The sequence below is a fragment of the Enterococcus sp. AZ191 genome (assembly GCF_051713845.1).
Taxonomy (GTDB): domain Bacteria; phylum Bacillota; class Bacilli; order Lactobacillales; family Enterococcaceae; genus Enterococcus_B; species Enterococcus_B durans.
Genome location: NZ_JBIOQS010000001.1, coordinates 2,285,587 through 2,343,257 on the forward strand (window position 1 = coordinate 2,285,587; position 57,671 = coordinate 2,343,257).

At 38.0% G+C, this 57,671-nt stretch carries 59 protein-coding genes, 1 tRNA gene, 3 pseudogenes and 1 other annotated feature (2 of these 64 only partly in view); of the genes and pseudogenes, 16 read left to right on the forward strand and 47 right to left on the reverse strand.

What is annotated here, in order from left to right; translation table 11 throughout:
* The 4 genes and pseudogenes from IGI47_RS11055 to IGI47_RS11070 form a co-directional block, all read right to left on the reverse strand.
* Nucleotides 1-432 (reverse strand): annotated as a pseudogene (locus IGI47_RS11055) (RsiV family protein) (it extends 458 nt beyond the left edge of the window).
* Nucleotides 433-445: 13 nt separating this feature from the next.
* Nucleotides 446-880, reverse strand: a complete 435-nt coding sequence (locus IGI47_RS11060) for an RNA polymerase sigma factor (RefSeq protein ID WP_438784226.1) — start codon at nt 878-880, stop codon at nt 446-448.
* 556 nt (nt 881-1,436) lie between these two features.
* A complete protein-coding gene (rpoE, locus tag IGI47_RS11065; RefSeq protein ID WP_016177384.1) occupies nt 1,437-2,042 on the reverse strand; it encodes a DNA-directed RNA polymerase subunit delta in 606 nt (201 codons plus the stop codon).
* A gap of 75 nt (nt 2,043-2,117) precedes the next feature.
* Nucleotides 2,118-2,555 carry a DUF1934 domain-containing protein gene (locus IGI47_RS11070; RefSeq protein ID WP_005878400.1) on the reverse strand — a complete coding sequence of 146 codons (438 nt, stop codon included), beginning with the start codon at nt 2,553-2,555 and terminating at the stop codon, nt 2,118-2,120.
* Nucleotides 2,556-2,743: 188 nt separating this feature from the next.
* On the opposite strand from IGI47_RS11070, the gene IGI47_RS11075 reads away from it, so the two are divergent.
* The 3 genes from IGI47_RS11075 to yidA are packed head-to-tail and all read left to right on the forward strand — an operon-like array spanning nt 2,744 to nt 5,753.
* Nucleotides 2,744-3,574, forward strand: a complete 831-nt coding sequence (locus tag IGI47_RS11075) for a lipoate--protein ligase family protein (protein ID WP_311929502.1) — start codon at nt 2,744-2,746, stop codon at nt 3,572-3,574.
* The gene (locus IGI47_RS11080) at nt 3,558-4,928 is read left to right on the forward strand and encodes an HD domain-containing protein (RefSeq protein ID WP_005878396.1); all 1,371 of its coding nucleotides are present in this window, start codon (nt 3,558-3,560) and stop codon (nt 4,926-4,928) included. The genes IGI47_RS11075 and IGI47_RS11080 overlap by 17 nt, the downstream gene beginning before the upstream one ends.
* A 15-nt stretch (nt 4,929-4,943) precedes the next feature.
* Nucleotides 4,944-5,753 carry a sugar-phosphatase gene (yidA, locus tag IGI47_RS11085; RefSeq protein WP_115252034.1) on the forward strand — a complete coding sequence of 270 codons (810 nt, stop codon included), beginning with the start codon at nt 4,944-4,946 and terminating at the stop codon, nt 5,751-5,753.
* A gap of 127 nt (nt 5,754-5,880) precedes the next feature.
* Here yidA and IGI47_RS11090 read toward each other — a convergent pair whose 3' ends face one another.
* Nucleotides 5,881-6,321: an NUDIX hydrolase gene (locus IGI47_RS11090; RefSeq protein ID WP_311929505.1), complete on the reverse strand. Its 441-nt coding sequence runs from the start codon at nt 6,319-6,321 to the stop codon at nt 5,881-5,883.
* Between the two features lie 131 nt (nt 6,322-6,452).
* On the opposite strand from IGI47_RS11090, the gene gloA reads away from it, so the two are divergent.
* Complete coding sequence (gloA, locus tag IGI47_RS11095; protein WP_005878391.1) at nt 6,453-6,824, forward strand: lactoylglutathione lyase; 372 nt, start codon at nt 6,453-6,455, stop codon at nt 6,822-6,824.
* Between the two features lie 331 nt (nt 6,825-7,155).
* Here gloA and IGI47_RS11100 read toward each other — a convergent pair whose 3' ends face one another.
* The 10 genes from IGI47_RS11100 to IGI47_RS11145 all read right to left on the reverse strand — a co-directional run bounded on the left by IGI47_RS11100 (nt 7,156) and on the right by IGI47_RS11145 (nt 17,309).
* Entirely contained in the window at nt 7,156-8,502 is a 1,347-nt protein-coding gene (locus IGI47_RS11100; protein ID WP_311929506.1) for a TrkH family potassium uptake protein, read from the reverse strand.
* Between the two features lie 288 nt (nt 8,503-8,790).
* Nucleotides 8,791-9,423: a V-type ATP synthase subunit D gene (locus IGI47_RS11105; protein ID WP_311929507.1), complete on the reverse strand. Its 633-nt coding sequence runs from the start codon at nt 9,421-9,423 to the stop codon at nt 8,791-8,793.
* 8 nt (nt 9,424-9,431) lie between these two features.
* Nucleotides 9,432-10,808, reverse strand: coding sequence for a V-type ATP synthase subunit B (locus tag IGI47_RS11110; RefSeq protein WP_438784229.1), 1,377 nt, complete (start codon nt 10,806-10,808; stop codon nt 9,432-9,434).
* Entirely contained in the window at nt 10,801-12,582 is a 1,782-nt protein-coding gene (locus IGI47_RS11115; RefSeq protein WP_311929508.1) for a V-type ATP synthase subunit A, read from the reverse strand. Before IGI47_RS11115 ends, IGI47_RS11110 begins: the two co-directional genes overlap by 8 nt.
* Nucleotides 12,583-12,602: 20 nt before the next feature.
* Entirely contained in the window at nt 12,603-12,914 is a 312-nt protein-coding gene (locus IGI47_RS11120) for a V-type ATP synthase subunit F (protein ID WP_311929509.1), read from the reverse strand.
* Nucleotides 12,904-13,890, reverse strand: coding sequence for a V-type ATPase subunit (locus IGI47_RS11125; protein ID WP_311929510.1), 987 nt, complete (start codon nt 13,888-13,890; stop codon nt 12,904-12,906). The genes IGI47_RS11120 and IGI47_RS11125 overlap by 11 nt, the downstream gene beginning before the upstream one ends.
* Before the next feature lie 13 nt (nt 13,891-13,903).
* The gene (locus tag IGI47_RS11130) at nt 13,904-14,488 is read right to left on the reverse strand and encodes an ATPase V (RefSeq protein WP_438784231.1); all 585 of its coding nucleotides are present in this window, start codon (nt 14,486-14,488) and stop codon (nt 13,904-13,906) included.
* A gap of 21 nt (nt 14,489-14,509) precedes the next feature.
* The gene (locus IGI47_RS11135) at nt 14,510-14,980 is read right to left on the reverse strand and encodes a V-type ATP synthase subunit K (protein ID WP_005878375.1); all 471 of its coding nucleotides are present in this window, start codon (nt 14,978-14,980) and stop codon (nt 14,510-14,512) included.
* A gap of 24 nt (nt 14,981-15,004) precedes the next feature.
* On the reverse strand, nt 15,005-16,999 hold the full coding sequence (locus tag IGI47_RS11140; RefSeq protein WP_438784232.1) for a V-type ATP synthase subunit I: 1,995 nt from the start codon (nt 16,997-16,999) through the stop codon (nt 15,005-15,007).
* Nucleotides 16,986-17,309 carry a hypothetical protein gene (locus IGI47_RS11145; protein WP_311929516.1) on the reverse strand — a complete coding sequence of 108 codons (324 nt, stop codon included), beginning with the start codon at nt 17,307-17,309 and terminating at the stop codon, nt 16,986-16,988. Before IGI47_RS11145 ends, IGI47_RS11140 begins: the two co-directional genes overlap by 14 nt.
* Before the next feature lie 106 nt (nt 17,310-17,415).
* Nucleotides 17,416-17,463, reverse strand: a sequence feature (sodium ion sensor (DUF1646 type); this cis-regulatory element may regulate processes involved in with the transportation of sodium ions).
* Nucleotides 17,464-17,660: 197 nt separating this feature from the next.
* On the opposite strand from IGI47_RS11145, the gene IGI47_RS11150 reads away from it, so the two are divergent.
* A complete protein-coding gene (locus tag IGI47_RS11150; RefSeq protein ID WP_311929517.1) occupies nt 17,661-18,374 on the forward strand; it encodes a gamma-glutamyl-gamma-aminobutyrate hydrolase family protein in 714 nt (237 codons plus the stop codon).
* 51 nt (nt 18,375-18,425) lie between these two features.
* Here IGI47_RS11150 and IGI47_RS11155 read toward each other — a convergent pair whose 3' ends face one another.
* From IGI47_RS11155 to zapA, 8 genes are all read right to left on the reverse strand, one after another.
* A complete protein-coding gene (locus IGI47_RS11155; RefSeq protein WP_438784234.1) occupies nt 18,426-20,327 on the reverse strand; it encodes a fructose-1,6-bisphosphatase in 1,902 nt (633 codons plus the stop codon).
* Nucleotides 20,328-20,646: 319 nt separating this feature from the next.
* Nucleotides 20,647-21,909: an ABC transporter permease gene (locus IGI47_RS11160; RefSeq protein WP_438784236.1), complete on the reverse strand. Its 1,263-nt coding sequence runs from the start codon at nt 21,907-21,909 to the stop codon at nt 20,647-20,649.
* Nucleotides 21,902-22,801, reverse strand: a complete 900-nt coding sequence (locus IGI47_RS11165) for an ABC transporter ATP-binding protein (protein ID WP_053109213.1) — start codon at nt 22,799-22,801, stop codon at nt 21,902-21,904. The genes IGI47_RS11160 and IGI47_RS11165 overlap by 8 nt, the downstream gene beginning before the upstream one ends.
* A 187-nt stretch (nt 22,802-22,988) precedes the next feature.
* Nucleotides 22,989-24,767, reverse strand: a complete 1,779-nt coding sequence (gene uvrC / locus IGI47_RS11170; protein ID WP_311929521.1) for an excinuclease ABC subunit UvrC — start codon at nt 24,765-24,767, stop codon at nt 22,989-22,991.
* A gap of 247 nt (nt 24,768-25,014) precedes the next feature.
* Nucleotides 25,015-25,329: a thioredoxin gene (trxA, locus tag IGI47_RS11175; RefSeq protein WP_053109215.1), complete on the reverse strand. Its 315-nt coding sequence runs from the start codon at nt 25,327-25,329 to the stop codon at nt 25,015-25,017.
* Nucleotides 25,330-25,414: 85 nt separating this feature from the next.
* On the reverse strand, nt 25,415-27,775 hold the full coding sequence (locus IGI47_RS11180; RefSeq protein WP_438784239.1) for an endonuclease MutS2: 2,361 nt from the start codon (nt 27,773-27,775) through the stop codon (nt 25,415-25,417).
* 106 nt (nt 27,776-27,881) lie between these two features.
* Nucleotides 27,882-28,433: a CvpA family protein gene (locus IGI47_RS11185; RefSeq protein WP_311929524.1), complete on the reverse strand. Its 552-nt coding sequence runs from the start codon at nt 28,431-28,433 to the stop codon at nt 27,882-27,884.
* 20 nt (nt 28,434-28,453) lie between these two features.
* The gene (zapA, locus tag IGI47_RS11190; protein WP_311929526.1) at nt 28,454-28,891 is read right to left on the reverse strand and encodes a cell division protein ZapA; all 438 of its coding nucleotides are present in this window, start codon (nt 28,889-28,891) and stop codon (nt 28,454-28,456) included.
* 200 nt (nt 28,892-29,091) lie between these two features.
* Here zapA and rnhC point away from each other — a divergent pair, with 200 nt between their 5' ends.
* Nucleotides 29,092-30,003, forward strand: coding sequence for a ribonuclease HIII (gene rnhC, locus IGI47_RS11195; RefSeq protein ID WP_438784241.1), 912 nt, complete (start codon nt 29,092-29,094; stop codon nt 30,001-30,003).
* Between the two features lie 261 nt (nt 30,004-30,264).
* Here the strand turns inward: rnhC and IGI47_RS11200 are convergent, their stop codons facing one another.
* The 11 genes from IGI47_RS11200 to ulaG form a co-directional block, all read right to left on the reverse strand.
* A complete protein-coding gene (locus IGI47_RS11200) occupies nt 30,265-31,179 on the reverse strand; it encodes an N-acetylmuramoyl-L-alanine amidase family protein (protein ID WP_311929529.1) in 915 nt (304 codons plus the stop codon).
* Between the two features lie 163 nt (nt 31,180-31,342).
* Nucleotides 31,343-31,918 (reverse strand): TetR/AcrR family transcriptional regulator, encoded by a 576-nt coding sequence (locus IGI47_RS11205; RefSeq protein WP_311929531.1) that lies wholly within the window; start codon nt 31,916-31,918, stop codon nt 31,343-31,345.
* Nucleotides 31,919-31,939: 21 nt separating this feature from the next.
* A complete protein-coding gene (locus tag IGI47_RS11210; RefSeq protein ID WP_311929532.1) occupies nt 31,940-32,611 on the reverse strand; it encodes an ABC transporter ATP-binding protein in 672 nt (223 codons plus the stop codon).
* Nucleotides 32,612-32,624: 13 nt separating this feature from the next.
* Nucleotides 32,625-33,695 carry an ABC transporter permease gene (locus tag IGI47_RS11215; RefSeq protein WP_005878344.1) on the reverse strand — a complete coding sequence of 357 codons (1,071 nt, stop codon included), beginning with the start codon at nt 33,693-33,695 and terminating at the stop codon, nt 32,625-32,627.
* A gap of 192 nt (nt 33,696-33,887) precedes the next feature.
* On the reverse strand, nt 33,888-34,598 hold the full coding sequence (araD, locus tag IGI47_RS11220) for an L-ribulose-5-phosphate 4-epimerase AraD (protein WP_311929534.1): 711 nt from the start codon (nt 34,596-34,598) through the stop codon (nt 33,888-33,890).
* Entirely contained in the window at nt 34,588-35,448 is an 861-nt protein-coding gene (locus tag IGI47_RS11225) for an L-ribulose-5-phosphate 3-epimerase (RefSeq protein ID WP_438784243.1), read from the reverse strand. The genes araD and IGI47_RS11225 overlap by 11 nt, the downstream gene beginning before the upstream one ends.
* 4 nt (nt 35,449-35,452) lie before the next feature.
* Complete coding sequence (locus IGI47_RS11230) at nt 35,453-36,091, reverse strand: 3-keto-L-gulonate-6-phosphate decarboxylase UlaD (protein ID WP_311929537.1); 639 nt, start codon at nt 36,089-36,091, stop codon at nt 35,453-35,455.
* On the reverse strand, nt 36,088-36,402 hold the full coding sequence (locus IGI47_RS11235) for a PTS sugar transporter subunit IIB (RefSeq protein WP_438784245.1): 315 nt from the start codon (nt 36,400-36,402) through the stop codon (nt 36,088-36,090). Before IGI47_RS11235 ends, IGI47_RS11230 begins: the two co-directional genes overlap by 4 nt.
* A 17-nt stretch (nt 36,403-36,419) precedes the next feature.
* Entirely contained in the window at nt 36,420-37,907 is a 1,488-nt protein-coding gene (locus tag IGI47_RS11240) for a PTS ascorbate transporter subunit IIC (protein ID WP_438784247.1), read from the reverse strand.
* Nucleotides 37,908-37,917: 10 nt separating this feature from the next.
* Nucleotides 37,918-38,343, reverse strand: a complete 426-nt coding sequence (locus IGI47_RS11245; protein ID WP_438784248.1) for a PTS sugar transporter subunit IIA — start codon at nt 38,341-38,343, stop codon at nt 37,918-37,920.
* A gap of 44 nt (nt 38,344-38,387) precedes the next feature.
* The gene (ulaG, locus tag IGI47_RS11250; protein ID WP_311929542.1) at nt 38,388-39,449 is read right to left on the reverse strand and encodes an L-ascorbate 6-phosphate lactonase; all 1,062 of its coding nucleotides are present in this window, start codon (nt 39,447-39,449) and stop codon (nt 38,388-38,390) included.
* 182 nt (nt 39,450-39,631) lie between these two features.
* Between ulaG and IGI47_RS11255 the strand changes: the two genes are divergently transcribed.
* Nucleotides 39,632-40,420, forward strand: coding sequence for a DeoR/GlpR family DNA-binding transcription regulator (locus IGI47_RS11255; RefSeq protein ID WP_311929544.1), 789 nt, complete (start codon nt 39,632-39,634; stop codon nt 40,418-40,420).
* 130 nt (nt 40,421-40,550) lie between these two features.
* Here the strand turns inward: IGI47_RS11255 and IGI47_RS11260 are convergent, their stop codons facing one another.
* Complete coding sequence (locus tag IGI47_RS11260) at nt 40,551-41,654, reverse strand: alpha-hydroxy-acid oxidizing protein (RefSeq protein WP_311929546.1); 1,104 nt, start codon at nt 41,652-41,654, stop codon at nt 40,551-40,553.
* 292 nt (nt 41,655-41,946) lie between these two features.
* Between IGI47_RS11260 and IGI47_RS11265 the strand changes: the two genes are divergently transcribed.
* The 3 genes and pseudogenes from IGI47_RS11265 to IGI47_RS11275 form a co-directional block, all read left to right on the forward strand.
* Entirely contained in the window at nt 41,947-43,587 is a 1,641-nt protein-coding gene (locus IGI47_RS11265) for a malolactic enzyme (RefSeq protein WP_438784250.1), read from the forward strand.
* Nucleotides 43,588-43,803: 216 nt separating this feature from the next.
* Nucleotides 43,804-45,126, forward strand: coding sequence for a 2-hydroxycarboxylate transporter family protein (locus IGI47_RS11270; protein WP_438784252.1), 1,323 nt, complete (start codon nt 43,804-43,806; stop codon nt 45,124-45,126).
* Nucleotides 45,127-45,274: 148 nt separating this feature from the next.
* Nucleotides 45,275-45,394, forward strand: a pseudogene (locus IGI47_RS11275) (DUF3788 family protein); the annotation flags it as partial.
* 71 nt (nt 45,395-45,465) lie between these two features.
* On the opposite strand, the gene IGI47_RS11280 reads toward IGI47_RS11275, so the two are convergent.
* Nucleotides 45,466-46,107, reverse strand: a complete 642-nt coding sequence (locus IGI47_RS11280) for a CPBP family intramembrane glutamic endopeptidase (RefSeq protein WP_311929552.1) — start codon at nt 46,105-46,107, stop codon at nt 45,466-45,468.
* A 188-nt stretch (nt 46,108-46,295) separates the two neighbouring features.
* Between IGI47_RS11280 and IGI47_RS11285 the strand changes: the two genes are divergently transcribed.
* Both IGI47_RS11285 and IGI47_RS11290 read left to right on the forward strand, forming a co-directional pair.
* On the forward strand, nt 46,296-46,556 hold the full coding sequence (locus IGI47_RS11285; RefSeq protein ID WP_311929553.1) for a hypothetical protein: 261 nt from the start codon (nt 46,296-46,298) through the stop codon (nt 46,554-46,556).
* 41 nt (nt 46,557-46,597) lie between these two features.
* The gene (locus IGI47_RS11290; RefSeq protein WP_438784254.1) at nt 46,598-47,062 is read left to right on the forward strand and encodes a GNAT family N-acetyltransferase; all 465 of its coding nucleotides are present in this window, start codon (nt 46,598-46,600) and stop codon (nt 47,060-47,062) included.
* A 379-nt stretch (nt 47,063-47,441) separates the two neighbouring features.
* On the opposite strand, the pseudogene IGI47_RS11295 reads toward IGI47_RS11290, so the two are convergent.
* Nucleotides 47,442-47,576: pseudogene (locus IGI47_RS11295) on the reverse strand (TetR-like C-terminal domain-containing protein); the annotation flags it as partial.
* 123 nt (nt 47,577-47,699) lie between these two features.
* Nucleotides 47,700-47,972 (reverse strand): TetR/AcrR family transcriptional regulator, encoded by a 273-nt coding sequence (locus IGI47_RS11300; protein WP_311929556.1) that lies wholly within the window; start codon nt 47,970-47,972, stop codon nt 47,700-47,702.
* A gap of 85 nt (nt 47,973-48,057) precedes the next feature.
* On the opposite strand from IGI47_RS11300, the gene IGI47_RS11305 reads away from it, so the two are divergent.
* Complete coding sequence (locus IGI47_RS11305) at nt 48,058-48,447, forward strand: MFS transporter (protein WP_438784256.1); 390 nt, start codon at nt 48,058-48,060, stop codon at nt 48,445-48,447.
* 119 nt (nt 48,448-48,566) lie between these two features.
* Entirely contained in the window at nt 48,567-48,809 is a 243-nt protein-coding gene (locus tag IGI47_RS11310; RefSeq protein WP_311929674.1) for a hypothetical protein, read from the forward strand.
* Nucleotides 48,810-49,118: 309 nt separating this feature from the next.
* On the opposite strand, the gene IGI47_RS11315 is transcribed toward IGI47_RS11310, so the two are convergent.
* From IGI47_RS11315 to IGI47_RS11335, 5 genes are all read right to left on the reverse strand, one after another.
* Complete coding sequence (locus tag IGI47_RS11315) at nt 49,119-49,430, reverse strand: DUF1292 domain-containing protein (RefSeq protein WP_005878307.1); 312 nt, start codon at nt 49,428-49,430, stop codon at nt 49,119-49,121.
* Between the two features lie 24 nt (nt 49,431-49,454).
* Nucleotides 49,455-49,886 (reverse strand): Holliday junction resolvase RuvX, encoded by a 432-nt coding sequence (gene ruvX / locus IGI47_RS11320; RefSeq protein WP_081134823.1) that lies wholly within the window; start codon nt 49,884-49,886, stop codon nt 49,455-49,457.
* The gene (locus tag IGI47_RS11325) at nt 49,883-50,149 is read right to left on the reverse strand and encodes an IreB family regulatory phosphoprotein (RefSeq protein ID WP_005878304.1); all 267 of its coding nucleotides are present in this window, start codon (nt 50,147-50,149) and stop codon (nt 49,883-49,885) included. The genes ruvX and IGI47_RS11325 overlap by 4 nt, the downstream gene beginning before the upstream one ends.
* A 267-nt stretch (nt 50,150-50,416) precedes the next feature.
* The gene (locus tag IGI47_RS11330; protein ID WP_438784258.1) at nt 50,417-51,133 is read right to left on the reverse strand and encodes a DNA/RNA non-specific endonuclease; all 717 of its coding nucleotides are present in this window, start codon (nt 51,131-51,133) and stop codon (nt 50,417-50,419) included.
* 393 nt (nt 51,134-51,526) lie between these two features.
* Nucleotides 51,527-51,597, reverse strand: a tRNA-Gly gene (locus tag IGI47_RS11335).
* A 120-nt stretch (nt 51,598-51,717) separates the two neighbouring features.
* Between IGI47_RS11335 and IGI47_RS11340 the strand changes: the two genes are divergently transcribed.
* Both IGI47_RS11340 and IGI47_RS11345 read left to right on the forward strand, forming a co-directional pair.
* Nucleotides 51,718-52,470 carry a threonine/serine exporter family protein gene (locus IGI47_RS11340; RefSeq protein WP_438784260.1) on the forward strand — a complete coding sequence of 251 codons (753 nt, stop codon included), beginning with the start codon at nt 51,718-51,720 and terminating at the stop codon, nt 52,468-52,470.
* A gap of 15 nt (nt 52,471-52,485) precedes the next feature.
* Complete coding sequence (locus IGI47_RS11345; protein ID WP_081134867.1) at nt 52,486-52,962, forward strand: threonine/serine exporter family protein; 477 nt, start codon at nt 52,486-52,488, stop codon at nt 52,960-52,962.
* Nucleotides 52,963-53,096: 134 nt separating this feature from the next.
* Here IGI47_RS11345 and IGI47_RS11350 read toward each other — a convergent pair whose 3' ends face one another.
* The 4 genes from IGI47_RS11350 to IGI47_RS11365 form a co-directional block, all read right to left on the reverse strand.
* Nucleotides 53,097-54,674, reverse strand: a complete 1,578-nt coding sequence (locus IGI47_RS11350) for an ABC transporter (protein WP_438784261.1) — start codon at nt 54,672-54,674, stop codon at nt 53,097-53,099.
* Entirely contained in the window at nt 54,667-55,407 is a 741-nt protein-coding gene (locus IGI47_RS11355) for an ABC transporter ATP-binding protein (protein WP_005878294.1), read from the reverse strand. The genes IGI47_RS11350 and IGI47_RS11355 overlap by 8 nt, the downstream gene beginning before the upstream one ends.
* A gap of 1,109 nt (nt 55,408-56,516) precedes the next feature.
* Complete coding sequence (locus tag IGI47_RS11360) at nt 56,517-57,362, reverse strand: TIGR03943 family putative permease subunit (RefSeq protein ID WP_438784262.1); 846 nt, start codon at nt 57,360-57,362, stop codon at nt 56,517-56,519.
* Between the two features lie 10 nt (nt 57,363-57,372).
* Nucleotides 57,373-57,671 carry the 3' portion of a permease gene (locus IGI47_RS11365; RefSeq protein ID WP_081134830.1) on the reverse strand. It continues 625 nt past the right edge of the window, so the window shows 299 of its 924 coding nt (coding positions 626-924); the start codon falls outside the window, past its right edge; the stop codon is at nt 57,373-57,375.

Consider the following 57,671-nt stretch of genomic DNA (forward strand, 5'->3'; position numbering starts at 1 on the left):
CCTTTTCAATATACTGATACTCCATTTTTGCTTTTTCAAATTCGACTTTTCCTTCGCGAAAGTATTTTTTGTTCAATCCGCTGATGGTTTCATTTTCTTCACTTTCACTTGTCGTTACTTGCGGAACATCGATAGTGATACCCTTATCAGACAGCTGCTCCCTAAGAGCAATCTGACAGCTGGACTAATGATCGGGAGGTCTTCAGCAAAACTACGTGCCTGATCGCTAAAAAGCAGACTGCTAGTTGTTACTGCCAATAATGCAATAGTGACTAAAAATCCTTTTATTTGTTTTTTTCTTCTTAACTTCCTAACGAGCAAATGCTCTTCCGAGGAATAACGAGTGAATATCTCATTCTTTATGTTCTCAGGTATTTCTTGTTCTCCATATACTTTCTTTAGTACATCCAGTTCTTTTTGGGCAGAATACATTCTTAACTCTCCTTTACTGTAAAATTTTTCTTAGCAGATTCAATGACCGATACATCTTGGTTTTGACTGTATTTTCGTTCAGCTCTAATATCTCAGCGATTTCTTTCAAGCGAAACCCTTCAAAAAAGTGAAGAATCAAAATTTCTTTTTCCGGACTGTCAATACCTTCTAATACTTCGTAGAACTCTTTTGTAGAAATTTCAGAAGGATCTACCCCGATTGAGCGTGCTTCTTCAAAAGGTTCAAAGCGGTAGCGTTTTTGTTTTCGCCAAGCATCGATAGCTGTTCGGATAAGTATTCGATAGAACCATGCGGCAAAATGTTCGATGTCTTCTCCTTTCTCAAAATAAGTTAATGCTTTGTGAAAGCTATCTTGCATGACATCTAATGCTTCTTCTTTATCATGAACATAAGTCATTGTGATCCGATACATCTTTTCATATTCCATTTGGATCAATTCATTTAATAAACGTTTAGATTTTTCAATCTGTTTCTTTTTCCTATAAACTAGTAAAAATCGAACTCAGCCCCTTTCCGTCTCACCTACTATGATGACGTTTTGAATCACCAAAAAGTTTCAAAATGATTTATTTTTTATGTACATACTAATTTAAAGATAGAAAAAAGGAGGTGAGACAAATCTAAAAATCAGTTTTGCTACAGACTCTCGAATAAACGGCGTCCAAAAGTCAGGTCTTTCGGAAATTTTCGAAAAAAAAAAAGAACGTGGTACAAAAGTAAGAAACACTTTTGTCTCATTCTTTAAAAACGGATAAACGATGGGCGCAGAAGCAACTCCTTCTTAAATAAGCCGAAATTCACAAAAATTTGAAAAGCAAATTTCGTTAATTTCTTCTTATTTCTCGGAGTTAAACACTTCTGTCCCAGCCTCTTTTTTCTCCAATTTCTCAAACCTAAACGACTTTTGTCTCGACCTCTTCTAAATACGAACAAAAGGCGGGAGCAGAAGTAATTTCTGCTGTCCCGCCCTCTTTGAAAGACATTTACTCTTCAGTAAATTCTTCGTCTTCGTAGTCTTCATCGTCATCTTCTATAATGCTTAGATCCTCTTCGATGTTTCCTGGCAATTCTTCTTCATCATCACTTGTATCGTCTGCACCTATTTCTTGTAGGTCAGAGTTATAAGCAGCGATTTCTTCATCATCGTCATCATCATCTTCAAAAAGATCATCATCGTCTTCGTCAGACAAATCAGTATCTTCTGGATCGTCATCATTATAATCGATTGCATCTTCATCGTCATTGATAAAGGCATTTACTTTTTTACGTTTGCGTCGACGAGGTGTATCTTCATCTTCTTCGTCGATTCCATGGTTGACTTCTTCATCGATTGAATCGATTGCATACCATGAACGCAAGCCCCAGCGATTGTCGCCTAATGAAATAAAGCTACCATCAATATTTAAGTCAGTATAAAATTGTGCGAGTGAATCACGAATTTCACTATCTGATTTTCCAAGATAGTTTTGGATTTGGTTTGCTAAATCAGAAAAATCCATCACATCGCCACGTTGTTCTAAGATCGCGTGTGCTACTTCGATCATCGATAATTCGTTTTTGTTTGCACCTTCAAATACACTAATTTCCAATCAGGACACGTCCTTTCACAGTCTACTCCTTATCATACAAAATCAAACGCAAAAAATCAAACGTTTCTTTACGATTTAAGCAGTAAAGTCTAAAGTTAAATAATATTCGCCTAATTTTTCAGGCCCCATAAATAAATCATAATCAATGAGGACTTTTCCCGCTGTTGGTCGATCCTTCAAACTTACATGTAATTCTTTTGTAAATGTTTCAACTTGGATCATTCCGTAAGGTGTTTTATAATTCGTTTCTAGGCGCTCACGGTAGCCGAATTTCAAGCGCATCCGCATCTCGCCTGCGCGAATCAATTGGACATGACCATCTGGCATCAACTTGATCGTCACTGGCACTTCCTTATCTGTTCCCTCTTGGACTTCTTGATAACGTATGTATAGAGTGTCACCGATTTTGACCATTTGTCCTTTTAAATCAAAGAAAAAATCTTGTTGTTCACCGTGTTGTTGAACTTTCGTGCGTAATTTAATTGAAATAGGTGTACCATTTGATCGTTCCATTTTTTCATTCTCCTTTGCTTCTCATAGCTACATTGTTCCCAGTTTCCCCATATTTGTCAACCAACTTGTATGAAAATCTAAGAAGATTTTTTTCACAACATCTTTTATCATTTAGAGTATAATAATGAAGAAACAGGCTTTCAACACTCTGTTTTTTCAATCAACCAATTACAAAAGGAGTGAATGGCATGTATCCAACAACCATTTTGGATCAAAAAACTTATCATACAAATGATTTTACCCCTTTTGCCCTGACGGATATATTAACCGAGTATTCCCAAAAAAACAATACGGTCTTTTTACATTTTTGGCAATACGATCACACGGTGATTCTAGGAATGAAAGACACACGGACACCTTATTTGAAAGACGGAATAAAGGAATTAAGAGACTTAGGATTCGTCCCAGTGGTAAGAAATTCTGGTGGATTGGGGATTATTTCAGATAGTGGGATCTTGAATATCTCATTGATCTTCCCTCAAAACGAAGACGCCAAGATCTCGATTGATGATGCGTACAAAAAAATGCTGACACTGACTAAAGTAGCGTTTCCTGAGGCTGACATCCAGGCCTTTGAAGTCACCCATTCCTATTGTCCTGGTACTTATGATCTAAGTATCCGTGGCAAAAAATTTGCTGGGATCGCTCAACGGAGAATAAAAAATGGCATCTCTGTTATGATGTATTTAAGTGTCAATGGCGATCAGCAAGCAAGAGGATCAGCCATGAAAAAATTCTATCAAGCATCTTTACAAGATGCCTTTGGAACCAATGGCTATCCTGCAGTCATTCCTGAAAGCATGGAGACTTTAGAAACACTGCTTGCTGCTTCCTTTACTGTTGAGGAAGTCAAACAACGCTTCATTCATGCTTTCGATCATTCATACTTATCTGGTCAGCAACTTGACTCCAATCAATGGAAAAAGGACCATGTCCTTACAGATGAATGGACAGCACAGATCGATCGTATGCAGGAACGAAATAAGATAAAGGAGCTTGCCCATGACTATACCCTATAAATATCAGATGCTACCGATGGAAAAAGTTTTTCGTGATCCTGTTCATAACTACATCCATGTACAGCATCAAGTGATTTTAGATTTGATAAATTCCAAAGAAGTCCAGCGCCTTCGTCGGATCAAGCAGCTAGGAACAGCTTCCTTTACCTTTCACGGGGCTGAACATAGTCGCTTTACACATTCTTTAGGCGTATACGAAATATCGCGACGGATCTGCGATATTTTTTCCCGTAACTTTCCTCAAGAAAAAATGGGTCGTGATGGCTGGGATGATCAAGAACGTTTAGTCACGTTATGCGCAGCGCTACTTCACGATATCGGCCATGGACCTTATTCACATACATTCGAACATATCTTTCATACGGATCACGAAGCAATCACTGTCGAAATCATTACTTCACCTGAAACAGAAGTTTACCAAATTCTTAACCGAGTAGAGGCTGGTTTCCCAGAAAAAGTCGCGAGCGTAATCCAAAAAACGTATCCTAATCCTCAAGTCGTCCAAATGATTTCTAGCCAAATCGATGCAGATCGCATGGACTACTTGTTAAGGGATGCTTACTTCACTGGTACAGAATATGGAACATTCGATCTCACTCGAATTTTGCGCGTGATCCGTCCGTATGAGGGTGGTATCGCCTTTTCAATGAGTGGGATGCATGCAGTGGAAGATTATATCGTTAGTCGTTACCAGATGTATGTCCAAGTTTACTTCCATCCAGTTTCCCGTGGAATGGAAGTCATTTTGGAACATCTCTTGCACCGTGCCCATGAACTTTATCGTGAAGATCCTAGCAGTTTTGAGTTGCACTCACAGCTTTTATTGCCTTTTCTTGATGAAAAATTTACATTGAATGACTATTTAAAATTAGATGACGGTGTCTTAGGAACTTACTTCACTCAATGGACAGAATCAGATGATCCCATTTTAAATGATCTAGCCAAGCGCTTTTTAAATCGAAAACCATTGAAATCAGCTGCCTTTTCTGGTGATCGCTCGTCACACTTGATCAAAGAATTGACTACACTTGTTGAAAGAGTCGGTTATAACCCTATTTACTATACTGCAGTAAATTCAAGTTATGATCTGCCTTACGACTTTTATCGTCCTGAGGAAAATCGCCACCGCACGCAAATCGAGATTTTGAGAAATGACAGAACTTTGGTAGAATTATCAGAGGTGAGCCAGCTGGTTGCTGCTCTTGCTGGACAAGAGCAAGGAGATGAGCGTTTCTTTTTCCCTAAAGAAATGGTCGATCCATCTTTACGAAACCACTACGATCTATTTGATGAAACATATCAAGAATTCGCCCGTCATATACGTAATGGTTCATTGATCGAGGAAATAAATTAAATACTGGAGGAAATTATGTCTATCAAGTTAGTCGCCATCGACATCGATGGTACCCTATTAAATGAAAAAAGAGAAATCACGTCAGAAGTCAAAGAAGCAATTGCAAAAGCTGTAGCCCAAGGAGTGGCCATCGTATTATGTACAGGTCGTCCATTACCTGGTGTCAAAGAGCAATTGGATGAATTGGATTTATTCCAAGAAAATGATTATGTCATCACTTATAATGGTGCATTAGTTCAACAAACAAAATCTGGTAAGATCATTGCCCGTCATGGATTGACCCATGAAGATTTCCTAGAGATCGAAGTAATGGCACGTCGCGTCGGCAGCCATCTACACTCGATCGATGACAAAGCAATCTACACACCCAACCGTGACATCAGTGCATACACGATCCATGAAGCAAGCTTAGTCAAGATGCCATTGAAATACCGTACACCCGAAGAAATGACACCGGATATGAATCTAGTGAAGATGATGATGATCGATGAACCAGAAGTCTTAGATGCTGCTATCGCTCGTTTGCCGCAAGCTTTCCGTGAAAAATATACGACAGTGAAAAGTGCTCCTTATTACTTTGAAGTGTTGAATAAAGAAGCAAGCAAAGGAGCAGCTGTAGCAAATCTTGCCCAACATTTGGGTATCGCACAAGACGAGATCATGGCAATCGGTGATAACGAAAACGACCTCTCAATGATCGAATATGCTGGATTAGGTGTCGCTATGGGAAATGCTATCCCACTAGTGAAAGAAGCAGCAAATGTCATCACGACCACAAACGATGAGCATGGTGTAGCAGAAGCAATCAAAAAATATGTATTATAGTTTTAACTAAAAACTATCCTTGCTATTGCACGTAAAAAGAAACACAGACCTGAGTAAAGAAGAGGCTGGGACAGAAGTGTTTCTTACTTTTGTCCCAGCCTCACTTAAAAAGGTTTGTGTTTTTTGTTTATTTCTTTTTTGTTAGCCATTGCTCAACAGCCCATTTATGACTCCCACGTTTCAATTTTTGGATAGCATCAACGGGACTTACCCACCAGATCTGATTCGTTTTTTCAGTTGGTTCCGCCACTTGTTGCCACTTGCTTGCAACATAAAAATAACCGGGATTATAGTAGTGTGTTTTACGATAATTGGAATAAAAATATTCATCTGCTTCACCTAGATAGATTTCGATCTCCGCCGCGATCCCCATCTCTTCGATCAACTCACGACGAAGTGCTTCTTTCTTTGTTTCATGCCCTTCAATCTCTCCACCAGGTAAAAAAAAGGCTCCATTTGGTGCTTCAATCAGTGCAATTTCGTTATTTTTTTCGACAATTATATAGGCAGCATATCGATTCAAATACTCTGCTGATTGTTCTTTCTCACCAAATACTGGTTTATCCATGTTTGTTTGTCCACCTTAAACTTATTTTCTTTTATTCTACATGAGAGTTTTCTCATAAACAAGCGCAAATCTATTATTTTTTATTCTTTTTTTTGATATGATTGAAAAAAAAGAAAGGATGGATTTTACTTATGAAAATGGCTCATACTTGTGTACGAGTAAAAGATCTTGACGCTTCCCTAGAATTTTATCAAAAGGCATTTGGTTTTGAAGAAAGCCGTCGTCGCGACTTTCCAGAAAGTAAATTTACACTTGTTTATTTAACTTTACCTGGAGACGACTACGAATTGGAGCTTACTTATAATTATGACCATGAAGCATACGATTTAGGAAATGGCTATGGACACATTGCGATTGCCTCAGATGACTTAGAAGCACTTCATGAAAAACATCAAGCAGAAGGATTCAATGTGACTGACTTAAAAGGTCTTCCTGGAACAGCCCCTTCTTATTACTTCATCGTAGATCCAGACGGCTACAAAATCGAAATCATCCGTGGCTAGATCACTACCTAGATACTAAAAAAAGGTCGAGACAAATCTAAAAATCAGGTTTGTTACAGACTCTCGAATAAATGGCGTCCAAAAGTCAGTTTTTTCGGAAATTTCAAAAAAAAAAAAAAAAAAAAAAAAAAAACGAGCAATACAAAAAATGTATTGTTCGTTTTTTATCCAATTTCTCAAACCTAAACGGCTTTTGTCTCAACCTCTTTAAATATGAAACGATGAAAAAGAAGCAGCCTCTTCGGTAATCAATCCTATATTCACAAAAAGTTGAAACGCAATTTCTGTGATCCTTTTATTTTTTTGAAGTGAAACCCTTCTTTTCCAACCTCTAGCCAATCATGACACTTTCTTCAGGGAGCTTGTAGTTTGGTTCTGCTTTGTTTGCTTTGACTAATAAAGAAAAAATGACAGTCATGACCCCAACACGTCCGATATACATCAATGAAATGATGACCAGTTTGCCAACAACTGATAAGTCTGGTGTCAGACCCATTGTCAGCCCTACCGTACCGAAAGCTGAAAATACTTCAAAAGAAATGTACTCGATTCCCGAAGTACTTGGAATGGTTTCTGTGACAGACAAGATCATGATAGCCACTACACATAACGTCAGAGTAACAAAGAAGAGTGTCAAAGCTCGTAGAACAGCCGCTTGGCGAATTGTTCGACCAAATGCTTCCGCACGAGTTTTCCCTTTGAACATCGCCCGCATCTGAATGAACAATATCCCTAACGTCGTTGTTTTCAAGCCGCCAGCTGTTGACCCAGAAGTTCCTCCGATATACATCAAAAACATTGTTACGATCAATCCTGCATGGCTCATCCTCAAGTAATCAATGGAATAATACCCTGCAGTTCTTGGTGTCACACTCATGAAAAAGGTGTTCGCTAACTTTTCCCAAAATGTTCCATCTACTAGTTTCAGTCCATTTCTTTCCGTAAAGAATAACAGAATAAATCCACCGATCAATAGGCTGGCTGTCACTGTCAACGCAATTTTGGAATGTAGCGTGATTCTTTTTACTTTGTGATAGCTTAACAAATCTCGCCAAACAATGAACCCTAACCCACCTGCAATGATTAATACGGAGATCACCATGATCAAATAAGCATTTGTCTGATAGTCATGCAAACTATCTCCCAGTAAATCAAACCCTGCATTACAAAAACTGGATACTGCATGAAAAATACTAAACCAGATACCTTTGCCCCAGCCAAATTTAGGCACAAATGCGAAACTCAATGCTAAGGCACCCAATAACTGGATAACTACTGCAAATTTCAGGATATAAAGCATAAGACTCATGACACCAGAAATCTCTTCAAGGTTCAATGCTTCCTTTAAAAGGATCCGCATACTGAAGCTGATTTTTTTCTTCGCTAATGCGAAAAAGAGAATAGGGATCATCATGAAACCCAATCCACCTATTTCAATCAGCATCATGATCAAAAACTGGCCAGCACTGTTCCAATGCTCTGCTGTATTTAGTGTAGTCAATCCTGTGACGCAGATTGCCGAAGTAGCCGTAAACAACGCATCCAAAAAATTGGTTTGTTGCCCGTTTTGACTAAACATTGGCAAGGAGAGCAAGCCTCCTCCAATGAGTATCAAGACAAAAAATCCTGCCGCAATCAATTGTACGGGCGATATTTTTTTGTTCCTTTTCTTTTTCATGACAGACATTCCTTTTTTGTTTTCATTTACAAAAGTGAGCGCGTGAGACAAAAGTAAGAAACACTTTTGTCTCATTCCTTAAAAACGAATAAACGGTGGGAGCAGAAGTAACTCATTCTTAAATAAGCCCGAAATTCACAAAAATTTGAACAGCAATTTTCGTTAATTTCTTCTTATTTCTCGGAGTTAAACACTTCTGTCCCAGCCTCTTTCTCGATTCTCTCAAGTTTTTGCAGCAACTTTTTCGTTTCGTCTAAAGAATCATTCACTCGGACGGTCACTTTTTGGCTACTGCTTGTTGCCCATATTTTTGACTTTGATCAAACGAGTCACTTCCGCACGTTCATTTTCTTCCAGTTTCATTTTAATATAATAAATCGTTTCTTCCAACTGTGGGATCGTCATATACTCTAAAGCATTGACCCGTCTTCTTGTCTTCTCGATTTCTTCTGCCATCAGCTGACACGATTTTTCGATTTCTGACAACTCTAGAAGTTTCGGCAACAAATGAGTGAAACGGTCGATCGAACGATCCAATTCAGCATTGGAATTCAGAAAACCATATTCTAATGGCGCATCACTTAGTTGCTCATCATACTGAAAATTCATGATCGGTACTTTGACACTCATGATATTTTTCTCTACGACAGAAAGTTCCACGTTTTCAGTAGGCAAAGCGAGCAACTCCTCAATGAACGAGTCATTGATCGTTGATTTCGCCAAAACGAAGTCACTCATCGCCTGTCCCATTGTTTTTTCCACTGTCTGTCGCAAGTCATTATTTTTACGAATCAATAGAATGAATTGTCGCATCAATTCATCCTGTTTGTCTTTTAAAAGTTTATGCCCTCTGGTTGCGGTCGTCAATTGTTTTTTTAATCGAGTTAATTCCATTCTAGTTGGATTGACGTTTAATCGCATCGAAAAACTCACTTCCCTTCCGACAGATACTTGTCCAGTAGATCGTCTTTGATCCGTTTTAATTCAGTTCGTGGAAGCATCGCTAAAAGTTCCCAACCTAAATCAAGTGTTTCTGTAATTGTTCGGTTTGTATAGAATCCTTGATTCACATATTCATTCTCGAATCGCTCCGCAAATTTCGCATAGATTTTATCGACATCTGATAATGCAGATTCACCCAAAACGACAGCTAATTCTTTTGCCTGTTTTCCCTGTGCATAAGCTGCAAATAGTTGATTCATCGTTGCTGCATGATCCTCTCGCGTTTTCCCAGCGCCTGTTCCTTTGTCTTTCAAACGAGAAAGAGACGGCAATACATCGATTGGTGGCTGGATGCCACTCTTATACAGCTCTCTAGTCAAAATGATCTGTCCTTCAGTGATATAGCCGGTCAAATCGGGTATTGGGTGGGTCTTATCATCTTCTGGCATCGTCAAGATCGGTATCTGTGTCACTGATCCTTTCAATCCTCGAATACGCCCTGCACGTTCAAACAATGTCGCCAAATTCGTGTAGAGATAGCCCGGATAGCCACGGCGTCCTGGTACTTCTCGACGAGCAGCGGAGATTTCGCGCAACGCTTCGGCATAGTTGGTCATGTCTGTCATGATGACCAACACATGCATGCCTTTTTCATAAGCCAGATATTCTGCAGCTGTCAGCGCCATTCTTGGTGTCGCGATCCTTTCGATTGCTGGATCATTGGCCAAATTCATGAACATCACCGACCGATCGATTGCGCCCGTTTGACGGAAATCTTCCATGAAAAACTCTGCTTCTTCAAAAGTGATCCCTATTGCGGCAAAGACGACAGCAAAATCATCTGAAGAATCCAGTACAGTTGCTTGTCTCGCAATTTGTGCAGCTAATTCTTTATGGGGTAACCCTGAACCAGAAAAGACTGGTAGTTTTTGTCCGCGAACTAACGTGTTCAAATGATCGATTGCCGAAATACCTGTTTGGATGAACTCATCGGGATAGTCTCTCGCAACAGGATTGATTACTTCACCGTTGATATCCAAATATTTCTCTGGCAAGATTTCTGGTCCATTGTCTTTTGGTCTACCTAGTCCGTCAAAGACGCGACCGATCATATCTTCTGATACACCCAATTGCAGTGGGTGACCTAAGAAACGAACAGAAGAATCCCTTAGATTGATTCCACTAGTCCCTTCAAAAATCTGGACCATCGCTTTATCTTCTTGCACTTCAAGTACTTGTCCCCGACGGATCTCACCATTTTGCATGCGGACTTCGATCAGTTCTTCATACTTTACTCCAGAAACTTTTTCTACCGCCATCAAAGGTCCGACCACTTCTTCGATCGTTCGATATTCTTTAATCATTGGCCATTCCTCCTTCAGAGATGATTGCTTTCATCGTTTCTTTGATTTCCTGATTGATCGCATCTAATTTTGATAGATCGTCTTCTGGAATGTATTTGCTTCGACCGATACGTTCTCTGATAGAAACAGTGCCATCCATGATCTCATTAAGATATGCACCTAAACTCAAAGCCTTGCGTGCTTCTTCGCCAAACATCAAAATCATTTTTAGCATTTTGAATTGTTTTTCCCTAGAAGTAAATGTATCGACATCATCAAATGCATTTTGTTGTAAGTAGTCTTCACGGATCGATTTTGCGACTTCCAATGTCAAACGATCATTGTCGGATAAGGAGTCGATCCCTACTAAGCGTACGATTTCATTCAATTGTTCTTCTTCCTGTAAAATACGCATGCCAGTGGCAACCATCTCTGACCAGTTTTCTTGTAACACTTGATCCATATATTTTCCTACTTCAGTTGAATACAAGGAATAACTTTGAATCCAGTTGATTGATGGGAAATGTCGTTTTTGGGCTAACGTTGAATCCAATCCCCAGAAAACTTTCACGACCCGTAACGTATTTTGTGTGACTGGTTCTGAAACATCCCCGCCAGATGGTGAAACTGCGCTGATTGCTGTAATACTTCCTTCACGATTATCTGAACCTAACGCAATCACTCTACCAGAACGTTCATAATATTCTGCTAAACGAGAACCTAGGTACGCAGGATAACCTTCATCCCCAGGCATCTCTTCCAAACGTCCGCTCATTTCACGGAGTGCTTCTGCCCAGCGAGAAGTTGAATCTGCCATGATTGCCACATCATACCCCATATCACGGAAGTATTCCGCGATGGTGATACCTGTATAGATAGAAGCTTCTCGGGCCGCTACCGGCATATTGGAGGTGTTAGCGATCAATACTGTACGTTCCATCAATGACTCCCCAGTATTTGGATCGATCAATTCTGGAAACTCGTTCAGTACATCCGTCATTTCATTGCCACGTTCACCACAGCCCACATAGACCACTAAATCAACATTTGCCCATTTGGCGATCTGATGCTGTACAACTGTCTTTCCCGCACCGAATGGACCTGGAACAGCCGCTGCTCCACCCTTTGTGACAGGGAAAAATGTATCGATGACCCGTTGTCCTGTGATCATTGGTGCATCAGGATTCAATTTTTCTTTGATAGGACGGCTTCTTCGTACGGGCCACTTCTGTAACATCGTTAATTCTTTCTTGCCATCTTCTGTACTAATGACACAGACTGGTTCGTCGATCGTAAATGAGCCTCTTTCGATCTTCTCGATTTTCCCTTTGATACCGTGAGGAACCATGATTTTATGCTTGATGATCTTAGTTTCGTCGACATAGCCGATTACATCACCAGCACTGACCTCATCCCCGATTTCACTTATAGGTTCGAACCACCATTTTTTCTCATGATCCAATGCGGGCAATTGGATACCCCGGCCTAGGAAATTACTTTGAGTTACCTCCATAAATGTATCTAAAGGCCGTTGGATACCATCAAACATTTGAGCGATGATCCCTGGTCCTAGTTCGACTGACAATGCTTCACCAGTCGATCGAACGGGTTCTCCAGGACCGATCCCTGAAGTTTCTTCGTAAACCTGAATCGATGCGACATCGCCACGCATCTCGATAATTTCACCGATGACTCCTAAATCTCCCACTAAACACATGTCTTGGATACTTGCATCCGACATATTTTCTGCCATAACGAGAGGACCGGAGACTTTTATGATTTTTCCAATTTGCAAATGATTATCTCCTTTTTCTATTATAAGATATTTTGTCCAACTGCTTTTTCTACACTTTTTTGTATCTCAGCAATCCCGATCCCCAAAGATCCTTGATGATTTGGGATCAAGATGATTGCTGGTGTCAACTGTCCTTTATAGCGCTCGATTGTTTCAGGGATTTCCTTTGCGCACTGCTCCGTTAAATAAATGACCCCGTATCCTTGTTTAGCCATCTCATCAACAGTGTGTCTGATCTCCTGCTTCGTAGCACTATTTCGAACATCGAATCCAAATAATTTGAATGGCAAGACAGAATCTTTATCGCCCACTACACCTATTTTATGCGTCATAGACTTGTCTCATCCTTTCTTTTAACTGTTCGATCGAAAAATGATTTCTTTTACCAATGATCAACAGTCGAAGATTCTTGCATTCTACTTCTTTCGCGTTCATAAAGGCCAATAGAAGTAAAGGTCCAAAAGCTTGGGTCTGAGCAATTTGATAATAAGAACTTAAATAGTCATCTTTCAATTGCTCTAACCTCACCAAATCGATCGTTCCATCCTGTATTACCGGTTTTAATAACTCACTATAATTTGTAGATTGTAAAAATTGAATATACGATTCGAGATCACTATGCACAAAGGACAAGAAACTTTCCTTCGCAATCTCTCCTGAGCTGGAAATGACTGTGGTCATGAATCCAAGAGATTGTTGCTGTAGGATTCCTCTTGCCATAGTTGTAATATTCGTTAAATCAATGAAAGCGATGATTTCTTCTAGTAACTCCTGATAGCCAAGTTTTTCCCCTAACCTACGCTGTTCTGTCAGAAAACATCGATCATAAATGACATCAATTCCCTGCAAAACAGAAGAGGCATCAAAATATTCTCGAACTTCTTTGATACAAGTCATCAGGTTACTTGGTAAGACAGACGATGCTTGTGTATGAATCGCATCTTTTACTTCCTCAAGTGTATAGAACCCATCATCAATGAACAGATGGTCTAAATCTTTTCCAGTCATCTCTGACTTCGTCAACACCTTCAAATTATGAAATGTATAACGCATCGTGTAGATCCAAACGATTTCTGGTTCTGGGGAAGACTCTTTCAACCATTTGAATAACTCGCTTCGTTCTTTTGCCAGATTGTCTTCAAAATCATACTCAAATCCTTCGTGGATATAGGGACTGTAGATCGTGGTCTTTAAAATCTCTCCAAGGTCTTCGATTGAATCAACTTGAAGCATTCGGTCAAAGGTTTCTTTAGAGATCAATTCCAGTTCTCTGCCGCGTATCAAGGGATTCAATTCATGGTACTCCATTCGTCATCCCTCCTTAATCAAATAATTGTTGAGCAATTTCAAAGCGCATCGTTTCTTCCACTTCTCTTATTAAATTACGGTACAAAAAGTTATACTGTACGCCTTGATCATCAATCAAAAAACCAGCTTGCTTTTCAATCACTTCTTCATCCAATACCAATTCAAAGGGAAGTTCATTATTCCACTTATCGATCAATTCTAAAGAAACATGATCCACTGTTTTTTCGCCTAAAATCAAACGAACATGTCCCGTCAAAGTCAATGTATGAAGCATTTCTGTCATCAAATCGATTTGCGCTTCGTTAGGTTGGCTTTCCAGTTGAGTAGTAGCTTCTGAAAATAACCGTTGTAAAAAATTTTGCTTCTCATTCAATGTCTGTTGTCGACTTTCTACTTGCTGTCTATTTCTCAATTGGCGGTAATTTCGCTCAATGCCTTCTAATTGCCTTGCTTTTTGTTTTTGAAAGTCATTTTCTAATTTTAACCGCTTCGTTTCAAATTCTTGCTCGATTTCGTTTCGTTTCGTCGCTTCGAGAAGTGTTCGTTCTTCTTGCGCTGTTTTATTCATCTGCGTGATGATTTTATCAATAGCATCCACTGGGCTTCCTCCTTATAAATCTTAAGCATTTAGAACAAGTAAGAAAGAAATAACGAATCCTAGGATAGCATATGTCTCTACCATCGCCGCATAAATGATCCCTTTCGTTGCGTGTTCTGGTTTTTTCGCTAAAATTTGAATACCAGCAGCGGCAACTTTCCCTTGAGCGATACCAGAAAATAGACCCGTAAATGCGATTGGTAAAGAGGCACCTAAAAAATTAAGTCCTTGAACAACTGTCATATCGCTTCCCAAATTGATGAAGATCAAAAAGGCAATAACAAATCCGTAAAGTCCCTGTGTCCCTGGAAGCAACTGTAAAATCAGTGCTTGACCAAATTTTTCCGGTTGGCTTGTCGTCAAAGCTGCTGCAGCTTCCCCTGTCATACCAACTCCTTTAGCAGATCCAATCCCTGAAAAAATCGTTGCTGTTGCCATCGCTAATACCGCAAATACCATTCCACCGTTTTGACTAATCAAATAATCCATCATTGTTTCAAATTCCTCCAATTATATCTATTTTTTCTTATGATTGATGTTGACGTATTTCTCCGCTGTTTTGAACGGTTTAAAGGCACGTCCGCCTCCACTATAAAATTTCCCAAAAAATTCAACGTATTGTAATCTTGCACCATGAACATATGCACTTAAAAGTGTCAAAAACATATTAAGAGCATGAAGCGCAATGATCAGGATGATCCCCACACTAAAACGTGCAGCGGGCGGCATGAATGCCACTAACATATTGAACGCAGCACCTATGCTTCCTCCAGATATTCCTAAAGCCATCAAACGAGTGTAACTGACCAAATCTCCAATATATCCGGTCAAGCCATATAAGTTATAGGCACCCTTCGCCATCCCTTTGACTTTGGATGAAGATTGAAAAATAGGAATGATCAGAATGCACAATGCGGAAAGAACTGCTAATCCGATTCCTAGGTAAACAAATGCTTGATTCTTTAAGACCATCATGCCTAGCAAAACAAAGATGATCCCCATCAAAATCCCTTGCCAAGCGAAACCTTCATTGATCGCATCGATATACGCTTTACGTTTCATGTTTTCCTTTGCTGCAATAAATAATCCAACTAGTATTTGGATCAAGCCAAAGATGACAGACAAGATCAAGATCGTATTGACATCGTTGGTCGTTGATAATATCGGAAACGGTAAATGGATACCACCTATCTCTTTTGGTAGCTCGTTTCCAAAGAAGGAACTATAGATGAATCCCCAAATAATTGAAGGGACCGCTAAAATCTCAAAAAATTTAGCAAATCGCTGCATACTACGAGGCAGTACAATGAATCTTTGGACAAGAAAAGCGCCTAGAAACATCAGCAATCCATACCCGATATCAGCCACCATCATCCCGAAAAAGACAAGATAAAATGGGGTCATCCATGGTGTAGGATCTACCTCTTCATACTTTGGCAAACTGTACATCTCCGTCAACATTTCAAATGGTGCTACGATTGGATGATTTTTCAGTTTAGTTGGTACTTCTTCTGCTATTTCGTTCACCGTTGGTTCTTCAAAACTGACATATACTTCTTCTGCCAAATGTTCTTGTTGCAACAAATGGATAAAATCTTCTTTTTCTTCATTATCTATCCAACCTTGCACAATGATCAAGTATGGTGAGCGGACCAGTCGATTCGTGATTGCTACTCGCTCCGCTCTAGCCAAAAGTATTTCTTCTGTCCATTCAAATTCAACAATATAGCCGCTGCAACTAGCAATTTCAGAAGCAAGCTTCTTTTGTTGCTTACTGATTTCGGTTAGTTGTTTCTTTACAACATTTAGCTGTTGGCGCGGACTATTTTCGTATTTATACTCTTCTTTGACGAACCCATAACGACTAGTGATATCATCTACAACTTGTATCTTGTTTTGCAACACGATATAAGCAAAATAGACCGTTGTTTGTGTCGCGTTGACTTCCTCAAGATAGATATCTTGTATCTTTGCCAGTTCTTCTTTGAAGGCTTCGGCATTGGCTGCACTGACTGTTCCGATGACGAATGACGTAACCTGACTAAGAAAAGCAGAAGGTGCCGCATCAAGATTTTGCCAGTTATTCAACCATTCTTCTTCGCTTTCTAACTGATCACGTTCATCTATCAATTGTTCCCATCGTTCTTTCAGTGAGAGTACTTCATTTAATTTCCTTTGAAACGCCTCTTCAGAGTAATCTCTTTCCAATTCTTGTAAAGAGAGTTCCCGTCTTTTTAGATGTCTTTTTTTCTGTCCTTTTTCCCCGTGATGTTCAATAAATTGAATCGCTGTTCTTATTTCTGATAGTTCACTTATCAAAACGGCTGCCTTAGATTCTTTGTCGATCGTAGCAGTTTCAGGGAAATATTCTTCTACCCATTCATTATTCTCAGATTCTTGAAAAAGGTCACGAATTTCAACAGCATGCATTCCTTGGACAGCTTGCAGGATCTGCTCTTGATTTTTCTTATCTGAAATGAGAGTCACTTTTTCCATCTTAGTGACGGCCATATGTCTGTATCACCCTTTCGATAATCGCCGCGATTGCTTGTTCTTGATGTGTCTGATATTGCTCAAGCAAGCGTTCCTGAAGTTCTTTTTCAGTTGCCTTCAACTGCTCTTTTTGTTCTGCAGTTTGTTTTTCTTCCAAACTGATTTTCTCCTCGATCAACTGCGCTAACTGTTGCCGATGTTTTTCTTCTATTGCTGCTAATTCTTTTTCTTTTGACTCAGAATAATTATTTAATTCTTCGTTTAATTTGACCAACGATTGTTGATTTTTTTGTTCCGCTTCTTGTATCTTCTCTAGAGCCTCTAGCAAAATTCACACATCCTTTCTGTTAAAAAAAGGGTACATGCTTTCTTTTTCATTGAAAGTATGTACCCTTTTAAGATAACTGTTTAAAATCAGGCACTTTCAAAAAACGTTCTTCTCACCCCTTGAAGAACTAGATCCTTGAAGCTTGCGCCCAACCTTTTTTATTCGTACTTTAATTAAAGTATAACAAAATATGAATAGAATTCAACAGCGTTCTCTCATTCTCTTTGTAAAAAATTATTTTTCCAAAGGGACGAACGACAAAATAAGTTTTTTCTTCATATATACAAAGTGTTTTAAAAATTTTTAAATTACTGATAGAATATGTCTAATTTATTATTGGGAGGAATTTTTATGTCACCTATCATTGGAATTGCCGGTAATCAGTTGATCAGAGCAACTGATACCTTTCAGGGAAACCAAGTAACCTATACCCCTCAAGGATTTGTCAACGCAGTCCAGCAGGCTGGCGGACTGCCCATGATCTTGCCGATCTCTGAACCTAGCAGTGCGTCTTCTTACATCCAGCAGATCGACAAGCTGATCCTTACAGGCGGTCAAGATGTTTCACCTCAACTTTATCATGAAGCTCCGCATCCAAAACTGATGGAAACGAATCTACAAAGAGATCATTTTGAAAAATCATTGATCAAAGAAGCACTAAAACAAAAGAAACCGATCCTGGCTGTTTGTCGTGGCATGCAACTTTTGAATGTCGCCCTTGGAGGAAGCTTATACCAAGACCTATCTCTATATTCCGATTGGTCTGTCAAACACGATCAATTTCCGACTGAGCCACAATTTTCCACTCATGAAGTCACTATTCTTACGGATACGGCATTAAATAAATTTCTTCCCACATCGTATTTTGTAAATTCGTACCATCATCAAGCAGTAAAAGAATTAGCCCCTGCTTTAAAAGCTACTGCTCTTTCACCAGATGGTCTGATTGAAGGCGTGGAAAGTACGGAACTAAAACTATTAGGTGTCCAATGGCATCCAGAGCTTACTCACCGCACAAATCCACTTGATCAGCAACTATTCACCTATTTTGTGCAAGAATATTAATGCAATATGATACGCAGATCACTTGAATCTATCAGTCTTTTGCGTATTTTTTTATTGTTTGCGTTGATAGGCCAATAAACGTTTCAATTGGTTGACTTGTTGTTGTAACTCTATTCCTTTGGATGTGTCTCGGTTAAATTTTCTAGGCAGTTGTTGATCGATCACTTTCTTGACATCTGCTTGATTACTCGTCTTTTTTAATTGTTGTTCAATACCAAGGAAGGGGTAATGGGTAACGATTTGAAAGCCATAAGAGTTATACAATAGCGAATAACCAGCGATCCCAGTCGTTTTTTGATACGCCTTCGACAATCCACCATCAATCACAAAGACAGTACCATTGGCTCTGATCGGTGATTCTCCTTTTTTGACTTTGACCGGAGTATGACCGTTGATGATGACTGATCCATTTTCTTCTACACCAAATTCTTTAAGAACTTTCTTGCTGAACCATTCCTCGTTTCTTAAAGTATAATAAGGATTTCTTTTCTCTATATGAGTTTCCTTTTCAGTTAGGAAATAACGTTCAAATGTTGCCATCTTACTTTTCCCAAAGAGCGGCGAAAATGGACCTATCCAAGCATACCAAATCAAATCTGTTGCCAGATCATCTTTCACAGTAATCTTTTTCGCACTATTTCGGATTTGCTTTTCAAAGAAATCCAATAATCCTTTACCAGAATAACTTTTATTTTCTAAAGAAAATGACAGGAAGCCACCTTCTGGATCGATCGGTATACATCCATGGAACAAAAGATGCTGATTATATGTCAGATACATTGCTCCTTTGGTCAATAAAAATTCCATATGCTTCTTCATTCTCAAAGAATGTTGAAATGAGTACATCAAGCTATCGATCACTTGCCTTTCTTCTGGCAACAATTGATTCGGATTCTTTGGATCAATCGTTTGAAAACAAGCGCCATTGATCGTATGAACCGTTCCGTCTAACTTGATCGTGTTGTGAGAATAGTCGATTTGAGTCAGTAAATCTCGTTGGGCCATCTCAAACTCTGGTCGTCGTTCCAATATTTGTGACTCCACTTTAAATTGCATGATTGCAAGTGCCTGATGGATCTTCTCCATTTCTTTTCGTTCTCTTGTTGTTAACTCCTCATGATTTTTTGGTGTAAACAGAGGGTTTTCATCATAATTATCATTTGAAAAAGAAGCTAAAATACGGAAGTTCAAGCCATATTCTTTCTCCAAATCAAATAAATAGTTGTACCGAGCGGCAATCCTTAACAGTGTCAACAAGCAGGCTTCCGAACCACAATAAGCGCCAAGCCATAAAAGATCGTGGTTTCCCCATTGGATATCGACAGATGAGAATTTCATCAGTCGATCCATCACTTTTGCAGCTTGAGTACCTCGATCAAAGATATCCCCAACAATATGGACATGATCAATGACCATTGTTTGGATCGTCTGCGCCAATTTTTTCAAAAAACGCTGTTCTTCATCCATCAACGTCAATTGATCAATGATTTTTTTGACATACTCTTTTTTGCCGGCAACTCGGTCATCGATATACAATAGTTCCTCAATGATGTAACTATACTCTTTAGGCAGTCCTTTTCGAACTTTTGAACGTGTATACTTTACAGAAGTGAAACGTAACAATTCGATCAATTGATGGATCAACTGTGATTTATCTTGCTTTTCGTACCATTCAGTTGTGACAGCATATTCTGGATATGCAACAAAGAGCGTCAGTTGTTTGATGTCTTCTTCATCCAAAGAATCATGAAACAACTCTTTGATTTTTTCTTTTAAATTTCCTGAACCAATACGCAAAATATGATCGAACGCTGGAAATTCTCCATGGATATCACTTAAAAACAGCTCTGTCCCTTTTGGAAGCTGCAAGATTGCCTCCAGATTAATGATCTCTGTGATCACATCTTCCGTTGTAGGGAATTTTTCTGACAATAACTCTAAATATTGATCCATTCTAAGACCTCCAGATTGGTATACTTAAAATTATAGTGAATATAAGCGCTTTTTTCAAGATTAAACTCTTAATTCATCTCGGATCAAAAAAATATTGGTCTATCTATAAAAAGAAATGAATGTGGGATAAATCTAAAAATCAGGTTTGCTATAGACCATAATTCCGAATAAAAGGCGTCCAACAGTCAGTTTTTTCGGAATTTTCAAAAAAAAAAAAAAAGAACGAGCAATACAAAAAACGTATTGTTCGTTCTTTTCTCCAATTTCTCAAATCTAAACGACTTTTGTCTCGACCTCGTTTCGTCATCTTCGTTTTGTGTTACGCTTTTTTGCGTTCATTTCTCATGATCGATATCGATTGTTTCAATGAACTCCACAGTCCACCCTCGCTATAAACAAGCACATTAGATTTGTACATATTTGCAGAAAGAAACATTAAAACAAAAGTGACTACGATCAATATGACAAGTGAGACCATCGCTCCACTCACATCGACCGTTTCATTCGCTAAACGAACAGGCATGATGTAAGAAGAAAGGAATGGAATATAAGAGGTGATACGAATGACGATATTATTAGGATCAGACGCACCTAAGATCAGACCTAACATATATCCACCTAGCGATAAATAGGTGACAGGTAAAATCGCCTTTGCTGTATCTTCTGCTTTATTCACTAATGATCCGCATAGTGCTGCTAGAACAGCGAATATCAAGATACCAAAAAACATGAATAGCAATGAATACCATAGGAATGGTCCAAAAATGCTATCTAAAGAAATCCCATCTAAAGCACTTTTCACGATATCCATATTTTTAAATTGATTAAATCCGACGCCAAAAATCACGCCATATAATGCCATTTGTGTCACAGCAACAAGCAAAACGCCTGTCAATTTGCCATAGAAGTGTTTTTGAGCCGTTGTACTAGATAAGATCACTTCCATGATACGCGTACCCTTTTCAGAAGCAATCTCCTGTGCAATGATTTGTGCATACGTTAAGATAATGATGAACAAGATGATCGTTGCGACATAGCTAACTACATATTGTACATCAGAATTGTCTTCTCCCACAGTCATCTTTCCTTGATCGTTGAAACTGACTTTTTGTCGGGAAAAACTTGCTGGCTGACTAAGACTTGCTACTTCTTCTGGCGAAACGCCCAGCATACTTGCTCTAAGCATCGATTGCGCACCTGTCAGTTGTTGTTGGATAAGTAACTGCGTACTTTGACCTAATGAATTTTCGCTATAGAGCTCCCCTTTGACCTCGTCGTTAGCTACCGAAATGGTCATATAGGCATCGATTTTTTCATCTGCCAATTCTTTTTGTGCCTTTTTTGTTGAATCGATTGCTTTAAACTCAAAATCATCTGTTTTCACTTGACCTAGTTGTTGTGTCAACTGCGGATCATCTGATAGGACCCCAATTTTATTGACCTCACTATTTTGTTGCGCAAAATTCCCTGCAACGTAAATGACCCCCATCATAATAAATGGCACTAAGATCATGATCAAAAAAGAAATAGATTTGATATTTTTTAAATAAACATCTTTTGTAATGATCCAAAATTTACGCATCCATCTCACCTGCTTTCATTTTGAAGATCTCTTCCAAAGTAGGCGGTTGCTGATTGAACATCGGAATGTAGCCAAACTGAGTTGCTCGCGTGAAAATCTCTTTTCCTGCATCTGGATCTTCTAATGTGACTTCCAATGTTTGGTCTTCATGAAGGATCACATGTTTAACTCCTTCGATTTCAGCTACGTCTTGTTGTGTCAGATCAGATTCTAAAAATACTTTTGTTCGGCCAAAAGATTCTCTGATTTCATGTACTTTTCCATCTAAAACCATTTTCCCATTTCGCAACATGATCAAATGATCACAGATTTTTTCAACATTATCCATATTATGACTTGAGAAGATCACACAAGAACCCTTCTCTTTTAATTCAATGATCCCATCTTTCAATAGTTCTGCGTTTACTGGATCCAACCCGCTAAATGGTTCATCTAGGATGATCAGCTTGGGTTCATGGATCAACGTGGCAATCAACTGTACCTTTTGCTGATTTCCTTTCGATAGCGATTTGACTTTATCTGTTTTCTTGCCTTTTACTTGGAATTTTTCCATCCAAAAATCGATTTTCGGTTCAATTTCTTTTTTTGATTTTCCGCGTAATTCCGCAAAATACACCAGTTGATCTTGGATCGTCACTTTTGGATATAATCCTCGTTCTTCAGGCAGATACCCAATGATATCGTAATCTTTTTCTCCTAAATGATGACCATTCCATAATACTTCCCCTTGATCTTGTGTCAAAAAATCTAAAATCAGTCGAAACGTCGTGGTTTTTCCCGCCCCGTTTTGTCCGATCAATCCCATGATCTTTCCATCTGGAATCTGAAATGATACATGGTCAACAGCTGTGTAGTTCCCAAAAGTCTTTACCAGGTCTTTAACTTCTAACATCGTTTCACTCCTTCGCCACTAGTATATTTCTTCAAAAAATAAATCGCATACATTCGTAAGAATAGAACAAGAGGGGAACCTGACGTTTAAGAAGAAACACCCCCTATTGTACCGAAACGATTGTTGGCTATCATTTTCTCATAAAAAAATCATAGGACACTTTACATTGTTTGTAAAGCGTCCTCTGTTAGTTTTCATGTAATTTGTCAAAAACATTTTGTGCGACATTTTTAGGTAAGCCGATTTGTTGAAGTTCTTCGACTGTTGCTGCTGTAATATTTTTAAGAGATTTGAATTCTTTTAAAAGATTTTTTTTCCGTTTTGGTCCTAATCCTTCGATTTCATCTAAGCGAGAAGCAAAACTATTTTTACTTCGAAGTTGTCGGTGAAACGTGATTGCAAATCGATGGACTTCATCTTGTACTCGTTGCAATAAAAAGAACTCAGGTGAATTTCTTTCTAATGGAACGACAGCTAGATCTGAACCAAAAAGTAATTCATTCGTTTTATGCTTTTCATTTTTGGCCATTCCAGCTACGGGAATATCGATACCTAACTGGTTCTCCAGCACATCTTTTGCAACATCGACTTGCCCTTTCCCCCCATCAATCAAGATCAAATCAGGCAAAGATAAGCCTTCACGGATCACACGTGCATACCGACGATAGATAACTTCCCTCATGGAGGCATAATCATCAGGTCCCTTCACTGTTTTGATCTTATATTTGCGGTATTCCTTTTTTGCTGGTTTCCCGTCAATAAATACGACCATCGCAGCGACTGGATTTGTTCCCATGATATTTGAATTATCGAAAGATTCGATACGTGTTGGTGTAGGGATGTTCATTGCATTTCCTAACCGTTCCACGGCGCCAATCGTTCGTTCCTGTTTTCGCGCAATCAGATCAAATCGTTCATTTAAGGCAACCGTTGCATTTTTATTAGCAAGTTCCACTAGTTTTTTCTTTTCGCCTCTTTTTGGCTGTAACACTTTGGTATCTAATAGAGCTTCCACGCTTAATTGGTCGATCGTATCAGGGATCAAGACTTCTTTGGGGATGAAATGTTCATTTTCTTGATAGAATTGACCGATATACGTTAAAAAGTCTTCTTCTGCTTCATTATAAAAAGGAAAGATAGAAACGTCACGTTCGATCAATTTTCCTTGTCTCACAAAAAATACTTGGACACACATCCACCCTTTATCGATGGCATAACCAAATACATCTCGATCCACTAAATCGGTATTCGTCATTTTCTGTCTTGTCATGATCGTTTCGATTGCTCGGATCTGATCGCGGTATTCTGCGGCTTTTTCAAATTCCATATTTTCGGAAGCCAGCATCATTTTTTGGTGGATCTCTGACTCGACTTTTTCATGTCCCCCGTTTAGAAACCCTTTTACTTCATCAACGATTTTCGTGTATACTTTAGGATCGACATTAAAGTAATACGGACATAAACATTGGCCTAAATGATAATACAAACATGGTTCTTTTGTTTGACTTGGCTTACATTTGCGTAAAGGAAATAACCGATCAAGTATTTTCTTTGTTTCATTCGCAGCCCCTACATCGGGATAAGGTCCAAAATAAAAAGCTTTATCCTTCAATACTTTACGTGTGATCACTAAACGTGGATATTTTTCATTGGTGATTTTTAAAAAAGGATACGTCTTGTCATCCTTTAGCATGATATTATATTTAGGATCGTTCTTCTTGATCAAGTTGATTTCTAAAAGCAAGGCTTCGATATTTGATTCAGTCACGATATATTCAAAGTCTACGATCTCACTAACTAATCGTTCTGTTTTGGTATTGTGGCTACCTGTAAAATAAGAACGGACACGATTCTTTAGAATTTTTGCTTTTCCCACATAAATAATCGTCCCATTTTTATCTTTCATCAAATAGCAGCCTGGTTGATCAGGAAGTAAAGCTAATTTGTTTTTGATACGTTCATTCATTGTATACTTCCTTTCAGATTTCATTGTATTCATTATAACATGATTGATAAATTCGTTGTTTCACTGTCATTTATTTTGACAATAAATTAAATTTTACAGGTATCGTCTGCATTATGACACTGCGAAAAAAGAGGAGGGCGAGACAAAAGTAAACATCACTTTTTGTCTCACCCTCTGAATTCGAATTAACGATCTTTTTTAACCCTTGTAACTAGTTTTCACGACCTTATAAGCAAGGTTGTTTATTTTATAGATATTGACTGATCATTTGACGTAATTGTTCTTTCGTATGAACACCAATCGCTTTTTCAACTACTTGTCCATCTTTTTTCAACAATAACGTTGGAATACTCATGATCCCAAACTCTTGTGGTGTTTGCGGATTTTCATCTACATCCATTTTTACGATTCTGAATTCATCTTCATCGTATTCTTCTGCTAATTGATCCAAAATTGGTGCTTGCATGCGACAAGGTCCACACCAAGTTGCCCAAAAGTCAACCAATACTAAGCCTTTGTCTGTTTCTTCGTTAAATGTCGTATCTGTAACTACTTGTGACATATAAAAGACCTCCATTTTTTAGTCTGATGGTATTATAGCATTTTTCTTTTCCAGAAACGAGCATTCTGCTTACATTAAGTAAGCTTTATTTAAACTTAACGATCGTTGCTCCATTCCCACCTTGATTAGCGGGAGCAAATTCATAGCTTTTTACACTTCGATGATTTTTTAGATAGTCCGTAATCCCTTTGCGTAGTGCTCCTGTTCCTTTACCATGGACAATAGTGACTTGAGGGTACCCAGCCAAGATTGCTGCATCAAGGTATTGATCCACTTCAGTCAATGCTTCTTCATAACGTTTTCCACGAAGATCTAGTTGATTCGCCACATAACTGGCAGATTCTGATCTTACTGTATGCACCACTCTTTGTGTTGGTTCTTTTTGCGGAGCTACTGGCATCAATTCACTTTCAGAAACATTCATCTTCAAGATACCGATCTCCACTTGCCATTGATCCCCGTTTTTACGTAACAAGGTTCCTCGCTGACCATAAGTCGTTACAAGAACTTCATCTCCAGATTTGAGCGTCTTTTGTTCCTTCGCTTTTTTCAATACTTTATTTTTCTTCAATTGTTCTTCTTGGTGTAAGTTTGCTAATTGTGTTTTCGCATCAATCAATTGATGCTCTTTCACATTTCCTTGTCCGATCTGTTGTTGCATTTTCCGAATATCTGCGATGATGTGATCGGCTTTTTCTTCTGCTTCCGCTACCAGATCATTTGCTTTCTTTTTCGCTTTTTCTAGTTCTTTTTCCCGTTCTTCAAAAAAATAACTATACGCATCTTTTAGATTTTCATACAAACTCTGTGCCTCATCAACATAATGACGCATTTCCAAGTATTCTGTTTCAACCATTTTACGACGACTTTCTAAATCAGAAATCATTTCATTCAAATCTTGGCTTTCATCATTCATCAATTGTTTTGCTTCATTGATCACATCTTGATCTAGTCCTAACCGACTCGAGATCTCAAATGCATTGCTTCGGCCTGGAACACCGATCAGTAAGCGATATGTTGGGCTCAATGTATCCACATCAAACTCCATACTTGCATTGATCGTATTGGCACGATTATAACCATACACTTTCAATTCTGGATAATGAGTCGTTGCCATGACATAAGCTGATTTTTTCCCTAGATCATCTAGGATAGCGATAGCTAATGCTGCTCCTTCTTGCGGGTCTGTTCCGGCACCTAACTCATCAAATAAAACTAAACTTTTTTCGTTTACTTTTGCTAAGATATCCACTGTATTGGTCATATGAGAAGAAAAAGTCGATAAACTTTGTTCGATCGACTGCTCATCTCCGATATCGGCAAATACTTCTTCAAAAATTCCGATCTGACTATCTTCACCTACAGGGATCGGCAGTCCAGCCTGCCCCATCAATTGAAGTAAGCCAAGCGTTTTTAACGTGATGGTTTTCCCACCTGTATTTGGACCAGTGATGACGATTGCTTGATAATTCTCACCGATCGTAATGTCATTAGCCACAACTTTCTCTTGGTCGATCAATGGATGCCGTGCTTGTTTGAGCACAACATGATTCTCTTTACTGATTGTCGGAACAATTGCTTTTAATTCTTTCCCAAAACGAGCTTTGGCATTCATTATATCCATTTTTCCAATAACATATGCGTTATGGATGATCTCATGACGATGAGGAACAAGCTCTGCGGACAATTCACTTAATATTCGTTGGACCTCATTACGTTCGGCAATCTGGTACTGTCTTAACCGGTTATTTAAGTCAACGATTTGTTTTGGCTCAACAAATAAAGTTTGACCAGAAGCACTTTGGTCATGGACTACGCCACCAAACACACCACGATATTCTTGTTTTACTGGGATAACATAGCGATCATTTCGCATCGTGATGATTGCATCACTCAAATATTTTGCGTTTTTCCCTCGAACGATGCCATCTAATTGCTCTCTAACCGTTTGTTCGCTGCGACGAATGTTTTGACGAATACTTTTTAGTTCTGGTGATGCATCATCTGTCACTCTGCCATCTTCATCGATTGCTTCTTTTAGTCGACGGCTTAAAACCGGGATCGTAACTAGCTGGTCAGCCCAAAAATACAAGCGGTAGAAGTCGATTTCGCTGTCGGCTAGATCATCAATGAATCGTTTCAATTCACTAGTTGTTGATAACACACGAGAAACTTCCGCTAATTCAATCCCATTCAAATCTGCACCGATTTCGATCCGTTTCATATGTGGGCGGATGTTTTCCAATTTTGGTATCGGGATGCCTCCACGCAAACGTTGGACTTTCAACCCATCCTCTGTTTCAGCCAACCAATCCGTGATATGTTCTTTCTGATTAGCGGGGACTAATTTCACTAGTTCTTCTTGTCCTTGAGCTGTCACTAAATATTGACGGACAAGTTGTTTTACTTTTTCAAATTCTAATGTTTCAAGGATTCGGTTATTCACTTTATCACCTTATCTTTCACTAAAAAAAGTTGTAACTCTTCGCATCAGCTCTTTCGCTTCTGCCGTCCTGTCACAACCTCTTTTCAATCGTTTTGTTTCATCAATCCTATTGATTGATGATATTCGTTACCCATAGATCATGGATTTTGTCACTCAATAGCGGTGTCTTCTCAACAATAAAGCGTGCAAGACTATTCCCACTAAATTGGTTTTGGATAAAATCTACTGGAACAAGAGTCAATAAGCTCAAAAGCAAGAAAATCGTTACATAAGCAACCACAACAGACAGCACACCGCCTGCTAGCCAGTCTACTTGCCTCAATACAGGGACATAGGTCAAACTGTGAGCAAAAATCCCAATGAAGCGAGTAATCAATGCACCCGCCAATAGAATCAGCAAGAAGGCCACACCTGCATAAAAGGCCTCATCTAATCTAAAAGAGATCACTTGATCAAAAAAGACCATTTTAGATGTAGAAGTCACTGCTGGATAAGGAATATATAACTCTAAATGATCCGCTAACTGTTTGTAAAAATGCTGGGCCACAAAAAATGATAGTACATAGCCTATCGTATAAACCACTTGCATAGCAAAACCTCGCCTGGCCCCTGAAAAAAACGCAATAAGCAAAATAAATAAAATCAATAAACTTAACATGCCACGTTCCTTTCTCCTCGTTAATTTGAAGATTTTTGTTTGATTTGGCCTTTTCTTTTTTCATTCAAGATTTGTTGTGCTTCCATATGATTTTTTATTTCACGGTTAGGTTGTCCGTTTTCTTTCAAAACTTCTCGAGCTTCATTCTCAATTGCTTCGATCCGTTTGATACGGTTCTCCATTTCGGTAAATTTAATCATTTTTTTCTTTAAGTTTGCCACTTCTTTTTCAAGTTCTAAATTTTTTTCTTGTTTTTTCAATTGATCCGAGAGCGCATTGACAGCCATCAAAATAGCTGCTTGTTCGTTATCGATTTGAGGTGACAATTCCTTCAATTCTGCTAATTGTTCATTGATCAAATTTGTCACGATATCCATATGATGTTTCGTTTCACGTCCAATGATCGTGTAAGTTTGGTCGGCAATCACTGCTTTATAGCGTGTTTTTTCGTGCGCCATCCGAATCATTTCCCCCTATTGATAAAATTATTATCTAGTGTACCATGAAGTTAATGATTTAACAGCTGTACACACATTTCTTTAATTTACTTTATCATTATATGATAAACTAAAAAAAAATGCTATGTCTCCTACTATTCTTATGTTTAGAATGTATGGAGATCAAACTATTTGGACAATGTCAATAAATTGGAGGCACCATGAGTAACATAATCATAAAAACAACTACTAAACAGATCGAAAAAATGAAACAAGCTTATTCAACTTTTTTATTACCAAAAAAAATTCCTTATACATCTTTTGTAGCCAAAAAAAATGGCACTACGATCACTGCTTATACTTCTGGAAAAGTTATGTTTCAAGGCACAAATGCAGAAAAAGAAGCTGGTCTTTGGGGTGAAGCTCCATCAGCAGCCAAAAAAAATAGCAAAAGTACTGATTTGCCACCTGATCTTCCTCATTTATCCGTCCTAGGAAGTGATGAAGTCGGCAATGGGAGTTACTTTGGCCCGCTGACCGTTTGTGCCGCATATGTCGACAAAACAAAACTTGATTTATTGAAAAAATTAGGTGTGCGCGATTCAAAAGAAATGAAAGATCCCCAGATCGTTCAATTAGCGAAGATACTAAAAGAAACTATACCCTATCAGCTACTTGTTTTATCCCCGAAGAAATACAATGAGATCCAGCCAAAGTATAATGCAGTTCGGATGAAGGTCGCTTTGCATAATCAAGCAATCCATTTGTTGTTGCAAAAAATAGCACCCACTAAACCTGATGCTATTTTGATCGATCAGTTCACGCCAGAAGCAAACTTTAAAAAATATGTACAATCAGAAAAAAATCAAATCCAAGAAAAACTTTATTTCGTTACTAAAGGGGAACAATACCATCTAGCTGTAGCAGCTGCCTCTATCATCAGTCGCGCGAGTTTTTTAGATGAACTCGATAAAGCATCTGCAGAACTAGGGTTTACACTGCCTTCTGGTGCTGGCACAAAATCTGATCACGTAGCCGCTAAGATTTTACAAAAAGGCGGGTTACCTTTACTGGAAAATTACGCCAAACTTCACTTTGCCAATACAGAAAAAGCCCAAAGATTGATGGGCTGATCTTCACAAATCAAAGAGGTTGAGACAAAAATCGTTTCGATTTGAGAAATTGGAGAAAAAAAGAGGCTGGGACAGAAGTGTTCAACTCCGAGAAACAAGAAGGAATAAACGAAAATTGCTTTTCAAATTTTTGTGAATTTCGGCTTATTTTAAGAAGGAGTTGCTTCTGCTCCCACCGTTTATTCGTTTTTAAAGAATGAGACAAAAGTATTTCTTACTTTTGTCCCACGCTCGTTTTTTTTATACAGCATACGAAACTGCTCAACCTTGAAGTTCAAAATAATCGCGTAACGCTTGAGTTAAACTTTCTGCTAGTTGTTGTTGATAGGAAGAAGTCGTCATTTCTGCTAGATCAACATCATTATTCATGTACCCCATCTCTACTAAGAGCGCCGGTTGAAGATTTTCCCGTAAGACCTGATAATTGCCTGTTGCAATGCCTCTTGAGGCAAGCGGCAAATCGTCAAATGAATCCGAAACTGTCTGGGCTAATTTTTCGTTCTCTTGATAATAGTAGTACGTCGTGATTCCTGTTGCTTCATTGGTATACTCTGTAGAATCAGCATGCAGACTGATAAAAATATCCGCTTTTTTTGCTTCACTATACGTACAGATATCTCCTAGCTGTACAAATGTATCACTAGTTCGGGTAAGATAAACCGTAGCACCTGCTGCTTCAAGTTCTTTCTTTACTTTCTTAGCTGTACTCAAAGTAATCGTTTTTTCTTCTATTTCTTCATTAGTACTCAACGCCCCTGTATCACTTCCTCCGTGACCTGGATCGATTACGATCACCGCATCAGATAAGTCTGTTGGGGTCTCCTGCACTGTTTTTTTCCTTATGCTCCCATTTGTCAAAGCTAGATATCCCGTCATTCCGTCATTGGTGGTTACTTGATACGCATCATCTTTTTGGGTGAGATAAGTAGTAAGCTCCCCACCATTGACTACTGTTAATGGTGTTGTCAACGCAGCGTCTGCATATAGCGTGCTATCTTCTTTTCCAATTTTTACCATTGTTTTTGTTTCTGTCGAACTCGTTGTTGCAGCTTGTGTGACCTTTTCTTGACTAGTACTTTTTTCTTCTGCAGCTGTTTGTTTATCAAAAAAGTTGGATTCATTGCTCGCTATCACACCGAGTAACCCAATAAAAAGAATCAGAATCACTTTCTTCATGTTCTTTCACCTCGTGAAGCAAACAATACGATGTTAAACTTAAAGACAACTTAAATTGAACTTTTAGTCAAAAAAGACACACGTATGAAGGAATTGTTTCATCCCTTCATCGTGTGCCTTACGATGATTCACTGGTTGCTGTTAAATTTTTTGTTCAACACAACTATTCACTGATCACGCCGTGTAAATATAAGTCGATCAACTGTTCCACAGTCATGGACTTTTCAACAGAGTTGCCTGCTTGTGTGATATATGGCGAGAGGATCAAAAAGAAATGTCTGGCTGCAATTTCTTGTGTGACATTTTCTCGAAGCGCTTCTCGGTTCTTTGAAAAAATGACTTCAAAAGGTTCACGATAATTTTGCTTCCATAACGCAAAAAGATGGTTTCTCGTTTCGCTTGAAATATTTTGTTTCAAATCATGAAGCATCATGAATAGATCGACCAAATGACTGTCAATCAAATACCTCGCCATCGCTGTCAATGTTTGCTGAAAGGTCACATCGCTTGTCTCTGAGATTTTTCTTAAATCTTGACCAACTGTCGTCAGATGTTCTTCAAGAACTGCTTTGTATAATTTTTCTTTATCACTAAAATAATGATACAAGTTCGGTTGAGTGATTCCGGCTCTCTGGGCTATCTCCCTAGTTGAAGTACCCAGATATCCCTTTAACATAAACAAGCGATTAGCTTCCTTCAAAATCTTTTCTTGCGTATCTTTATTGTAGCGATGAACCATATGCACACCCTCTTTTCAGGCTTAGTCTGTTTTTTCTTTAAAAACACCATCTTCCATCATAAAGACTTTATCACATTTGTCAATAAGTCTTGTATCATGTGTGACCATAATGATTGCTTTATTTTTTTCTTTTGACTCTTTTGCGAGTATATCGACTACTTCTCTCGCTTTTTCAGAATCTAAGCTAGCTGTAGGTTCATCCGCCAAAATGATTGAAGGATCGTTATACAAAGCCCTTGCAATCGCTACTCTTTGTCGTTCACCGCCTGACAGTTCTTCTGGGTATTTATTGACCAAACTGTCGACCCCTAGCTGTTCAAACAATTCGTTGGCTTTCTCTTGTCGTTTCTCATGTTTCACTTTATCCACCAAAATCAGCTGTTTTTTCACCGTTAGAAACGGAACCAAGTTTGAAGCTTGTAAAATGAAACCAATCTCTTTAAAACGAAGTTTCACCCGTTTACTTTCAGGTTGATTACTGAACTCTTCCCCATTGATCATTACAGAACCTTTACTAGGCGTCTGCAATCCACCAGCCATCGTTAAAAATGTACTCTTTCCTGATCCAGAAGGTCCAATGATTGCGACGAACTCGCCTTTTTCAATACGCACATTCGTTTTTTTCAGTGCGTGGACGATCTGATCGCCATCTTGAAAACTCTTTTCCACTTCTTTAAATTCAATTGCTGCCATTTTTATTTTCCTCCTATCCAATCGCCTTTAATGGATCGATTTTTACGATCGTCCGAACTGAGAATAGCGCGCCCAAAACAGCGACTACTAACATCAAGACACTGATCACTCCAAAGAAAAGCCAATTACTTTGGAAAGGTACGGTATCTGGTAGCACCAAGGAAGTTCCTACTGTTCCCAACAATCCCAAAGCAACACCAAAAACTGAAAGTAAAAATGTTTGCGCTACTACCGAACGTGCAATAAAACCACCGGTAATCCCTTGCGCTTTTAGTACACCAAAAATATTGATTTTTTGCATCGTTAACACATAAATAAAAATACCAATCACGATTGCTGCAATCACAATCAAAAAGCCGATCATAAAACCAAAAGTCAAAACTTGTGCATTGTATCCAGGCAATTCATTGATGAATTTTGCAATACTGATTTTTTCGAGATCATCAGGCATTTTATCGACACTGCCCCTAACCACTACAGCGTTGATTCGCGCATTTTCACTAGTATCTGTTTTTTCAAAACGAATCTCTTGATACGCATCAAGAGTCGTATATAAGACTGGTGAAACATTGAATTTGGCATTTTCTGTAAAACCTGTCAGCTTAAATGTCTTATCACTTCCAGAAAGTTTGACCGTATCGCCAATCTTCAGTCCATATTCTTCCTTCAAACTGATATCCCCAACTGCTTCATCGTTTCCAGAAAATTCTTTTCCTTCCACAAGCTTCGGCATTAAGAATTGACTTGGATCGATACCAAAAAAACTCACATTGATCTTACCTGCATCTTTATTGTCCTTGCTAGTTACTACTCCAGGTGTTTGCGCTAAGTACGCAACTTCTCCACCTTTCACTTCTTCGGCTGTCTTTTTCGTGATCATCGACATCCCAAGATTTGTGTTAGAATCTTTGGATAAAACGATATAATCGGCTTCCCATTTATCCACTGCCGTACGATTATCTTGTGCCAACCCATAAGCTAATCCTGTTAAAAAAAAGACAAGGTAAGCAATCAAAAACATGACTCCAGCTACTAAAGCATAACGTAATTTCGAATGAACAATTTCATTTAATGCTAAAAACATCTAATTCCCCCTTAAAAAATGATCGATCGATAAATTTATTTTATCACTTGATAAATTTTTAATGGAATATTATGCTCATGAAAAAAAGAAGAACGTGGGACAAAAGTGTTTCTTACTTTTGTCCCACGTTCTTTTCTCTCCAATTTCTCAAATCGAAACGACTTTTGTCTTGACCTCTCTTTTCATGTACGACTATTGGCCGTAATATGCTGTTTTTCCATGTTTTCGATAATAGTGTTTATCTAATAAATATTGAGGTGTTCGAACAGTATTGTTATTCAGTTCTTCTGTTGCTTTTGCTAGCTGACAAATTTCATCCAATACAATCATATTTTCGACTGCTTTTTCTGGCGTAGCTCCAAAGGTAAACGGTCCATGACTAAAAACGAGGATACCTGGGATAGCTTGAGGACAGATTTCTTTCTCTTTGAAACATTCAATAATTACTTTCCCAGTATTTTCTTCATATTCTATTTGCACTTCTGCTTCTAGCAATTGACGAGTACAAGGAATATCGCCGTAAAAAGTATCTGCATGAGTCGTTCCATATACTGGCACTCCTCGTCCCGATTGAGCCCAAGCCACTGCGTGAGATGAATGTGTATGAACGATTGCTGAAATATCCTTGAACTGTTGGTATAACATGAGATGTGTGAGTAGATCAGAAGATGGCTTCAATGAAGGTTTCTCAATCGTTTTTCCTTGCAAATCACACACGACCATATCTTTCGGTTTTAATTCGTCATAAGGAACCCCGCTTGGTTTAATTACAACGATTTTCAATTTACGATCAATTTCACTGACATTCCCCCACGTCAGTTTTACTAAGCCTTCTTCAGGAAGTCGCCGATTTGCTTGGTAAACTCTGTCTTTTATCTCTGCGATCTTTGTTTCATTCCACATGATATCCCACCTCATTCAATTTTGGATAAAGATAATCTTTCGCTTCTTGTATTTCATTTTCATATCCAGCGTTTTCCCCACTCCACATTTCTATGAGAAATGCACCTTCATATCCCGAACGTTTAAGAACTTTTAATAAACCTAAAAAATCAACGCATCCTTTTCCGAATGGGACGTTTCGAAATTTACCTGTTGATTCTGTTGTGACGGGATAAGTATCTTTTAAGTGAATAGCCACAAGATGATCCTTTCCTTTTTCCAATTCCATTGCCGGATCATTTTCTGACCAAGCAGACAAATTGCCTAAATCGGGATAGAGCTGTAAGAAAGGAGACGGGATTTGATTTTTTATTGCCATAAATTTCGTGACAGAATTTATAAAAGGATCATCCATGATTTCAATAGCTAAGATGATCCCATAACGAGATGCTTCTTGCACACTTTCAGTTAAGCATTCGATAAATCGTTCTCTAGATAATACAGATTTTTGTTCATAGTATACATCATAGCCCGCAAGCTGGATTATCTTTATGTTCAATCTATGGGCTAATCGTATAGCCTTTTTCATGATATTTTTAGCTTTATTTCGCTTTTTTTCGTCGTCCGAACCAAATGGAAATCTTCGATGTGCACTAAGACAAAGTGAATGGAGCCAAATTTCCGAAGCGAACAGCTTACTTTGTATCATTTTAATTTCTTCCTCAGACCAATCAAGTCGTGCCAACCGTTCGTCACTCTCATCAATTGATAATTCTATAAAATCAAAGCCAAGTTTTTTTACTAAAGTGAAACGCTCCGCCCAAGAAATATCTTGCAGCAACGCCTTCTCATAGATTCCTATAACAGCCATCACTTCACCCCCAAATACGAGCAATCTCAGTCTTAAATCGCTCTGCGGCTAAAAGTGGTTCTTTGGACGCAATGATTCCTCGACCAACGATAAAACTATAAATAGGCAGGTCTTTGAATAATGGTAATATCTCTGGAGATAGTCCACCTGTCACAGAAACTTTGAAACCTAATTCAACTAATCGTTCCACTTTTTCTAAGTCTTTTTCATCCCATGATTCACCTGCAAGCAATGAATCTCTGCTTTGGTGATAAATAGCCTGTTCAATTCCAAGTTTGTGCCATTTTTCCGCTTGTTCAAATGTCCAATCTCCGTAAAGTTCTATTTGTATTTGCTTCACCTGGGTTTGAGCTGCTTCCATGGTTGCTAAAGAAGCACAACAAATCACGGTCATCATATCTGCTCCAGCGTCTGCTACATTTCTTGCTACAGTTCTACCCGCATCTGCACATTTCGTATCCGCAACAATTTGCTTATCAGGAAATAACTCACGAATACAACGAATTGCTTTTTTTCCTTCTTGAAGACACAAAATCGTTCCAATTTCAATGGTATCCACTATTTTACCAACTTGATCAACGTCTTCTAGTGCTTCCGCTAATGAATTATGATCCAAAGCAATTTGCAAGTTTGGTTGCATCATTCTCCCTCCTCTTTCTTGTATTTTTTGTATAAATTTGATGTTGAAAATTTTTCCTTGATCTCTTTTGCTGACATTACATTTTTGATTCCTATAACAAGGACTCCTCTTTTTTCTGCTTGTTTAAACATCGCTAAAAAATTTTGAGGTGTAAAAACTACATCATATTGACTAGCTGAACTTTTTCCTTCTGAAACCGCACAATGATGGATTTTGATGATAGGAAATTTCAATTCTGCCATTGCTTTTTCTACACTACGCATCATCATTAGACTTGTTCCTGATCCATTTGCACAAGATACTAAAATTCTCATGTTTAGGTCCTCCAAAATCACTTATTTTTTTGTCGATTTTCTTTGTACTGCTCATAATCAGCAACGATCATGAAATATCCTTCTGGATCTTTTCGGTATTGTAGTTGAGGAATGGTCAATAAACCAACGGCAACTAGTACTACACCAATATAACCAGCAAATTTCATGATTACTGTAATGAACGGCCACGCGGTTGCCCAATCAAACATACCGATATACCCTCCGAATTTTGATAGCCCGATCCATGTAGCAAATAACGCTGCCCCTCCAACCTGGATCATTCCAGACAAAAAAGGAAAAATACAAGCAGCTTTAAACCCACCTCTATTGTTGGCAAAAACAGCAATGACCGCATTATCAAAAAATAAGGGAATAAAACCCGCAATCACAATCGTTGGAGAGCGCAGTAAAATCAGTAAGCCAATCATCAAAAATTGACCTAATGCACCAAATAAAAATCCAACTGTCACTGCATTTGGAGAACCAAATCCAAAAGTCGCTGCGACATCGATTCCAGGAACTGCGCCTGGAAGAATAGTGTTGGAGATTCCTTGAAAAGATTGTGTCAGTTCATCAACAAATGTTCGGACACCTAACTGCAAAATCGCAAGATATACAGCAAAATTTAAAGAAGTAGTGAGAATATAGAAAAGAAAACTTTGGCCTTCAATCATGAACTCGGATTGAATTAAATAATCTTTTCCTAAAACCAGTAAAATGATACCGAAAAAGAAAAGCATAAGAAGAGAAGTTGCTACCATATTCTCATTAAAAATAGACAAAAATCCAGGTAGCTCGATATCTTCTAGTTTTCTATCTACTTTATTTAATCCTTTCTTTTTCTGATCCTTTTTCATCCATTCCGATAGTTTTGCAAAAAGGTAAATACCGAACATTTGTTGATGGGCTACCGCAAAACCAGCACCTTCTGTTAATTCTTGTGTGATACCAACTGTCAAATTTGATGCAACAGCCCAGTAACAACCTAAGATGATTCCCATAAAGACTAACACTTCTATTCTTCCTAGATTAGGAAAGCAAAACAACAAAATCCAAAAGGCTGTTGCTGCTTGTTGGATCTGAACATTTCCTGTAGTAAATACCGCACGTAATTTTGTATATTTTTGAAATCTTACTAGTGTGATATTCAAGATAAAAGCAATCAAAAGTAAAATCATCACATCTCCAAAGGTACGTCCAAATGTCTTCTCTAAACCGACATCCACTGCATTCTGTCCAAAATAAGGGTCTGTTACCATTGCATCTAGATTGAATCGATCCTTCAAACCTACTAAGATAGGGCGAAAATTATTTACTAAGCCAGCTGAACCAACAGTAAGAATAAAGTAGCCAACAGTTGCTTTCAAAAAACCTGCCAGACACTCATAGAATGGGCGCCGCAATAATAAATAACCTAATAAAACAATGAATCCGATCAAATAAGCCGGTTGCGTTAAAATATTTGTGGCGAAATATGTCCAAATATGTAATAAAAATTTTCCCATCTTTCTCCTCCTAACTTTCGTAGCGACACATCACTTTTAAGTAATCTTCTATTGATTCGGTTGCCATTAAGCTATCGATTACTCTTTCTTTCATCAATAATTCAGATAATCTTTGGATGTTTTTCAGATGTGCTGTAGGATCTTTTGCTGCTAATGTAAAAAAGAGTTGTGCTTTTTTCTCAGGATCGCCAAAATTGACAGGAGACTTTAATTTTGTAAATGAGATAGCTGTTTCTAACACCTCATCGCTTTGTGAAGAGGCATGGGGCATCGCAACATTTGGTGCAACAATGATGTATGGTCCAAACATCTTTATACATTTGATTATCTCTTCTATATACGTTGCTTTGATGATCTTTTTCTCTAATAGCAGCTGACAACTCTCACGTATACCTTCTTGCCAATCCGTGACTTCTTTTTCTGAATAATACACCAACCCTTCTGATCAAAAATATCTCAGCATCTCCTTCTCCTCCTGTTCTATAAAAATGATGGAAATGGTATATCATTTTCAGTTGTAAAAACATCATGAAATCCTCGATCAAAATTAAATTCTAGCTTTTCAAAATCTTGTGGATATGTAAACTTTCCACCAACTTGCCAAATAAAGGGGTGAAATTGATAGGCCAAACGCTCTTTTTTAGATTGCCATAAAAGGGTGATCTCTTTCGGATCAGCCATGAAATTTGACCAAATATCATAATGAACTGGAATCACTACTTTTGTCTTCAAAGCTTCTGCCATCCGTAATATATCGGCTGAAGTCATTTTATCTGTGATTCCTCGTGGGTTTTCCCCATATGCACCTAAGCAAACATCAACAGTATATTCATTTCCGTGTTTTGCAAAATAATTAGAGTAATGAGAATCCCCTGCATGATAGATATTTCCTCCAGTAGTTTCAAATAGATAATTCACCGCTATATCGTCCATCACCTGTGGCACCTTTCCTTTGAAGGAATAATCAGTCTTATCACAAGTAATCAGGGCCGTCCGATCGAAAGCTTCCAAAGTGATCACTTTCGTTTTACCGAGGGTTATTTCGTCACCTGGCTTGACGATTGTCGTCTTTTCTTTCGGTATCCCCCAGTCAAGCCACGTTTCAACTACCTTTTTAGGTCCAATAAAGCGTGCTTGCGGACAATTTTGCTGGACAGCTGCAGCAGTATTTATGTCTAAATGGTCAGAATGGATATGGGTCACAACTAATGCATCGATGTTTTTCATTTCAAAAGGGTCAATCACAAAAGGTTGCGTACGTAAATTAGGCTGCATCTCTTGGACCCCACTCATTCGCATCATTTGATGTCCTTTTTTCATCAATCCTTTCCCATGTGTTTTTTTCCCAGTGCCACACCATAAGTCACATAATATATTTGTTTTTTCAGCTGTTTTTATCCAAAGTCCTGTACAACCTAACCACCATATAGATACACTTCCTTCTTCAACTTCTTCTCTCGCAATCTCCTCATTTAAATACGTACCCCATTCTGGAAAAGTCGATAAAATCCAATTTTCCTTTGTGATATCTACTATATTCATATTTTTTCTATTCCTCCTTGAAATGTGAGTATCAACACCTAAATTATAAAGCGCTAACAAACTCATTTAAATAGTTTTAAATGATTGTTTGTACTTTATATGATTGTTTTATTTTTTTATATGATTTTTCTTATATACTCAGTCATATAAGAAATTAAGCCATTCTTCGAGGAGGTAGTTTTTTGAAAAATTCACTGAAAAGTATTGAGAAAAGACAAAAAGCGATTTTAGATATTTTAGAAGCACGAAAACAGCTGACAACACTTGAGCTTTCGTCTGAATTAAATGTTTCGTTGAGCACAATCCGGAGAGACCTAAATGTCTTAGAGGAAAAAAATGATATCATCAGAAAATATGGTTACTGCCTTTTTAATTACAAGAATAAAACAAACTTTGATGAGTCGGGACCTCTCAGGCTCAAACAACAAATTGCTAGATATGCAAGTAGATATGTCAATGATTATGATACGTTGTTCATCAATTCTAGTTCTACTGCTCTAGCTATTTTGAACTATCTCACTGTTAAACATGTGACAATCGTTACCAATAATTTGAAAGTTGTCGCCACTACTCATCAACCAAACTACAGTTATATCTTGACTGGAGGGGAATTGCGTATACCAAAAGAAGTATTAGTTGGAGATATTGCTACACGAACTTTAATGGATATGAATGCAGATATCTGTGTGATTGGATGTAGTGGTGTCAGCGTAGAAAATGGCGTTACAACTAAAATTTTAAATGAATCAAAAATCAATGAACTGATGATCAATAAAACAAGAAGGAGTAAAATATTAGTTGCTGATCATCGCAAAATCGGCTTGACTTCAAAATTTAAAATTGCTGATGTTTCTTCATTCGACTATTTGATCACCGATCAATTCTGTCCGACAAAAATCGCAAAGGAGATCAGTGAAACGGGTATAAAAGTAATTCGGATAAAAAACTTTCCTGCTATTGAACTTTTCTGATACATTGTAAAAAAGAGTACTCTTATTAAGTACATGAAAGAATACTTTACTTGATTAAACAACAAAAGCAGTGAGAGAAACCTGAACTAATGACATTCAGTCTCTTCACTGCTTTTGTTTTAACTATTCGCTAAATAAACCGATTCTCTCTCAATTTCGTCTGTTTGATGTCTTCTACCGTTTGCGTACCTGCTAATTGCATGACCATTTCAAGTTCTCTTTTGAAGAAATCAAATACTTGTTTGATCCCTGTACTTCCTCCAAGCGCTAATCCGTATATAGCAGGTCTTCCAATGGCAACTAGATCCGCGCCTGAGGCAATTGCTTTAAAGACGTGCTGCCCGCGACGAACACCACTATCAAAGACGATTGGTACACGTTTATCCACTGCTTCAGCCACATATTGTAAAGAGTCAAAGGAAGCAGGACCACCATCTAATTGTCTTCCTCCATGGTTCGATACCCAGATACCTTGCGCACCCGAATCAAGTGAACGATAGACATCTTCTTCTGATTGGACGCCTTTGACATACACTGGTAGATCTGAATGGGTAGTGATAAACTCGATATCTTTAGGACTCAGTTTTTGTTTAGACGATTTATAAACGGCATCCATCGTTTGCCCTACCCCTGATTGATATGCTTGGACGATCGGCATTGGCAAAGGGAAGGTAAATCCGTTCCGTCGATCTGTTTCACGATTACCGCCAACTGTTGCATCCGCTGTCAAGACGATAGCTTTAGCGCCATTGCGTTTGGCCATTTCTAAGATATCTGTATTGATACCATCATCTTTACTCATATAAAATTGGAACCACTGTGGTGCGGTACTTCCGCCCGCTTTCCTGATTTCTTCTAATGTACAGGAAGCATAAGAACTTGCTGTATAGATAGTCTCAAACTCTGCCACTCCTTTTGCAGAAGCTCTTTCTGCCTGTTCATGAGCCAATCCATGGGCTGCTACTGGCGCCATAATGAGCGGTGCCGCTAATGTTTCACCCGAAAAACCGGTCGTTGTATCAGGCAATTCTACATCTTTTAAGACATGAGGAATGATCAATCGGTGATTAAAAGCCTTTTCATTTTCTCGATACGTAAAAAGATCTCCTGCTCCACTGCTGATATACCCATATCCACCGTTAGGAATGATTTGTGTTGCAGCAAGTTCCAAATCTTCTATATTAATAAAATCGATAAGTCCTTCATTCGTTCCAGCTTGATAAACTTTTTCCATACTAAAGCCTTCTTTCCTAGATAATCAAAAAACATGATTCTATGATAGCGTTTGCATAATCATGGTACCTCGCAAAATTGATACAGGCAAATAATCTGTTTGAAAATAAATGTTCCAACTGAAAAATTGAACAAAATGGATCATATATAAAAAAGAGTAAAAAGTTTTAAATCACAAAATTACGTTTTTTTCAATTTCTTCATATAAATAATATTTATCATTACCCTTGCTTTTGACTATAGTATTTACGCCTATACTTCGCTTGTAATCAAATCTTAGGAGGAAAACATACATGCTTACAGGATTAAACTTATTAAACAATCCATTTTTAAATAAAGGAACTGCTTTTACAAAAGAAGAACGTGCAAAATATGGGATCACAGGAATGTTACCAAGTACTATCCAAACACTTGAACAACAATCAGTACAAGCTTATGGTCAATATTTGAGCAAACAAACAGATTTAGAAAAACGTATTTTCTTAATGAATCTATTCAACACAAACCGTACATTGTTCTATAAATTGATGGGACAACACCTTGTTGAATTTATGCCAGTTGTTTATGATCCAGTCGTTGCGGACTCAATCGAACAATACAATGAAATTTTCTTAAAACCACAAGATGCAGCTTTCCTTTCAATTGACGAACCTGAATCAATCAAAACAAGCTTGAAAAATGCTGCTGACGGTCGCGATATCCGCTTGATCGTTGTAACAGATGCTGAAGGAATCTTAGGTATGGGTGACTGGGGCGTAAATGGTGTCGACATCGCTATCGGAAAATTAATGGTCTACACTGCTGCTGCAGGTATCAATCCTACACAAGTACTACCTGTTTCAATCGATGCAGGAACCAACAATGAAGAATTATTGAACAATCCTTTGTATCTAGGGAACCGTCATAGCCGTGTCGAAGGCGAAACTTACTACACATTCATCGATCAATTCGTTGAATCTGCAACTGAGCTTTTCCCTGAACTACTTCTACACTGGGAAGACTTTGGTCGTGGAAATGCCGCAACGATTTTGGAAAAATATGAAGATAAAATCACTACCTTCAATGATGATATCCAAGGAACTGGTATCGTTGTTCTCGCCGGCGTTTTAGGTGGTTTGAATATTTCTGGTGAAGCATTGAAAGATCAAACAATCTTAACATTTGGTGCCGGAACAGCCGGTGTTGGTATTGCCAATATCTTGCTAGATGAAATGATCCGCCAAGGTGTTCCAGAAGAAGATGCACGTAAACACTTCTATCAAGTAGACAAACAAGGTCTTTTATTCGAAGACACAGAAGGCTTGACACCAGGACAAATTCCATTTGCTCGCAAACGTTCTGAATTTGCAAATCATGCTGAATTAAAAAACTTAGAAGCAGTCGTGAAAGAAATCCATCCAACGATCATGATCGGAACTTCTACACAACCTGGCGCCTTCACTGAAGAAATCGTAAAAGAAATGGCTGCCCACACAGCTCGTCCAATTATTATGCCATTGTCAAATCCAACAAAATTAGCAGAGGCAAAAGCAAAAGATCTAATTGAATGGACAGACGGTAAAGCATTAGTTGGGACAGGTATTCCTGCTGCTGATGTAGAATATAATGGCGTTACTTACCAAATCGGTCAAGCAAATAATGCTTTGATGTACCCTGGTCTAGGACTTGGTTTGATTGCTTCTACTGCTACACGTGTAAATGCTGAAATCATTTCTCAAGCTAGCCGTGCATTAGGTGGAATCGTTGATGTAACAAAACCAGGTGCAGCTATTTTACCTCCAGTTGCGAAAATCACTGAATTCTCTCAAATAATTGCAGAAACAGTGGCAAAATCAGTTGTTTCACAACACTTGAATCGTGAAGAAATCACAGATATCAAAGCAGCAGTTGAAGCAGCAAAATGGGTACCAGAATACCAAGATTTAGAACAATAATCTTTCCTATTCTAACGCGTTAATCAGCAACTACTCTGTGGCAAGGTCACCTTTAGAGTACGTCTAACGAGTCAGCAAAAGAACTCACTAAGATGTCTTTTTTGCTGACTCGTGTAAATAATGTTGACTCGAATTACGGGAGCGGGTATTTTCGCTCCTCTAATTTTTGATGTCTTCATTTGACTGAATTTTTCAAATAAGAAAGGATCTGTATGAATGACACAAAAAGAAACAGCAACTTTAACAGTTGAAGAAACCAAAAAAGAAAGCTTTTGGGCAACTAAAATCAGTGGTGTAAGCTTGCCTATCTACTTGATCATGGTCATTGTTCTGATCGTTGCGATGTTTTTAGGAAAACTACCTAGTAATATGATAGGACCTATCGCTGTGCTTGTGATATTCGGAAATCTCTTCCATTTTATTGGAACAAAGATCCCAATTGTTAAAAGTTACCTAGGTGGTGGCTCTGTCTTTGCAATCTTTGCTTCGGCGGCCATTGCAACGTTTGGTATTTTACCTGATTATGTAGTCAAATCAACAGAAAACTTTGTCAATAATATGGGTTTTCTAGATTTTTATATTGCAGCCTTGATTACAGGGAGCATTTTAGGAATGAATCGCAGTTTATTAATGAAAGCTTCTGTACGTTTTATTCCTGTAGCACTTATTTCAATGATTGCCTCATTTTTTGCTGTTGGATTAGTTGGTATGTTGATCGGAAATGGATTTGCTAATTCCGTTTTGTATATCTCACTCCCTGCAATGGCTGGAGGAGTTGGCGCTGGTGCCGTCCCATTATCAACGATTTATGCAAATGTTTTGGGAACAAATGCTTCGTCTATTATTTCTCGTTTGATCCCAGCTACAGCAATGACAAATGTCTTAGCGATTATTGGAGCAGCTTTAGTGGCACGTGCTGGACAATCAATGCCTAAGCTAAACGGAAATGGAAAATTAATGGCAAAAGGTGACCTTGGTGATGGAAAACTACGGGATGTAAAACCAACGATCCAACAATTAGGGGTTGGCTTGATGGTCTCTATCACTTTCTTTATTTTGGGCCAAATCTGTAATTTCTTTATACCAAAAGTCCATGCTTATGCCTTCATGATCATCATTGTAGTTATCTGTAAAATCACTAATATATTACCAGAATACTATGAAGATGCCGCAATCATGTTCAATAATCTGATTGTTAAAAACTTAACTGCAGCTGTTCTTGCTGGTATTGGTATCGCATTGTTGAACTTAAATGTCTTAGCCTCTGCTTTGACATGGCAATTTGTTGTATTGTGCTTAACAAGCGTAATCGTCATCTCACTTGTTTCAGGTCTTGTTGGTCGTCTATTCGGTCTATATCCAGTAGAATCAGCAATCACTGCCGGACTATGTAATAACTCAATGGGTGGTACTGGGAATGTTGCAGTACTCTCTGCTGCCAACCGAATGGAATTGATCGCATTTGCTCAAATGGGGAATCGATTAGGCGGAGCAATCGTTTTGATCATTTCCGGTTTCTTGATGCAATTACTCTCTTAGAAATGAAAAAAGAGATCGAGACAAAAGTCGTTTAGGTTTGAGAAATTGGAGAAAAAAACGAAAAATACGTTTTTTGTATTGCTCGTTTTTTTTTTTTTTTGCAATTTCCGAAAAACCTGACTTTTGGACGCCGTTTATTTGAGAGAGGCTGGGACAGAAGTGTTTAACTCCGAGAAATAAGAAGAAATGAACGAAAATTGCTTTTCAAATTTTTGTGAATTTCGGCTTATTTCCGAAGGAGTTGCTTCTGCTCCCGCCGTTTATTCGAGAATCTGTAGCAAACCTGAATTTTAGATTTGTCCCACTTTCTTCTATCAAGTAACCTTGATCAGACGAACCTCATGATACAAGAATACTTATCAACACGATTAAACTATCATACAGAAAATGAGTTAAAAATGCTGGAAGGATATTCTTTGTTTTCATATACGCCAGTGTAAAAGGTACTCTCACGATCCCAACAGCTAAGACTGCTTGTAAGAAATTCCATTGATATGTTGGCAAGTGCAATGCCCCAAATAAAAGTGAGCTGATCAATACGAGTAAAGCCACTGACCATTTTGTTTTCTTCTGTTTTTCTTCTAAGCGTCTCAAAATGACTGAAACTGGGACTAATACAAGTAATTCTTCTCCGAGTAAAGCTGGTATGAAAAGAACAAAAGTCCAAAAATTTGGCGACTCCATCACGGGATTAGATTCCATGCTGAGTCCTAATAATTGCGAAATGATTCCATAAATAATCACCCAGATAATCGCCAGACCTAAACAACCAATCACCAATAGACCATCTTTTACTTTCATTTTTTTGAACAAATAAAACATCTTGCCGTAAATGATACGACTAGCAAGCAATCCTGCAATCAACAACCAAAATTCTCCAATGATCCTTCCACCTATCCCAAATGACAAGGCAAGAAAGCCAATAAATACAATGATGATCGAAAGAGTGATATTTCTAATCGATCCTATTTCTTTTTTCATGTTCTCCTCCTATTGCTCCAAATAGATTTCTAAACTATAACGCCATTTTCATGCCGCAAACCATTGTCATTATAACAGCTTTCTGATTATTCAGATACCAAGATTTCTATAAGTAAATGGCTTTTTTCAATTGAAAATCCACTTTGATAAGCTATGATAGTAAAAAATAGTGTACCAAAGGAGCCATAATGAAAAAAATAGTCAATACTCAATTATCTTCTTTTGAAATGACCGAGGTAAAACAATTAAAGGAGACCGTCGAACGTCAACGCACATGTCGGTTCAAATTAAAACCTGATTTTCTTCATCAAGCAAATCGCCGTAGTCAGCATTTTCTTTACTATCAAGAGAATACACTTCTAGCCTATGCTTTTTTGAATTTTTTTGACTCACAAGTCCTTGAAGCCACATTGATCGTTCAAGAAAAAGAGTTGATTGCGGATAGTTAGCCCTTAACGACTTTGTACGCCAGCAAGCCATTCCGACTGTTTTGATCATCACAGATATCAACGATCAACTTTTAACGACCTTCCTAAAAAATGAACAAAGTTATGTATATCAATTTTCTGAGTATCGTCTATTTCTTGACAGCTCAAACTTCAACGCACAACAAGAAGTACTTCCTTTACGTCATGCCAAAGCAGAGGAATCCCTACAGATTGCTCGCTTACTGTCTGAAATGCCTGAAGACAAGATAGAGCCCCTTTTACCAGAAGATTTAGCAAATACCCTCGTTCTTACCAAAAAAGATCGAGTAATCGTCTGTATCCGTATCGATGAAAGTCTTAAAACTTATGGCATCTATGGCTTTGTCGTCGATCCTGATCATCGTGGTCGAGGATTAGGTCAATCGATCTTGACTGCCGTCATCCAACAATTACTAGCAAAAAAGCAAAAAGAAATCTACTTGGAAGTTGAAGCAACCAACGTGCGTTGCAACTCTACACAAAGCTAAGTTTCAGAAAAGAGATACTCTTTGATTATTATTGTCATGTGATTTGATGAACCTGTGGAAAAATAGTCAAACATTTACTTAATTGTAATGCCCGAAACCACTTTTCAATCAAACGATTTTCAGTTTGTTGTAAACTGATCTACAGAAAGAAGAAACCCTGACAGCATAAGGCCAAGGCTTCTTCTTTTTTCAATTCTATGCATCTTCAACCATGAGGATTGGCAAGATTGAACCAAGCATCCATTACACATATCTAAATATTTAAAAATAAAGTTTTTCAATACGAAAAGTCTTTTGAATAGAACAATTCGTTGTTTAAGTGTATCTCCATGATTTTCGATAGATATGGTCCCTTGCTACACATATTTACCGAAAGTATTCATTTATCAAAATTAAATAAAACGGATAATATTTCCCCCATTTCTTGTGGGGTCTCTTTCATTCCTGATTGGATCCACCGTAATTCGACAGAAATAACTGCACCTGCCATAAAAATACTCGTATATTTATTATTTTTTCTCTGTAATTTTACATAGCCTTACTTGATGAGATAAGAATAGACAGTTTCAAAAGTGGTGATCAATGTTTCAGTTAGTCCCGCATTCGCTAACAGGATCACTGATTCTGCTCCTTCTTTTTATAATTTAAAATATACAGTCATCAATGTGATGAATTTAACTTCCTTAGCATGTTGTGTTCTCCTCAAATAGGCACTCATTTTCCAACTCTTATATCTTAGGATGATATCTTGTAAGGAATGGAAATTCCGATAGTAGTAAGTTCGTGAAACTCTAGCTGCTTTGCATAGTTCTGAAATCGAGATATCTATCAGTTCTTTTTTCTGTAATAGGTGTAGCAAGGCTTGATAGATCTGTCGTAATTTTTGAATCTTGACTTCCTGTGGTCCCATCGTTTACAAATTCCCCTCTTTCTGTAACCTAAAAATGATCCCTCTAGCTTTATTCAAAGATCATCAATTTTCAGGGACCGTACTGATGACTTTGATTTCCGGAATCTTTTTTGTAGGTTTGTTCGTTCTTCTTCCCAGCTTTTTCACCAAGGTTTACAATGATTCAGAACTTCTTGCGGCTTTGTTGATTACACCAGCTTCTGCTATGGTTTTCTTCTTTTCTCCTATCAGTGGTTTATTACTTAAAAAAATAGGTTCCCGCATACTATTATTATTTGGGATTACCTTGATAGCACTAGGATATACAGCATTAACTTTATTAGATCCGGGTATCTACTGGCAATTTGCTATTGCTTTAGTATTGATAGGCGCAGGCTACGGGGTAATCATTGGTCCGTTGACTGTTTTAAGTGCAAGTAATTTTTCTGGTGAATTATTGACTGCTTCACAAAGTGTTATGGGCGTTTTCCGCTAAATCGGCACAGTCTTAGTTGTGGCACTATTCATTAGTGCATTTCGTCAAATCTATCAGTAGCGAAAAAAGAGATCTGGCAAACTGCTCAAAATCAATTTGCAGAACTGCAAGTATCTAATATGCAGAAAAAACAGTTATTAAACGGCAGAAAGAAAGGCATTGATGGAGAAAATATCCTCACACAAAAAAATGAACCATCAACTCTTATTGTGAAGAAAATCCAACAAAAAATAAATGCAATAAGTACTCAGAAATTATCAAGAGCATTTATTCAACCATTTCAAAAGGCATTGCCCTTCACTTGGCTTTTCCTTCTGGTTATCTTTATTTTCCCAAAAAGAAGTCACAAGAGAAGAATGTGAAAATTTTTTACAATATGATGATTTCCTCTTAGTCTAACGGTAATATAGATGATAAGAGTACTACTATCCAAATAATGGAACGGCTATTTACGAATTCAAATCATTTGGGAACATGAATATCAGGATCATTTTGATCAATCAATTGATTCAAGTGAAATAACAAAAAAATCTGATACAGAAGGTTAGTCCTCCTACCCCAGATTTCATTTTTCAAAACTCATCAGTCCTTATTGACAAAGAGTCTCAATTTCTCAGTCAAAATAAAAAAGAAGAAACCCTGTCTAACAAGGTTTCTCCCATTTTTTGAAACTATTCTTCTTCTTCAGCCATGAATGTGTTGAACACTTCTTCGATCATGTCCCATTCAGCATCTGTTTCGATTTGTTCTAGTTCGCCTTCTGTACCATCTTCATTTTCGATGTATGCATAAGCTTGTAATTCGACATCTTCATCTTCAGATGCTCCTGCTGGATAAAGTAATACGTAGTTGCGTCCAAATTCTTCTTGGCCATCTACTGTTAATAAGATTTCGTATAATGTTTCATTTCCTTGATCATCAACTAACGTGATATGCTCATGTCCTTCGTGATCATGGTCATGTGTATGATTATTTTCTGTCATAAGATTCCCTCTTTTCATTTTATGTTAAAACCATTTTTTCCCTGAACCATCTAAATAATTTTGTAAAATCATTACAGCGGCTAACTTATCAATGACTTTTTTTCTTTTTGCTCGTGACGTGTTTGCTTGCTCAACTAACATTCGTTCAGCTTGAACAGTGGTCAAACGTTCATCTTGATAATCAACTGGCAAGGAAAACAATTCTTCGATTTTTTCTCCATAAGCGATCGAACTTTCCGCTCTTGGTCCAATTGTATTATTCATATTTTTAGGCAAGCCTACGACGAAACGATCGACTTCATATTCTTCCACTAATTCTTTCAGACGGTCAAAGCCAAACTCTTCAGCTGACTCATTGATCCGAATGATTTCTACGCCTTGAGCAGTCCACCCAAAAGGATCACTAACAGCAACTCCGACTGTTTTTGAGCCTACATCTAAGCCCATGACCCTCATAGATTTACTCCATGGTTCGTGAGATAATCTTTAACGATTACTTCCATGATCTCATCGCGCTCGTGACGACGAATCAAATTACGTGCATCACGATAACGAGGAATGTAGGCCGGGTCTCCAGAAAGTAAGTAGCCCACAATCTGGTTGATTGGATTGTAGCCTTTTTCTTCTAAAGCCCGATAAACGATCGCTAATGTTTCGCTGACTTCTTTTTTACGACTATCATCAAAACCAAAACGTACGGTTTCATCTGTAAAACCCATGATTCTACACCTCTTTCCCAAAGGTAATCCATTTACCTTATACACCTTTATTTTACTCGAAGTAGCTCAAAACTACAAACAAATCTTCAGAAACTTATAGATAATTTGAGAATGTATGCTACATTAGCATACCATAACCTTCGTTCAAATCATTTCATTTAAAGTTATTCTAAACTAAGTATACGCTAAATTTAAATAAACATAAGCTTTTTCGATTTTTCTTCAAGATTTTCACACTTTTTTCGAATATATCCGTTTAATACTGCTCTATTTTTTTGTTGCTTGACCAGTTTCATAGTTGATCGTATAACCATCTTGAACATTATAAATAAAGACATTGAATTCGATTTTATTGTCTTCGATACTTTCTGCTTCCAGTTGTACCCCTCTTGCTACCAATTCATCCCCTTGAAAATGCGGGGTTACCCGATAACGTACATGATGATTGGTTTCTTTGATATAAGTTGCGATATCATTTTCATGTGCCAACATATAAGGTGCATTCAACGAACGTGTCCCAGTCATCAAGTTTTTGATATTATTGTTTTGACCAGTTAACTGATAGCCAATCAAATGGCTACGATTATATAACCACTGCCCATCGCTTAGTTTCTTTTGTTTCCACCCTGTTGGATCGACATACAAAGCTTCCCGTTTTTCTTTAGGAAACAAATCTTTACCTAACATAGCGTTCGCAGCACCTACACGATTCAGACGATCGATATTTGAATAGCTTTGCCATGTTCCTTTGGACAAGCTTAGATCTTCTTTGGAAAAATCCGGTTGGTTATTATTGATCTCGATTTCTTGATGTTTTCCATCATATTCTGGAACATCGGCTACCTTAGAGGCTTGAGGCGTTGACTCGAATATTCCAGTGATTTGTTGGACGATATCGGAATCTTTTTGTGTTGATAGACCAAGTGCACCAGCTAAAATTGCCACGACGATCCCCATAATTGCTTTTGATGATTTTTTTCCCATTTATTTACTCCTTTGCTAAAACAACTATTCTAAACTTTAACATATGTTCCCCTATTTTAAAATAAAGAAATTTATTTAATTGACGGAATTTACCTGTTTTTATCGTTCTTTTCTATTTGTCTTCTTCACAAATAAAATACGCCACGGATCGGCTTTTTGCTTGCTGTTTATTTCTGACGACAAAAAAAGAGTTTGGGACAAAACTAAAAATCAGTTTTGTCATAGACTCTCGAATAAACGGCGGCCAAAAGTCAGGTTTTTCGGAAATGTCAAAAAAAAAAAAAAAAAAAAAAAACGAGCAATACCAAAAGCATATTGTTCGTTTTTATCTCCAATTTCTCAAACCTAAATGACTTTTGTCTCGACCTCTTCATTCATTCAAAAATTCCTATAAGCGGGTGACGGGAATCGAACCCGCGACATCAGCTTGGGAAGCTGGGATTTTACCACTAAACTACACCCGCATCTCACAAATGATAGTATACGCCTAATTTTTTTCAGACTCAAGTTTTTATTTGTTTTTATCTTTTTTCACCCGTTTGTAGTAAAATAAAGGCAATAAATGAACTAATGGAGAAGATGCTATGTCGGAAAAAGAATTGAATTTGTTACTTGATACCTGCTTATTGGCTGGAAAAATCATGATGGAAAGCAATGCTGAAATGTATCGGGTAGAAGATACGATGAGTCGGATTGCTCTTGCATCCGGCAGTTATCGCTTAGTTAGCTATGTGACACAAACCGGACTCTTCATTGGATTTGATCGAACGTCGACGATTCGTATGGAGCAGATCACGAACCGATCGATCAATTTAGAAAAGGTTGTTAAAGTGAACAGTTTATCCAGAAAATATGTTGCCGGTCAGCTGACACTAGACGAATTGTACCAAGAATTACAAGAAATCGACAAAGATCGCTCTTTCTTCCCCATCTGGCTTCAGATTGTCAGTGCAGCGATCATTAGTGGAACGATCATGGTGCTGTTTGGTGGGGAAATGCGTGATTTACCAATTACTGTGATCATTGGCGGAATTGGCTATGCAATTTATTTATACAGTTTGAAATTTTTCCGTATTAAATTCTTATCTGAGTTCCTTTCTTCTTTATTGATTGGTGTAGCCGCTATCCTTAGTACTCGAATTGGTCTTGGAATCAATCAGGATTTGATCATCATTGGTTGTGTCATGCCCCTTGTCCCTGGGGTACAAATCACGAATGCCATCCGTGATCTACTTGCTGGACACTATATTTCTGGTGTTTCCAGAGGAACAGAAGCCATGATGACAGCTACGATGATTGGCTTTGCAATCACCTTTATCTTCCAACTTTTTTATTAGGAAAGGAACATGATGATGTGGAATCTATTTATTCAATTCTTATTTAGCTTTTTAGCTACTGCAGCTTTTGCGATCATCACCAATGTTCCTAGACGAGCATTGATCTACTGTGGTCTATCCGGTGCATTCGGTTGGATGATCTATTGGACTTGTGTTGATTTTGGCGGTAGCCCCGCTTTTGGTTCATTACTGGGTTCCCTTGGCGTGGCTTTCATCAGTAACATTTTCTCTAAACGCTTAAAAATGCCTGTAACTATCTTTAATATCCCCGGCATGGTTCCATTAGTTCCGGGTGGATTAGCCTATCAGGCAGTCAGAAATCTCGTGACAAGTTCCTACCAAGAGGCAGCGAACTATGCTGTCCAAGCCATTATGATTGCTGGTGCGATCGCATTAGGACTAGTTCTGTCAGAAGTCTTCAACCATAACATCCGCAATTTTAAAGTCAAGAGAGAATCAATACTGTTAAAAAGAAAAAAACGAATCAAATAATTAACAGTATGGGAAATGAAGTACGCTCTTTCTCCAATATAAAAAAAGGTCGAGACAAATCTAAAATCAGTTTTGCTACAGACTCTCGAATAAACGGCTTTTGTCTCGACCTCATTTCCACTCTATCGCCTATTTTATAGTTTTTCCCAAAAATTCTTTTGATAGTGTCGAATAAGCCAAAGCACACCAGGGATGAGGATAGCAAAAGCAATCCCATTAACGATCCAGAAAGGAAACATGAGTGTAGTAATTCCATAGATAACTAGGATGATCACACTACCAATTATCGTCCCCATCAACATCGTTACCAATCCTAAGTTCCCTGCTCCACGGGTAAAGAGTTGATTGATGTTCGTCCAATTTAATAGAAGCAGTCGATAGTCTCGGGCAAAGTAACGTAGTGATAAGAGGTAAGTGCCAATTAAGGTACCTAGTAAGAAACTAAGTAAAAAAAGAAGCGGTAAGCGGAAAATCAAGCCAGCTATTATCGCAATTCCTCCTGATAGGCAACTCTGTAATAACCAACCAAAACGAAATTTTTCTTTTAAATAGCGCTTCATGGAGAGTGGCAATGAACGGATGAACAAATAATTTTCTTGGTCTAAAGAAATCAGATTACTGACAAAGGATGTTTGATTGACCGTCAAGGAAGCTAAGACGATTCCAGTGAAAAAAACTACCCCGATCAAACGAATATCAAGTGTACTTAAATTTATCCCATCCCCCACAGCAAAGGCAATAATAAAAATAATCGGCGTTATTAAGGAGGATGAAATAACTTGTAAAATCAGGCTAGGTTCTTCGACTAACTGCATATTGTAGTTAAACAATAATTGTCGTAATGTCTGATTTTTTTTGTGTTTACGCTTCGCTTTTACCTCAGTTGTTGACGCAGTTAGCTGATCAGTTAGTTTTGGTACGATCAATGAGCGAATAGCAAATAGCAACACGAAAACTGTTACCAAAATGATACCAAGATTGAGTAGGCCATTTGTAGAAAACGGCTGATTCATCACATGATAAAAAGGTAAAAGAAACACGAGCGGTTGTCGGTCAGCCAAGCCTACGCTAATATCAACAGTCTGATGATTCATCCACATGATCCCGACTACTGCAATGACCATTGATCCACCAAGTAAAAGACTAGTCACTGCTTTTTTATGTTTTTTGAACAATGATGTTTGCGCAAGTCCAAAGACGAGTAAACTAGCGATACAAAAAAGCAAGATAAGAAATAGCGCAAATAATAAGAATGCGAAGAAAATCGTCACTAGGAAAAAGTGTTGCGCCCGCCAACCAGTTAATAGGAATAACACAAGTAACGGGAAAACAAAGGGAGCGATAGTCATCGTTACTACTAAGATCTTCGATAGGAATAGTTGACTCTGTCTAAATGGCAAAGGTAGAAATGCTTGAAGATCGGTTCCTTCAAAAAAGATGTTATAGATAACAGAAATACTTTGTGACAATCCCAATAAGCTAAACAGTGCCACATAGTAAGTAAAAAAACCTGGCATGCGATTAAAATCAACGGCAAACATGGTAACACTATAAATCAATAAAAATGCTAAGCCAGAAATCACAAACTGTAACATCAAATAACGTGAAAGACTTTTTCCTTTCTTTCCTTTTTCTCGAGCCTTATTAGTCATTTGCGGATTCACGTATAAAAGATTGACACGGATCAGTTCGATCAGTTGTTGTTTATTCATACGTCTCACCTGCGGATTGTCTCCCCGCCATTTTCAAATAGATTGTCTCTAATGTATCCGCTGGCGATTCATTCAATAAATCTTGTACTTTTCCATGATAGATCAGCTCTCCTTTTTTCAAGATAGCAATCTTATCACACAATTGTTGCGCAGTATCTAGTACATGAGTTGAAAAAATCACAGTCTTTCCTTTTGCCGCATGCGCTTTCATCATTTCTTTCAGATCATAAGCCGCCTGGGGATCAAGTCCTTGCAGTGGTTCATCCAACACCCAGATATCTGGATCAGGCAATAAGGTTCCGATCAGGATCGTTTTTTGCCTCATTCCATGAGAAAAACTTGCGATCGTCTCTTCCTGATTTCTCCCCAGATCAAAAAGTGTAGTCAACTCAGCTAAACGTTTTTCTTTTTGTGCCGGCTCTATTTCATAAGCTGCAGCAATCAGATCCCAATACTCTCCAGCCGTCAATTGCAAAAATATGTCTGGCGAATCCGGTACATAGCCAATCTTCTTTTTTATTTCTAAACGATTTGTCGACAAATCTTTGCCATCGACCACTATTGAACCAGAAGAAGGTTCAATAATACTTACTAGACTTTTGATCGTAGTTGATTTTCCTGCACCATTATGACCTAAAAATCCAAATATTTCCCCTTGCTCAATCGTTAACGTTAACTCTTTCAAAGCTACTTTTTTCCCATAGTTCTTTGTCAAATTCCAAAATTCAATCATCTTACACCTCTTTTTTCATTTGTGATTTTTTTCTATTGTACGCTTTCATTTTGAATACGTAAATATGTAAAATGCAGAGAAGGATGAAATACAACAAAAAAACATGCTGATTTTATCCCACTTATCGAAAGTGAAATCATGATCAACATGTCGTGCGTATAACAATCAGATAGTTCTAGTGAACAGGCACTCATCATCTGTATTCAGTCGGTTACTGATATTGCCTCCAGTGACTGCTTTGATCAGTTCCCCCAATATGGATTATGAAATCCGAACATATAATAAAGGAAAAGATACATATAAAAACAACTGCCTATGACTAAAAAAATACGGGCAAGTAGCTTGTTTAGTTTAGGAAGGCAAGTACCTAACCCAAAGAAATACAATCCTAAAATATAAGTATAACTAATATTTTCTAGTGTCTCTTCGGTCGATCGATTGACATAGTAACTTAGAAAGATCAAGAAAAGCGTAAAGAGCAAGATAAATGAAAAAGTTTTCGAAAATTTGATTTTCTTCATGGATAATTTCCTCTTTCATTATTTTTTAGGCATACGTTGATGTTCTATCGGAAACACGCAAAAAATCAAATCACAAACAGTTATTTAAAGTGACCTTTTCTAGCGCTTCTTTTCCCCAATGATAGAAAAATTTTTTATTGATTTTGTTTATACGGTACGATACTAACATATATATAATCGATATCAATCAGTAAAAAGTGCAACTCTCACTTTTACTTAGATCAGCGAAAAAATGATCCATACAAAAAAACTTGTGACGAAAAGGAATGTGGGACAAATCTAAAAATCAGGTTTGCTACAGACACTCGAATAAACGGCGGGAGCAGAAGCAATTCCTTTCGGAAATAAGCCGAAATTCACAAAAATTTGAAAAGCAATTTTCGTTCATTTCTTCTTATTTCTCGGAGTTAAACACTTCTGTCCCAGCCTCTCTCAAATAAACGGCGTCCAAAAGTCAGGTTTTTCGGAAATGTCAAAAAAAAACGAGCAATACCAAAAGCGTATTGTTCGTTTTTATCTCCAATTTCTCAAACCGAAACGACTTTTGTCTCGACCTCTTTTCGTCACAAAGTTTTCTTTACACTTTCATTAAAATGATCGGTAGACATATTGATTTTTTGGGGCAGCCACTTTGGTTGCTTTGCTTACTTCAACCGAAGGGATCTCTCGCTTGAAGGGTTCATAATAATCGGATTGGATCGTTCCTTCGACTTTGTACCACTCATCGTTTTTGATCGATGTCCCATCGGGCATGTGTGTGAGTAGTCCAAAAACTCCTGAATCGGCGACACAGTGAATGATGCCGAAACGAAATAAAAAGCTGTCTTCCTGTTCCCCGTTTGGCGTTTGATACACAAAGCCTTCATAGGATATTTTTTTACCGATGAATTCGCTTGGATAATTATAAATCAATTCCATGATTTCTAAGTAATTCTCATCAGTGATCGTGATTTTTTCTTTGTCACCATATTTTGCTTTCAACTGATTCATCTGATCCAAGTAATCTGATTTATTGAAATAAATGCTGGTATCTGGTTTCAAATATTGTGTCTGCATTTCTGGATCGCCAACTGATTCTTTACTTACTGGAAAATTGAACCCTTTTGCTTCAACAATCGTCGTATCCAAACTAACTGTTGGAAAAAGTGTGCCGACAATGACAGGCAAAGCTAGTAAAACATAAGCAATCCCACGTTGCCAAGGTGTCGATAGACCATGGTCATGTTCTTCATGATGATGCTCGTCATGATCCCTTTTGGCTGAATCACTTTTGACCCAAACGTATAATTGGACAAGTGCAAGTAATGCAGACAAAATCATCGAAAGGATCGCTAAGTAACGATAATGGACATTGATGTACTGATCTAACTTACCTGATACTTGCAGATACATCATCAATTCAAAATAACCGGATAGTATCAAAAATCGTAACATGTTTTCCCTCCTAGATGAATAATGTAAAGCCAATCACACTGATGGCAATCAAAGCAATCAGCGAGACAATGAAACGACCATTGAAGTAACGTTTCATCATCAACAGGTTTTTGATGTCAACCATTGGACCAAATACTAAAAATGCCACAACTGGTGCGGTCCCAAATAGACTTAGTAAGGATGAACCAATGAAGGCATCCGCTTCTGAACAGAGGGACATTGTAAAAGCAAGTATCAGCATAATGACGATCGCCAAGATTTTTGTCGATCCAAGGGTCAACATCACTCGCGTTGGTAAATAGGTTTGCA

What these genes read in the sequence shown, in the direction of transcription:
- IGI47_RS11060 (WP_438784226.1), bottom strand. Translation starts at nt 880, where the DNA reads ATGGAATATGAAAAGATGTATCGGATCACAATGACTTATGTTCATGAT.
- IGI47_RS11070 (WP_005878400.1), bottom strand. Translation starts at nt 2,555, where the DNA reads ATGGAACGATCAAATGGTACACCTATTTCAATTAAATTACGCACGAAA.
- IGI47_RS11075 (WP_311929502.1), top strand. Translation starts at nt 2,744, where the DNA reads ATGTATCCAACAACCATTTTGGATCAAAAAACTTATCATACAAATGAT.
- IGI47_RS11080 (WP_005878396.1), top strand. Translation starts at nt 3,558, where the DNA reads ATGACTATACCCTATAAATATCAGATGCTACCGATGGAAAAAGTTTTT.
- yidA (WP_115252034.1), top strand. Translation starts at nt 4,944, where the DNA reads ATGTCTATCAAGTTAGTCGCCATCGACATCGATGGTACCCTATTAAAT.
- IGI47_RS11090 (WP_311929505.1), bottom strand. Translation starts at nt 6,321, where the DNA reads ATGGATAAACCAGTATTTGGTGAGAAAGAACAATCAGCAGAGTATTTG.
- gloA (WP_005878391.1), top strand. Translation starts at nt 6,453, where the DNA reads ATGAAAATGGCTCATACTTGTGTACGAGTAAAAGATCTTGACGCTTCC.
- IGI47_RS11100 (WP_311929506.1), bottom strand. Translation starts at nt 8,502, where the DNA reads ATGAAAAAGAAAAGGAACAAAAAAATATCGCCCGTACAATTGATTGCG.
- IGI47_RS11105 (WP_311929507.1), bottom strand. Translation starts at nt 9,423, where the DNA reads ATGCGATTAAACGTCAATCCAACTAGAATGGAATTAACTCGATTAAAA.
- IGI47_RS11110 (WP_438784229.1), bottom strand. Translation starts at nt 10,808, where the DNA reads ATGATTAAAGAATATCGAACGATCGAAGAAGTGGTCGGACCTTTGATG.
- IGI47_RS11120 (WP_311929509.1), bottom strand. Translation starts at nt 12,914, where the DNA reads ATGACGCATAAAATAGGTGTAGTGGGCGATAAAGATTCTGTCTTGCCA.
- IGI47_RS11125 (WP_311929510.1), bottom strand. Translation starts at nt 13,890, where the DNA reads ATGGAGTACCATGAATTGAATCCCTTGATACGCGGCAGAGAACTGGAA.
- IGI47_RS11135 (WP_005878375.1), bottom strand. Translation starts at nt 14,980, where the DNA reads ATGATGGATTATTTGATTAGTCAAAACGGTGGAATGGTATTTGCGGTA.
- IGI47_RS11140 (WP_438784232.1), bottom strand. Translation starts at nt 16,999, where the DNA reads ATGGCCGTCACTAAGATGGAAAAAGTGACTCTCATTTCAGATAAGAAA.
- IGI47_RS11150 (WP_311929517.1), top strand. Translation starts at nt 17,661, where the DNA reads ATGTCACCTATCATTGGAATTGCCGGTAATCAGTTGATCAGAGCAACT.
- IGI47_RS11155 (WP_438784234.1), bottom strand. Translation starts at nt 20,327, where the DNA reads ATGGATCAATATTTAGAGTTATTGTCAGAAAAATTCCCTACAACGGAA.
- IGI47_RS11160 (WP_438784236.1), bottom strand. Translation starts at nt 21,909, where the DNA reads ATGCGTAAATTTTGGATCATTACAAAAGATGTTTATTTAAAAAATATC.
- IGI47_RS11165 (WP_053109213.1), bottom strand. Translation starts at nt 22,801, where the DNA reads ATGTTAGAAGTTAAAGACCTGGTAAAGACTTTTGGGAACTACACAGCT.
- uvrC (WP_311929521.1), bottom strand. Translation starts at nt 24,767, where the DNA reads ATGAATGAACGTATCAAAAACAAATTAGCTTTACTTCCTGATCAACCA.
- trxA (WP_053109215.1), bottom strand. Translation starts at nt 25,329, where the DNA reads ATGTCACAAGTAGTTACAGATACGACATTTAACGAAGAAACAGACAAA.
- IGI47_RS11185 (WP_311929524.1), bottom strand. Translation starts at nt 28,433, where the DNA reads ATGTTAAGTTTATTGATTTTATTTATTTTGCTTATTGCGTTTTTTTCA.
- zapA (WP_311929526.1), bottom strand. Translation starts at nt 28,891, where the DNA reads ATGGCGCACGAAAAAACACGCTATAAAGCAGTGATTGCCGACCAAACT.
- rnhC (WP_438784241.1), top strand. Translation starts at nt 29,092, where the DNA reads ATGAGTAACATAATCATAAAAACAACTACTAAACAGATCGAAAAAATG.
- IGI47_RS11200 (WP_311929529.1), bottom strand. Translation starts at nt 31,179, where the DNA reads ATGAAGAAAGTGATTCTGATTCTTTTTATTGGGTTACTCGGTGTGATA.
- IGI47_RS11205 (WP_311929531.1), bottom strand. Translation starts at nt 31,918, where the DNA reads ATGGTTCATCGCTACAATAAAGATACGCAAGAAAAGATTTTGAAGGAA.
- IGI47_RS11210 (WP_311929532.1), bottom strand. Translation starts at nt 32,611, where the DNA reads ATGGCAGCAATTGAATTTAAAGAAGTGGAAAAGAGTTTTCAAGATGGC.
- IGI47_RS11215 (WP_005878344.1), bottom strand. Translation starts at nt 33,695, where the DNA reads ATGTTTTTAGCATTAAATGAAATTGTTCATTCGAAATTACGTTATGCT.
- araD (WP_311929534.1), bottom strand. Translation starts at nt 34,598, where the DNA reads ATGTGGAATGAAACAAAGATCGCAGAGATAAAAGACAGAGTTTACCAA.
- IGI47_RS11225 (WP_438784243.1), bottom strand. Translation starts at nt 35,448, where the DNA reads ATGGCTGTTATAGGAATCTATGAGAAGGCGTTGCTGCAAGATATTTCT.
- IGI47_RS11230 (WP_311929537.1), bottom strand. Translation starts at nt 36,091, where the DNA reads ATGATGCAACCAAACTTGCAAATTGCTTTGGATCATAATTCATTAGCG.
- IGI47_RS11235 (WP_438784245.1), bottom strand. Translation starts at nt 36,402, where the DNA reads ATGAGAATTTTAGTATCTTGTGCAAATGGATCAGGAACAAGTCTAATG.
- IGI47_RS11240 (WP_438784247.1), bottom strand. Translation starts at nt 37,907, where the DNA reads ATGGGAAAATTTTTATTACATATTTGGACATATTTCGCCACAAATATT.
- ulaG (WP_311929542.1), bottom strand. Translation starts at nt 39,449, where the DNA reads ATGAATATAGTAGATATCACAAAGGAAAATTGGATTTTATCGACTTTT.
- IGI47_RS11260 (WP_311929546.1), bottom strand. Translation starts at nt 41,654, where the DNA reads ATGGAAAAAGTTTATCAAGCTGGAACGAATGAAGGACTTATCGATTTT.
- IGI47_RS11265 (WP_438784250.1), top strand. Translation starts at nt 41,947, where the DNA reads ATGCTTACAGGATTAAACTTATTAAACAATCCATTTTTAAATAAAGGA.
- IGI47_RS11270 (WP_438784252.1), top strand. Translation starts at nt 43,804, where the DNA reads ATGACACAAAAAGAAACAGCAACTTTAACAGTTGAAGAAACCAAAAAA.
- IGI47_RS11280 (WP_311929552.1), bottom strand. Translation starts at nt 46,107, where the DNA reads ATGAAAAAAGAAATAGGATCGATTAGAAATATCACTCTTTCGATCATC.
- IGI47_RS11285 (WP_311929553.1), top strand. Translation starts at nt 46,296, where the DNA reads ATGAAAAAAATAGTCAATACTCAATTATCTTCTTTTGAAATGACCGAG.
- IGI47_RS11300 (WP_311929556.1), bottom strand. Translation starts at nt 47,972, where the DNA reads ATGGGACCACAGGAAGTCAAGATTCAAAAATTACGACAGATCTATCAA.
- IGI47_RS11305 (WP_438784256.1), top strand. Translation starts at nt 48,058, where the DNA reads ATGACTTTGATTTCCGGAATCTTTTTTGTAGGTTTGTTCGTTCTTCTT.
- IGI47_RS11310 (WP_311929674.1), top strand. Translation starts at nt 48,567, where the DNA reads ATGCAGAAAAAACAGTTATTAAACGGCAGAAAGAAAGGCATTGATGGA.
- IGI47_RS11315 (WP_005878307.1), bottom strand. Translation starts at nt 49,430, where the DNA reads ATGACAGAAAATAATCATACACATGACCATGATCACGAAGGACATGAG.
- ruvX (WP_081134823.1), bottom strand. Translation starts at nt 49,886, where the DNA reads ATGAGGGTCATGGGCTTAGATGTAGGCTCAAAAACAGTCGGAGTTGCT.
- IGI47_RS11325 (WP_005878304.1), bottom strand. Translation starts at nt 50,149, where the DNA reads ATGGGTTTTACAGATGAAACCGTACGTTTTGGTTTTGATGATAGTCGT.
- IGI47_RS11330 (WP_438784258.1), bottom strand. Translation starts at nt 51,133, where the DNA reads ATGGGAAAAAAATCATCAAAAGCAATTATGGGGATCGTCGTGGCAATT.
- IGI47_RS11340 (WP_438784260.1), top strand. Translation starts at nt 51,718, where the DNA reads ATGTCGGAAAAAGAATTGAATTTGTTACTTGATACCTGCTTATTGGCT.
- IGI47_RS11345 (WP_081134867.1), top strand. Translation starts at nt 52,486, where the DNA reads ATGTGGAATCTATTTATTCAATTCTTATTTAGCTTTTTAGCTACTGCA.
- IGI47_RS11350 (WP_438784261.1), bottom strand. Translation starts at nt 54,674, where the DNA reads ATGAATAAACAACAACTGATCGAACTGATCCGTGTCAATCTTTTATAC.
- IGI47_RS11355 (WP_005878294.1), bottom strand. Translation starts at nt 55,407, where the DNA reads ATGATTGAATTTTGGAATTTGACAAAGAACTATGGGAAAAAAGTAGCT.
- IGI47_RS11360 (WP_438784262.1), bottom strand. Translation starts at nt 57,362, where the DNA reads ATGTTACGATTTTTGATACTATCCGGTTATTTTGAATTGATGATGTAT.